The organism is Microcystis panniformis FACHB-1757, assembly GCF_001264245.1.
Classification (GTDB): domain Bacteria; phylum Cyanobacteriota; class Cyanobacteriia; order Cyanobacteriales; family Microcystaceae; genus Microcystis; species Microcystis panniformis.
Map to the genome: position 1 here is coordinate 2,534,406 of NZ_CP011339.1, position 57,671 is coordinate 2,592,076.

Genomic DNA, 57,671 nt, shown 5'->3' on the forward strand with positions numbered 1-57,671 from the left:
GCCTTGTATGGGGTTCTTCGACCGGGGGATGAGATGTTAGCGGTAGCGGGTGCGCCCTACGATACCCTAGAGGAAGTAATTGGAATTAGGGGCAGTGGTCAAGGCTCTTTAAAGGATTTTGGCGTTAGTTATCGGCAATTAGAGCTAGATTCTACTGGTGCGATCGATTGGTTGGCCTTGGCCACAGCAGTGAAACCCCAAACCCGTTTAGTCCATATTCAAAGATCCTGCGGTTATTCCTGGCGATCGAGTTTGTCTATTGACGAAATCGAGAGAATTGTCCGTATAGTTAAACAACAAAACCCGAATACGGTCTGTTTTGTCGATAATTGCTATGGAGAATTTATCAACACCCAAGAACCCACCGACGTGGGGGCAGATCTGATGGCCGGTTCTCTCATTAAAAATCCAGGAGGTACAATCGTCACGGCCGGGGGATACATAGCAGGTAAAGCGGAATTAGTGGAAATGGCCTGCTATCGTCTGACAGCACCGGGGATCGGTAGCGAGGGAGGGGCAACTTTTGACCAAAATCGTCTCCTTTATCAGGGATTGTTTCTAGCGCCGCAAATGGTGGGAGAAGCGATGAAAGGCAGTCATTTAATCGCCTATGTGGGCGATAAGTTGGGTTATCCGGTCAATCCCGCTCCTTTTGTGCCTCGACGCGATATTATTCAAGCGATTAAACTCGGTTCCCCCGATAAGCTGATTGCCTTCTGTAAAGCCATTCAAGCCTATTCTCCCATCGGTTCCTACTTGGACCCCATTCCTGCCCAAATGCCGGGCTATGAGAGCCAAGTAGTGATGGCTGGTGGCACGTTTATCGATGGTAGCACCTCGGAATTCTCCGCCGATGGACCCCTCCGGGAACCCTATATCGTTTTTTGTCAGGGGGGAACCCATTGGACCCATATTTCTCTAGCTTTAGAACAAGCGATCGCTGCTTTGTTGAATGGTTCCCCTAACCTTTCTTCTCTCCCTTAGTTAAAATCCTAACTTCCTGTCTTTGTGGTTAACAAAAAGTAAAACGTAGGGTGCGTTAGACAGCCAAAATTGCTGCTGTGACTGGAGGGTAACAATCCCTCGTAACGCACCACCTATCATCGACTGTGATTGTGTGATGTATGATTGAAGTAACGCACCACCTATCATCAACTAAGTAGCCGGTTACAATTAAAGATAAAATACAAAGAACCAGAAGCTTGTCCCACTATCTAAAAATTAATTGAGATTACTTACTTATAATAAGTAGTCATGCAAAATTAATTACCTGCCCGATCGAGCTAAAACCCTTACGGGGCAATGATCGTCATGTGTAAATAATTTTGCCTAGGTACTTAACAGTGCTACGATAAAACCGATCAAATATCTAAGGAGTTGTCATGAATTACAATCGCAATATGTTCCCATTCATAGCGGGGGGAATTTTAATATTAGCTTTTACTACCATACTGCGCCCTTTTGCCGTTATTGATACCGGCGAACGCGGCGTTGTCATGTACTTTGGCAAAGTGCAGAAACAAATCCTCGATGAAGGAATTCATCCTGTTATACCGATTGTCACCAAGATCAAGACCCTCAACGTTCGAGTGCAAACAACGGAAGTAAAGGCAAAAGGAGCTTCTAAAGATTTGCAAGATGTGGAAACAACTATTATCGTTAACTGGCACATCGACCCCGACAAAGTCAATCAGATTTATCAACAAGTTGGGGATATCAATGCGATTGTCTCTGGTATTATCAACCCAGCAGTATCGGAAATTGTCAAAGCGGCAACAGCACAACGTCCCGTACAAAATATCTTGCAAGAGCGAGGAGAACTCAAACGTGAAATTGACACTTCCCTCGCCCAAAGACTGAGACGTTATGGGATAATTATCAATGATGTATCTCTCGTTAATTTTGGTTTTTCCGAAGAGTTTAACGCAGCGATTGAAGCCAAACAAGTAGCGGAACAAAAGGCACAAGAAGCTGCTTTTCGCGCACAACAAGCAGAACAGGAAGCGAAAGCGGAAATCAACCGCGCAAAGGGACAGGCAGAAGCTCAAAAACTATTGCGCCAAAACCTAAGTACCTAGGCAAAATTATTTACACATGACGAACATTGCCCCGTAAGGGTTTTAGCTCGATCGGGCAGGTAATTAATTTTGCATGACTACTTAACACCAGAAATTTTACAACAACGAGCAATCGAAAAGTGGGATGGACGTTTTCCTGTCGTCATGGGTGGTTCAGGCTCCCTTCCCCTGATCAACATCGGGTAATGATTCGGTAGTAGTGGTGTAGCCCTCTTGCTTACCTGGTATGAATTGTGTAAAATATTTATTAATAAAAATAATTGGAACCCGATCAGTCTTTAAACCTCTAGCTTGATTATGACTTTTCTGATAAATATCTTTTTCTGGCTCCTGTCTGGCTTACTCAAATATCAGTCTAGCACCGAACAAAGTACCCCCTTCACCTCCGTTCCCCTGTCAAGCGTTGTGGTTCTCACCATCGGATCAAGAATGGTTCTATTCCTAAGGGAAAACCCAAACGTCAAAGTAAAGAATGTGGTCGTCAGTTTGTGAGCAATCCCACTAATAAAACCGTCTCTGACGAAACCAAACAATTAATTGATAAACTCTTGCTCGAACGAATTTCCTGACGAGGAATTGCTAGAGTAACAGGGGTAAGTTGGTCATGGTAACAAAATTATGTCAACAATAAACTGGCGGCTGTCCCCCGTCAAATAAAGGTTTCGGACAAACCAAAAGGTAAATTGGTTAGAGAATGTGATAAAATGTGGTCTTTGGTTTTTTCTAAGACGATAAAGGTCTATATTTGGCGGTTAATTGATAGAAAGACAAGGGAAATTATTGGTTGCTATGCGCGGAGATAGGAGTCGTCAATCAGCCAAAAAACTTTGGGGCCAGTTTACCAGGCGTTTACCGACAATGTGCGGTTGCTTACACAGACTTTTGGGAGTCCTATAAGACAGTAATTCCTAGTAAACGTCATCGGGCAGTAGGTCAAGAAACTGGTCAAACTAATCCTATTGAAAGATTAAATAATACCTTTCGACAAAGGATTTCTCGGTTGGTGAGAGAGAGTCTATCTTTCTCTAAAAAAATGGAGAATCACGTTGGGGAACCCTTTGGTATTTTATCCATGACTACAATGCACAGCAAAGCAAAGGATTAAGCCGCCATCACTACTACCGAATCACCACCGTCAATTTATTCTGGCAAACCGTCAAATTCGTAATAAATTTGTCATCCTCTGTGAAGGGGAAATCAAAAAAAATGCCGGCAGGTTATCTCCTCAATCCTATCGAGCTATGGAAGATTTTCCCGATGCTAATTTTTATAGAGCTTGTGTTCCTAGGGATTGGAGACAAAAGATACCGACTTTTTTTAACTGTGGTGATAGAAATGATGTTTTAAATACTTACTTTAATCTTTTGCGTTTGCATGAAGAGAACCCAGAAGCTTCTTATTTAAATCCCCAGCAACTGTTCGCTATCGTCGATTTGGACTTACAAAAGAAAGATTTAAAAGATTTAGATGATTCCTATCCATTTAAGGATTTAGAGCAAATTTTTGAGGACTTATATGAAAAATCACTGATTAAAGTCAATCGGGTTAGACAGCATAGAATTTGGGTGACGGGATTGATTCATAAAGAGTCCTATTTTATTTTCCCCGATATTCATATTCAATCAATTCTTAGCGAACATTCGGCTGTTTATCGAGATTCCGCTGCTAGACTAGAAAATATTTATCTTGATATGGCAGATAAAATTAAGGATGATGCCGATTTAAAAGATAATTTTTCCAGAGTTAAAGGGAGAATCTCTCATTGTCAAAACCTAGAACTATCGGAAGTGGAGAATTTACAGGTATCTTGGCAAAAACAATATCAAGTTAGCCACGACAATAGCCAATCGGAATTAGTGCTGGCTCTGTTGACTATCAAAAAAGCGAAGCAATATTGGTTAGAAGTTGAACCTCCAGAGGACAATACATCACCCCCAGAAAGATATAGAGAACAACTGGCACTACAAATAGGAAGATTTTATGCTGACAATAGCGATAATCCGGGCTGCCATATTTCCCATCTCCTCAAACTGCTGAAGCTAGAACTCAACCCCAGGGAGCAGGAATAAATTTAATCGCATTATTTGACCTAAAAAAAGAGGGTTCGCAGGCAGGCACGGATTTCCATTCTATATATAAGTATCTGTCAAGGGCGGGGATTTGTCAAGGTTTTTTTGGGAAAAAATCTGCCAGAATTTGACCGGCAGGATAAGAGATTGTTTCACCTTTGCCTGTGAGCTACAATAAGCAGATGAGCAAGAGGATAGGATTACAGGAGTTTTAACAATGCGGTTACTACGGGTTCAGGTTCCTGACTTTCGAGTGTTAAAGAATATTGATCTTAGTTTCGAGAAAGACTTTTTTCCTCAGATATTCCCTATCGGTAGTTTGGTAGGTTGGGTTGAGGCACGAAACCCAACGCCAGTTGCGTAAACACCAATCCAATAAATGTTATTCTAACTTGGTGCAATACCGTAGAGCAAAAACACCTAGAGCCACTTATTTTTTTACAGTTGTGACATACAATCGTCACAGAATTTTGTGTGAACCTGAAAATGTGGATTGACTACGAAATGCTTTTAAATATGTTATGCGACAACATCATTTTAAGATTGATGCTATTGTCATTTTACCAGATCCCATTCATGCTCTTTGGACATGGCCTGAAACGGATGCAGATTTTTCAACTCGTTGGCGATTAATTAAAAGTTATTTTAGCCGTCAATGTCATTCTCAATATCAGGTTAAAATTTCAACATCTCGACAACATAAAGGAGAAAAGGCTATTTGGCAACGTCGCTTTTGGGAGCATCAAGTTCGAGATGATTGAGATTTTGTTAATCATCTCGAATACCGTGCATCATGGATTAGTAAACGCTCCGAAAGATTGGCAATATTCCAGTTTTCACCGTTAGGTTGAAGAAGGAATTTATGATCAGATGTGGGGAGTTTCAGAAAAGCTGATCTTTGATAGTGATATTGGTATGGAATAAAATGTAGAAGTGAAACCCAAAAAATTAAGGTAAGAAATAAAAGCAATGTTGCGTTTCGTCACTAATATCGGTATGGAATAAAATGTAGGTTGGATTGAACGAAGTGAAACCCAAAAAATTAAGGTAAGAAATAAAGGCAATGTTGGGTTGCGTTCCTTAACCCAACCTTGTATCTTGAGAAGTAGGCAACCCGTCCCAACCTAGGTAAAAAATACCGCTTTGTAGCTTGGGTGCCTATATTCTGAAAAAGGGCGTGGACATCCAGTTCAACCGAGGTGCTTGACACCGTTGGGTAGCCACCGGAGCCACGCCGTCATCCCGAGGAGACAAGCTCGAACAATCGCCCTTAGGATTAACCTCGTCTTCGCAAGGACGAGTTACCAAAGGGACAAAATAACTTAACCCCAGCATAAACGATGACAGAAGAAAAAACATGGGTAGGGATCGATGTCAGTAAAGAGGTTCTAGATATCTACGTGTTGCCGCAAGGTCTGACCTTGCAACAACCCAACAGCGACGTTGGCGTTCAATCGCTGATTGAACAATTACATCCTCTCTCACCGAGTTTGGTGGTGGTGGAATCGACGGGTGGATTAGAGCGCGCACTCGTATCGGGCTTACAAGCCGCCACCATACCGGTAGCGATCGCCAACCCCCGCAAGGTCAAAGGGTTTGCGACGGCATTGGGGAAAGCAAAAACGGACAAATTGGACGCACAGGTAATCGCTCAATTCGCACGAGCCGTGCAACCCCAACCCCAACCCGTGGTTGCCCCCCAAGCCCAACAATTGAGCGACCTAGTACGACGACGACAGCAGTTGGTGGAGATGCAGGTGGCGGAGAAAAACCGCCTCAGTCGTGCGTCTGAGACGGTGCAACTAGATATCAAAGCCCATATTGAGGAAATCCAACAGCGTATTGAAAGCCTCAACGAGCAGATTCAGTCCCTCGCCCAACAGCAAGCCGATTGGCAAGGCAAAAATGAAATCTTACAATCCGTTAAAGGGATCGGCAAAGTTTCATCTGCCCTATGTTTGGCGGAATTACCCGAGATGGGAACACTCTGGCGAAAAACAGATTGCCCGGCTGGTCGGGGTCGCTCCTATCAACCACGATAGTGGCCAGCACAAGGGTAAACGCATGATTTCGGGGGGACGCACCTCGGTTCGCTGTGGCTTGTACATGGCCACATTGGTAGCCATTCGTCATAACCCGGTGATTCGGAAGTTCTACGAACGGTTGTTGACCAATGGCAAGTTGAAAAAGGTGGCCTTAGTTGCCTGTATGAGGAAATTGCTGGTTATCCTCAATGCCATGATTCGTGATAATAAATGCTGGCAAGCACCCGCTTAGTCCAGTTTTCCGAACAATTTCATCGCTGACAAAACGGATGACTGGTGCCGTTACTTTGTCTTGCCTATTTGGGGTACAAAAGATTTTCTTTATTCCCCTTGACTTTTAAGACAATCGCTACAGGCGATGCGATCGCACTACAGGATCAGCGATCACCTTTATCGAGAAGAAATAGCTACCTGCACATTCGGAGAAAAATTCTCGATTTTTCGAGAAGCATTAAGAATTTCAATCCCGATTACATTACCTGCTTGATCATAGTCAACAATAACCCCCGGACTGATTGCCTCACTTTCTTCTACGGGTGTGTCATGCCAGGTAATTGTTAAAACGTCAACTTCAGCATCATATTTAGCTTTCATTTGATAGCTGCCTATATTTTCTAAGTTTACTGGTAACATATAGTGTAACAATTTTTTGAGGCTCAACTAAGTCATTAATGTAAATTCTCAGAAGATAAGTTTTATTGTTAATGGCGACAAACGTACCTTGATAAACTTTGAGTCCATCTTCTTCTAAAATTTGCTCAGGATTATTGAGGATGTCCTGCAATATTTTTCAAGAGATTTGGCGTTGAATAATTTTTTCTTCGGCATGGTGACTTAAAATAAAGTTCACGAGGATTTCGGAGTATTTTTTTGTAAGGGATTAGGGTTCTTCGGTTTGTTTTATGCAATGGACGGGGTTATAAGGAATGAAACCTTTATAGATACAGACATTGCCGCAATTTTTGTCAATTGTTTGCGATCTGGAGCGAACTAATCAATTAAATCTCTTGCCAGATAAGGATTGAGTCGATTTATGCCCCCACATCGAACCATACCAAGTCCCGAAGAGCCACCTACAAGATCGCTTCTCCTCCTCATCAAAAAGCGATCGCTCCTCCCCCTGACCAAAAAGCGATCGCCCTTTGCGTTCCTATCCCAAGCGGCAGCTTTAAAGTTTAACCAACAAGATGACAGCGAATAACAATAGACCTCTTGCATAATTTTTTTATGGTATAATATAAGGCTTTGCTTTTTTCTCAATTCTTAGATTGAAGTGGAAAAAAGAATAAAATGTGATCTTAGGTCAGGAAATCATCTATAATTTTGCTATGTTTATTAGCAAAATTATGGATTATCAAAACTTATCAGATGAACAATTCAAACGCCGTTTCGGTGTGTATAAACAAACATATAGAAAGATGGTAGAATCAGTAAAAAGTGTTGAAGCCGACTCTAATTCACCATCTAAAAGGGGGCCGAAACCTAAACTATCTATAGAAGAACAAGTTTTAGTAACGTTAGAATATTGGCGAGAATATAGAACATATTTTCACATTGGTACAAGCTGGGAACTATCAGAATCAACTATATGTCGGATTGTAAATAAGACGGAAAAAATGCTTTTACAATCGGGAAACTTCCGTTTAAAAGGAAAAAAAGCTTTACTCAATCAAGCAGAGATACCGGTCATAACGGTAATGGATGTAACGGAAACTCCCATTGAACGCCCCCAAAAGAAACAGAAAGATTTTTTGGGGGGTAAAAGAGGTTATCATACTTTAAAATCCCAATTAGTAGCTGATCAAAATACCGGGGAAATTATCTGTGTCTTTTGTGGGAAAGGTAGAGGTCATGATTTTAGTTTATTTAAAAAAAGTCGAGTTCGTTTTCATCCTTTAACTACCAGCATAGAAGACAGTGGTTATCAGGGAATAGCTGCATACCATAGTAATAGTTATACACCGAAAAAGAAATCGAGAAATAGAAAATTAACATAGTTAGAAAAAGAGTATAACAAGGCTTTAGCCAAAGAAAGGATTATCATTGAACATATAAATAGGAAACTCAAAATCGGCTCTTCGGTTTGTGTTATGCAATGGACGGGGGTTATAAGGGATGGAACCCTTATAGAGAAAGGCATTTAGCGATTTTTGTCAATTGTTTTTGCTCTAGAGCGAACTAATCAATTAAGTCTCTTGCCAGATAAGGATTTAGTCGATTTATGCCCCCCTATCGAACCATAACAAGTAACGAAGAGCCTCAAAATCTTTAAAATCTTATCCTGTAAATATCGGAATCGTCGTCGAAGATATAGTTTAAGAGTTAACTTGTTGGCGGCTATTTATAACTGTGAGTTAGGGATAGGTATAGCAGCTTCTTAAAAGTTGCCTAAAGATTAATCAAGTCAAGGAGAATTTATTCTCAATTTTTATAATTGAGATAGTTTGTGCCGCTTAAATAAAGAGGTTTTGATAACCAAATTAAAGCAGCTCTAAAGAGTTTTGAGTTAAAAGTTAAACTTCAAGTTTTCATTCAGGACGAATGTACTGGTTAACTATTTTTTTGGGGAAAATTAGTTAACCCATCATTATAACATATAATTAATTTGCAAGAGGTCTAATCAATTTGGTGTGTTACATTTATAATATAGATATTTCAAGTAAAAATCATTTCACCAACAGATCATGCTTAATTCTATTAACGCATTATTTGACGGAAAGGTCTTTCATCCAGAGCAACCCGTTAGATTGAAGGCTAATACCTGACTGACGGACACATTTTTCAATACAAAGACAAGTAAGTAGTCATGCAAAATTAATTACCTGCCCGATCGAGCTAAAACCCTTACGGGGCAATGATCGTCATGTGTAAATAATTTTGCCTAGGTACTTACTGTTATGTGAAAGCCTCAAACTCCTGAATAAAAGAAAAGGTAATTTTGCCATAATAATCCTGACGAGCTTTGCGAGAAGAGCCAACAGGGAAAAGGGTCAACAGAAAATAAGTGGTCAAGTCGCAAGAAGGGACGCGCCTTATGAACAACTCCCGCCAGCCAACGTCAACCAATTTTCAAATAACTCAAACCACGCCGAAAATGAGCATCAACCTGACGGCGAGAGCCAGATTGTTGAACCGCCATGCCAGTTAAAGTAGCAAAGAGAATAGAAATGGCAACAATGAGATAGAGACGTTCTAAACAAGCAGCAGAGCGAACACGAGAATGTTCCCAGTCAAAAACGCCCGATTTACTGCCCTTGAAAGAGATGTTCAATGGGAAAACGAAGACCATACTGCCAGAAGGTGTCAAGGGTAGGAGGTTCATCGCTCAGAATTGCCCAATTATCCTTAACCCCTGGAACAGAGGCTAAAGCAAGATGAGCAGTGATTCTAGCCTCCTGCCAGACTTGAACGTTGCGATCAAAGCAGGCTTGCCGTTTGGGAGGATAGAGTTCTCTGACCTCATAGCCAAAACCCCGACGGCGAACACCGTAAATGAGGGTATCGCAAGGTAAGCGAAGACACCAATGCCAAGTATTTTTCCTGAGCCATTGAATTAATTGCTGATTGGCAAAGCCTCGGTCGGCTAACAGCATGACATTCTCAAAGCCCTGAAGATAGCCTTTGGCTCTGTCCAACAAGGGTTCGTATTTCTCAAAAGCTAGGCTGGCACTACCATGTTCTAATCCCATCCACATCAAGGGGACGGCTCTCCCCCCGCAGACCACCGCTAGATAGACAAAGCAGTATTGATTCCACAACAGAGTGGTATCTATTGCTAGATACAGTCTTTCCCCCTTCTCCTTCCAAGTCTCGATGGCTTTCAATATTAAGGGGATGTATATCTTTTCCACCGCTACTCTTCCATTCTGGCAAAAGCGATTCCACCGTCTCTGATAACTATTGGCTTGTTCGGCTCTGCTTTGTACAAAGGGTTCCCATCTGGCTTGATTGAGACTTTGACTACTGAGTAGGGCTGTCACCATCCAACTGAGGACGGTTAAATGTCTTTTATCCACAAATCGGCTTCCTTGTTCTAGATAGGAATAAACTTGGGAGAAGATTCTGTTCTCGGTTTTCATCTTGTAGGGATTCTTGCTTTTTCCCTATCTACCCAGATATTTTTCTTTTTGGCAACCCTTGTCTTGTCAGGTTTTGACCCACTTGTGTCCGTCAGTCAGGATTGGCAATGCTTTATCTAAACAAAAATATCGCTCTAAGTCAATTAAATTATTGTCCTCATTAGAAAAGGACAAAACGGTGACAGTTATTCCCTTATCGGAAATTCTCTATCAAAAAGCTTTTCAAATATATTGTCAAAGAAACGATAAAAATTGGGGAATTGTTGACTGTATTTCTTTTATTGTAATGGAAGAGCGTAGAATAACGGCTCTTCTCGACTTTGTGTGATAATTTTTGCTTATGGAATCGTGAAATGCTTATCGGGTAACACTTTTAGGACTATTTTGTCGAAGAAACTATCAGTATAGACCTCGTTTCCACACAGAAACCAGAAGAGCCGAATAACGGAAGCATTAACAACGGATATTCATTTTCAGCAAGCTGGTTTTCGAGCTTTGTTGAGAGATTAATCTCAGGGCAGGCGATCACCATTCCCACATCACCCAAAAGTGATCGCCATTCCCAAAAAATTGCTCCTCCCAAAAGCGATCGCACTTTCAAGCCAAAATGATCGCGGTTTTCAAGTTTAATCAACAAGATGACGGCGATCGCATTATTTTTTTAGATATTTTGAGAAGAGGCCGTTCTCTCAGCAAAAAAATAGATTAAAATGAGTGTGTCAGCCTGATTAACAAAATGAGTTATGCCAACACCGACTATCATCGAAACGGATTTGCGCGAAGTTCTAGCAGAAATGAATCAGAAGCTAGATACAATTTCTAAAGATGTGAATCAAGTACAGATTCGATTGGCTACTGTAGAAACCAAAGTTGATAATGTAGAGAAACGATTGGATTCAATGGATAAGCGATTCGATAAAATGGAATTACAGATAGAAAAGGTAGAAAGCAATCAGGGCAATCAGGTTTGGGCTTTGATTGGGATTTTGTTTACGGCGGTAGTGGCAACGTCTATCCGTTTTGTTTTAACAGCTTTACCCTAGATTTCAAAAGAAAACCTGATCGCGTTTTTAAGATTTAATCAACACGAAAACAGCGATCACCGTTATCTCAAGTCATCTTCGGTCAGATCAGCATCTTTCAAAATACTCTTAAGAGTACCAATTGGTAAATCTTTATTGCCATGAACAGGAACGGATAAAATAACTTTCATTCCCTGTTTTGTATAAATATGATGACTACTACTAATGCGTTTTAACTGCTAACCATAACGTTCAATAATTTTACAAAGGGCTTTGCCAGAAATAGATTTCATAATGATAATTCGACTAGCTCTTTTTCTGCTTCAATTTCTGTTTCATGACTTGCAACTTCAAGCCATCCTTGAACTGCATCTTGCAACATTTCTAATAATTGTTCGTAGCTTTCTCCCCAGGTATGACAGCCTGGCAATGCAGGTACGGAACCGCACCAAATACCATCTTCTTGCCAGATTAGAGCTTTAATTTTCATGTTATTTTCAAAATATTTGCCTAATTTTACTATGATAATAGAAAAATACGATATGTGATCGCCATTCCCACATCACCCAAAAACGATCGCCTCTCCTCATTCTCAAAAAGCGATCGCCTTTCCTCATTCTCAAAAAGCGATCGCCCTTTGCGTTCCTATCCCAAGCAATGGCAATTTTAAAATTTAATCAACAAGATAACAACGATCGCACTTTCAAAAGCCAAAGGAATTGCGGTCTTAAAGTTTGGTAGTTTGGTAGGTTGGGTTGAGGCACGAAACCCAACGCCAGTTGCGTAAACACCAATCCAATAAATGTTATTCTAACTTGATGCAATACCGTAGAGCAAAAACACCTGGAGCCACTTATTTTTTTACAGTTGTGACATACAATCGTCACAGAATTTTGTGTGAACCTGAAAATGTGGATTTAAGTAGTCATGCAAAATTAATTACCTGCCCGATCGAGCTAAAACCCTTACGGGGCAATGATCGTCATGTGTAAATAATTTTGCCTAGGTACTTACTACGAAATGCTTTTAAATATGTTATGCGACAACATCATTTTAAGAGGCTCTTCGGTTTGTGTTATGCAATGGACGGGGGTTATAAGGGATGGAACCCTTATAGAGAAAGGCATTTAGCGATTTTTGTCAATTGTTTTTGCTCTAGAGCGAACTAATCAATTAAGTCTCTTGCCAGATAAGGATTTAGTCGATTTATGCCCCCCTATCGAACCATACCAAGTAACGAAGAACCTTTTAAGATTGATGCTATTGTCATTTTACCAGATCACATTCATGCTCTTTGGACGTTGCCTGAAACGGATGCAGATTTTTCAACTCGTTGGCGATTAATTAAAAGTTATTTTAGCCGTCAATGTCATTCTCAATATCAGGTTAAAATTTCAACATCTCGACAACATAAAGGAGAAAAGGCTATTTGGCAACGTCGCTTTTGGGAGCATCAAGTTCGAGATGATCGAGATTTTGTTAATCATCTCGAATACATCCATTATAATCCCGTGCATCATGGATTAGTAAACGCTCCGAAAGATTGGCAACACTCCAGTTTTCATCGTTATGTTGAAGAAGGAATTTATGATCAGATGTGGGGGGCTTCAGAAAGGCTGATCTTTGATAGTGATATTGGTATGGAATAAAATGTAGGTTGGGTTTCGTCGTATCAACCGACAAGATCAACTAAAATTTTTCAAAAATTCGGTGGGTTGGGTTAAGGAACGCAACCCAACAAATTAAAAGATAATGGTGTTAATTCGTTTTGGAAAGGGGATATTTTCTGTGTAGAAATGTTGGGTTTCCTTTCGTCAACCCAACCTACAAGATCGGCGATCGCACTACAATATCAGCGATCGCACTTACATGATTGATGATTTTGGCGATAAGGCGATAAGTTCATGAAAATTAGAACAAGCGAGTTATCCAGAAAAATAGTCCTCGTAATCCTAAACCCGTGAAGCTAATTACACTCAAAACAAATAGGCTCTTTTCCAAAGGCGTTGATCCCGGTATTCCATCGATTATCATGTCTATTGTGCCTATTTCAGTACACCTATTGATAAGTCCTATCATTGACTCCCGACCGTTGACAGACCCATACTTATCTTTCCAGTCTATAGCTTCTATAATTTTCTCTCGATCAGTTCTGGGTAATTTTCCCCAGCCTGATTCACAGTAAGCATCTGGATGTGTTCCATAAGCAAATTTACGGAAGGAATCGGGATTAAGCTCTAATTCTCCAAAAGCATCAGGATTAGCGACTAATTTATCTTCTATTTTCTGTTGTAAAGCTTTACCTACTTCTTTGATAAATTGCTGTCCTTTTGCAGTAAGAGTAGGAGATGTATCCTTCACAAATATATTCAGATATTTATCTCCAAATCCTAAGTAATAATCTGGTGCTTCTTTGCCAGGATTTCTTTTAATGAAATCGTCGTAACGGAACTGGTAGTAATCTAGATTTCCTAAAGATTCGGGTGGATAAGGAGTAGGAAGACTAGAACCATAATCAGCGCAACTTGTTGAACTTGTTTCTTCAAAAATATCAATACAGTCAGGCATGACCCATCCTTGTAGTTTAGTATCTTGATCAAATACCAAATACCAAAGATGCTCTGCTTCATCTGTAACCCAGGCAAACTTTCCTGTAGGTGGAATCCGAACAACGTCAATATTAGTACCTGATTTCAAACAATGAATAATCTTGGCATTTATTGATGGTTGCGTTCGGAAATTAACACAACTACTACCTCTTACTTTATGAGAAGAAGTTTCACCCTCAATTTTTTGTGCTACAACTGGTACAATTACATTTATATTAAGATAAGCCGTTAACAAGCCTAACAGAATATTGAGATTAAAAATAGATACTTTAATCATTAATATAACTCTCCGATTCAAAAATTTAAATTTTCAGGGTTTTCATAAATTGACAGGATTATCAGCGCGTAAATTTTCAAGATATAATTTGACCGCTTCTGTGATGTTTGCGATTGCGTCCTCAAAAGAATACCCTTGATTGCGATCGCCGATCTTTTGGGTTGGCTTAAGGAACGCAAAGCAGCTACGAGAAATAATAACCTAATTGTCGAGTTACTGCAATCACTTTTTCTGAATGAAGTTTGATCGCCGAACTTTATCACCTCAACCCAAGCAACAGATCGGCGATCCAGCCATATTCTGGATAGGACTACTTCAATAACTCGATTTCCCCTGGTCGCCAAGTCTTATCAAAGCAAGGCTCAAGCGGGCCATAAAGCCGAAGAATCGTATTCCAACCCGTGCCCGGATTTGTCTGCACCCAATTATTTTCCTTACCCGCAAGCGGTTTCGGCCCGAAATAAATGGCGTTGCATAATAGAGATATGAATGGAGGAAATCAAAATGCAATGCCCTGAATGTAAATCTACCCATATCCGTAAAAATGGCATCAATAAACAAGGTAAACAAAATCATATTTGTGTAACCTGTGGCCGTCAATTTATTGATAACTATGAAAAACAGAAAGGCTATGACGAAAAAACGAAGCGAGAATGCCTAACTGCCTATGTTAATGGGATGGGATTTAGAGGAATAGAAAGGCTAAAGGGAGTTCATCATACGACCGTAATTAATTGGGTAAAATCTGTGGGAGAATTATTGCCAGTCGCCTATGACCCAGAAACAATTCCTGAAGTAGGGGAACTGGATGAATTGGAAACCTTTGTTGGCTCAAAAAAAACAAAATCTGGGTGTGGACAGCCGTTGACCACTTTAAAAAAGGAATTTTAGGTTGGGTAATCGGAGATCATAGTAGCGAAACGTTTCGCCCATTATGGGAATTAGTTAAGTCTTGGGGATGCTATTTTTATGTGAGTGATGGATGGTCAGTTTATCCATGTTTTATAGCAGAGGGCGACCATATAATTAGTAAGACTTATATGACCAGAGTAGAGGGTGAGAACACACGTTTAAGACATTATCTAGCCCGATTGCATCGCAAAACACTCTGCTATTCTAAGTCTACAGAAATGTTAGGATACTCTATTCGTTTATTAATTCATTATCTGAAGTTTCAAGAAGTGCCTATTCCTTACTGATTCATAGCTTAATTCAGCAACGCCAAATAAATATCCACAGAACCATCGGCATTAACCAAAAGTCCCTTAGTCTGACTACCGACACTGGGAAACTGTTGATCTGTCTGAATCATTGATCGCATCTGGTTACTGTAAAGAATCACTGACCAGAATAGTAGCACGCTAGGATGTGTTAGCGTAACGCAGAATAATTACAAATTCGTCATGATTAAAAGCAAAAAAGCGCGTTAAGTAACTATTTTTTAAGTCAAGACGGCAATTAGCGATCGCCGCTCCTGATCAAAAAGCGATCACACCATGAGAAGAAAACCTGATCGCACTAAAGGCCAAAATAATCGCAAATCAGATAATTATTGTTAAAAAAACAATTTGGTACGTTACATTTTATTAGCGTACCCTACAGGATCACCGACCATACTAACCGGTTGCTTGTTGAGAGCAATTTCAAATAAAAATTCAGGGGCAAAGTCTGCTCCGTTTGGCCATTCTATTGTCCGACTATTTACATATACTTTTTGAAATAAGCTTTTATCTTTTAAAGGTTCAAAGATTTCTCCATACAATTCTTGTTCTAAATCTACAATCCCTTCTATTCCATTATTAAAGGTTAGCTTTAATTGATACTTATCCAGATATTCCACACAGATAACATGAAGAAATAGCTCCTTTTTAGGGAAGGGGATCGATTCTGTTAAGAGGTTTTCTTTGACGCGCATTTTCCCAGTTCTCCAATAGTTCAGATTGGTGTAGATCAAGCCACTCCCATATTAAATTTAGTCCTCTTTTGGGCATTTGACCACAAACTTCACCTGTGTGAATCATTATAACCGCTTCATAATCTTGATACTCGGCATGGATATGAGGCGGATTGTGATCGTTATAGTTCATGGTGATTTTTATTCCATAGAAGCTTGATAGAGTGGGCATGAGTAAGAATAGTAATAAAGGTTGCTTTCTAAAAGTTTGCCCCCTATTGTAAGCTATCGCCCTTGGCGTTCCAGCAATGACAATCTTAAAGTTTAATCAACAAAATAACAGCGATTACATTGAGCCTAGTCATAGTGAAATTTACAACTAATAATAATAATTTTTGTCTCTGTTGGTTCCCCAATCCAATACATCTGTCTGTGCTTTGTCGCAGTTGTTTGGCCGTTTCTTCTAACCAAGCAAGATAGTCTTGTTCGTATAAGTCTTTAGCGCTGGTCAGGTATTAGGTTTTTATTTTCTTGACGCTTATCTAACCTAAAAAAAGAGGGTTTGCAGGCAGGCACGGATTCCCATTATATATACGAGTATATGTCAAGTGCGGGGATTTGTCAAGGGTTTTGACAGTAGAAAGGGAGAAAACTTTTAACAATACACTTGTTCTAACATAGCGGTAGTGAGAGATTTTTGGCCGTGATAATAGAGACGACGATTGAGACAACCGATCGATTTAACATAGGTAGATAGGGTTCCTAGATCATGGGAAATAATTAAAATAGTCATCCACTCATTCAATTCTTGCAACAGGGAAAAAATACTAGCACGCATTTGGGGATCGACACTGGCAGTGGGTTCATCTAAAATCAAGAGACGGGGTTCTACCGCTAAAGCGCGAGCGATATAAACCCGTTGGCGCTGTCCTCCCGAAAGTTCAGCAATCGACCTTTTTTTCAACCCTAACATTCCCACACTATCTAAAGCTTTATCTACCCTTAACTCATCTTTTTTACTATAGCCTTGCCAGAGTTTTTTGCTGCTCAATCTCCCCATTTTCACCACCTCACCCACAGTAATGGGAAATGAGCGATCGCATTCGACAAACTGCGGCACATAACCGACTAATTCCCGACCTTTTTGGACACTTTGCCCCAAAATACTGACTTCTCCCCGCCAAGGTTTAATTAATCCCAGTAAAACCTTGAGGAGGGTAGTTTTTCCCCCTCCATTCGGGCCAATAATTCCCAGAAAATCCAATTCTTCAATGGTTAAATTAATATCTTCGAGGATGGGTTCCTGTTCGTAGCCGGTCCAGAGATTACTAATGGTAATGATCGTTGACATATACAAACAATTACTGATTTAAAACTGTGGCCATTTTTTGGGAAACTTGTCGCAGGTTTTCACTCCAATTTTCAGCAAAGGCACTGATAGGGATTACCTGTCCCCCAATTTCCCTAGCAATAGTTTCGGCACTTTTCTGGCTAAATTCTGGTTGAGTAAAAATAACTTTAATATTCTCTTTTTTTGCCTGTTTGATTAGTTGACCTAACTGGGCAGCACTGGGTTCATTACCGTCGATTTCGATCGCAATCATCTCTAAACCGTAATCTTGGGCAAAATAGCCCCATTCGGGATGAAATACCATAAATTTTTTGTTTTTAATCCCTGCCAAGTTTTGCCGAATTTCTTGATCTAATGCGTCTAATTCCTGACTGAATTTTTCCAAGTTAGCCCGATAGATAGCTTCCTGAGCGGGATCGAGTTGTGCTAGGGTTTGATAAATAGTCTCTGCTTGTGCTTTGACTCGTTTTGGTGATAACCAAATATGGGGATCTAAGGTGTTTTTTCCAGCTTGATGTTTTTCTTCCTTGCTGTGATCATGATCGTGATTATGTTCTGCTGTCAAAGGGATTTTATCTACTCCTTGACTGGTATCGACGATTAACATCTGTTGGTTAACACTGTTTAAGCGATCTTTCCAAGCATCTTCTAAGGATACACCGATTTTAAAGTAGGCTTGCGATTGGGCTGTGGTTTTTAATTGTTCGGGTTTTGGTTCATAGGTGTGGGGATCTGTCCCGGGTTGAATCATGGCATTAACACTGACTCTATCACCGCCGATGCGTTTGACGAAATATTCCTGCGGTACGATACTCACTGTCACCTGTAAGGGTGTCTTTGCTTCCTTTTCCTTGACCGAGGAATCGCTACAAGCTGTTAAGCTGGCTATAGTCATTGTTAAAGCGATCGCTGTTAACTGGAATTTTTTACCCATCGGAGTTAACTGAGTCTGATTATGATTCTCATCTTATCACAGTCGCTGAGAATCGTTATCATTCTGAAAATATCTCGGTATAGATGTACTAATTTTTCTGCCTTCGATCTTTTGCTGGCAATTAAAAAATTTTTTCTTGCCAACCAACGCTTGACATGATATTATATAGATAATGGAAAATCCGTGCGCCTGCGACCCCCCTCTGGTCAGGTCAAATAAAGCCCAAAAAAATTAACCCCAAAAAGTAGTGGGTGAACTGAAAACTCACATCTGATAACTGATCACTGATAGGCTGTTGACTAAGTAGGGAGGCACAATTACTTGTAGGATGGGTTAGCGGTAGCGTAATCCCTGGGGGTGTTGGGTTTCATGCTTCAACCCAACCTACGTTCATCTTATATTTAATTCCACCCACCCACTTATCTAAATTACTCGTTAAGACTGCACCGGAGTTAGGAGCAGGGAGAGGAAGCCTGAGCATTTGTACTAAAACTCCCAAGAGGCAGTGTAAATTCAGGAGATCTGATCTCTGCCGACAATTTTCTCCCCTTGACTATCGGTTAATTTTTTTTCCAAAAAAGCTTGACAAAACCCCACGACTTGACAGATAATTTCTTACATAATGGAAAATCCGTGCGCCTGCGACCCCCTCTGGTCAAGTCAAATAAAGCCCAAAAAAATTAACCCCAAAAAGTAGTCGCTGAACTGAAAACTCACAACTGATAAGTAGGGAGGCACAATTACTTGTAGGATGGGTTAGCGGTAGCGTAATCCCTGGGGGTGTTGGGTTTCATGCTTCAACCCAACCTACGTTCATCTTGCTAAGACTGCATCGGAGTGCCAGAGTTGGGAGCAGGGAGAGGAAGCCTGAGCATTTGTACTAAAACTCCCAAGAGGCAGTGTAAATTCAGGAGATCTGATCTCTGCCGACAATTTTCTCCCCTTGACTATCGGTTAATTTTTTTTCCAAAAAAGCTTGACAAAACCCCACGACTTGACAGATAATTTCTTACATAATGGAAAATCCGTGCGCCTGCGACCCCCCTCTGGTCAAGTCAAATAAAGCCCAAAAAAATTAACCCCAAAAAGTAGTCGCTGAACTGAAAACTCACAACTGATAAGTAGGGAGGCACAATTATTTGTAGGATGGGTTAGCGGTAGCGTAATCCCTGGGGGTGTTGGGTTTCATGCTTCAACCCAACCTACGTTCATCTTGCTAAGACTGCATCGGAGTGCCAGAGTTGGGAGCAGGGAGAGGAAGCCTGAGCATTTGTACTAAAACTCCCAAGAGGCAGTGTAAATTCAGGAGATCTGATCTCTGCCGACAATTTTCTCCCCTTGACTATCGGTTAATTTTTTTTCCAAAAAAGCTTGACAAAACCCCACGACTTGACAGATAATTTCTTACATAATGGAAAATCCGTGCGCCTGCGACCCCCCTCTGGTCAAGTCAAATAAAGCCCAAAAAAATTAACCCCAAAAAGTAGTCGCTGAACTGAAAACTCACAACTGATAAGTAGGGAGGCACAATTATTTGTAGGATGGGTTAGCGGTAGCGTAATCCCTGGGGGTGTTGGGTTTCATGCTTCAACCCAACCTACGTTCATCTTGCTAAGACTGCATCGGAGTGCCAGAGTTGGGAGCAGGGAGAGGAAGCCTGAGCATTTGTACTAAAACTCCCAAGAGGCAGTGTAAATTCAGTAGAGCTTAACTAAAAACCGAGCGCCGATCACTAAAAAATGACTTTTGCCTCCGTTATTCGCAACATTGAAAAATCGCCCTTAACTGCTGAACTTATCCAAAAACTGGAGAAAAACGGCAATTTAACCCTAACCTGCCTTGCCCGCTTACCGAAAGGATTAATAAGCACAGCTTTCGCCCGTTGTCAAGGAAAAAATCTTTTAATTATCTGTGCCAATCTGGAAGAAGCGGCACGTTGGGCGGCACAATTAGAAGCGATGACGTGGAAAGGTGTTTTCTTTTATCCCACCTCGGAAGCTTGCCCCTACGAGAGATTTAATCGGGAATCCGAGATGATTTGGGGACAGATGCAGGTATTATCGGCAATCAGTCATCAAGAGGCCGGAATTGCGATCGTTACCACCGAAAAAGCCCTGCAGCCCCATTTACCCCCTAGAGAGGTTTTCGAGAAATATAGCGATAATTTTGCGGTAGGAAGGGTTATAGAAGGCAAAAACCTCGATCTAACCCTAGCTAGATTAGGATATCAAAGGGTTTCACTGGTAGAAACCGAAGGGCAATGGAGTCGTCGCGGCGATATCGTTGATATTTTCCCAGTTTCGGCAGAATTACCGGTCAGGTTAGAATTTTTCGGCGATGAATTGGAAAAATTGCGAGAATTTGACCCTGCCACCCAAAGATCCCTCGATTCTATCCCCAATCTGCTTCTTACTCCCACTAGCTTCGCGGCGATGATTGCCCCTTCTCTCCCCCCGACAGTGGCCGATTATCTGGAGGCCGAAGAGCGAGAAAAATTGGCTAATGGCATTTATCCAGAGGGAATTGAGCGATTTTTAGGCTTGGCATTCCGTCAACCTGCCTCTTTATTGGATTATCTCCCCGAAAATACCCTTATTGCCTTTGATGAACTGGAAAGCTGTCAAGCTAGAAGCGATCGCTGGATAGAATATATTGGGGAACGCTGGCAAGAGATAGAACCAGCTTTACCGCAAATTCACCGTTCTTTTGGCGAATCTTTGGAAATATCGGTTAAATTTCCCCATCTCTACCTCTCAGAAATAGACGATCACCTCTCCGAAAATAGTCTTAATCTCTCCAGTCGTCCGATTCCCACCAATCCGGGACAATTCGCCAAACTAGCGGAAATTTTACGGGGAAAAAGAGAGATTTATAGCGGTATTAAAGTAAATAAGTATGCTACATGGTTAATATCTGCCCAACCCTCCCGTACAGTCTCGTTATTACAGGAACACGACTGCCCGGCCCAATTTATCCCCAATCCCCTTGATTTTGGGGCGATCGAGCGCTTAATAATTCAAAACACCGCTACAGCCCTAAAATACTCAGGATTAGCTGAATTAGAAGGTTTTATCCTGCCCACCTATCGCATAGTCGTCGTTAGCGATCGAGAGTTCTTCGGGCAACATCTTTTAAATACTGCCGGTTACGTCCGCAAACGTCGGCAAGCAGCCTCGGTACAGGTGGATGTGAATAAACTCCGTCCCCTCGATTTTGTAGTACATAAACACCATGGCATCGGACAGTTTATCAAACTAGAAAAGCAGGAAAGCACAATTAGCGGAGTAGTGCAAGGTCGAGATTATCTAGTTATTAAATATGCCGATGGATTATTGCGGGTTCCTGCCGATTCTGTTGATAATCTCTCCCGTTATCGTCATACAGGTAATCAAGAGCCAGAATTACATAAAATCTCTGGCAAAGCGTGGGAAGCGACGAAAGCCCGCGTCAGGAAGTCAGTTAAGAAGTTAGCGGTTGATTTAATCAATATTTACGCCCAACGCGCCCAAAAATCGGGTTTTGCCTATCCGATGGATAATCCCTGGCAGCGGGAGTTAGAGGATTCTTTTCCCTACCAACCCACTGCTGATCAACTGAAAGCGATACAGGATGTGAAACGGGATTTAGAAAGCGATCGCCCGATGGATCGATTAGTCTGTGGGGATGTGGGTTTTGGTAAGACAGAAGTGGCGATTCGTGCTATTTTTAAAGCTGTCACCACGGGTCATAAACAGGTGGCTTTATTAGCACCAACAACGATTTTAACCCAACAACATTATCACACCCTGAAAGAACGTTTTGCTCCCTATCCCATTAATGTGGGTTTATTAAATCGTTTTCGCACCAATTCCGAGAAAAAAGATATCGTCCAGCGCTTGAAAACGGGGGAATTGGATATAGTAGTGGGGACGCAGTTGTTATTGAGTAAAGCGGTGGAGTTTAAAGATTTAGGGTTATTGGTAATTGATGAAGAACAGCGTTTTGGGGTCAATCAAAAGGAGAAAATTAAGGCTTTTAAAAGTAATATTGATGTGTTAACCTTGAGTGCGACACCGATTCCCCGGACTCTTTATATGTCCCTTTCTGGGGTGCGAGAAATGAGTTTAATTACCACACCTCCCCCTCTCGTCGTCCCATCCAAACCCACCTTTCTAGTTATAATTCTGATGCGATTAGAACGGCAATTCGCAATGAATTGGATCGGGGGGGACAGATTTTTTATGTAGTACCAAGAATCGAGGGAATTGAAGAAAAAGCGGCAGCAATTCAAGGGATGATTCCGGGTGCTAGAATTGCCATCGGCCACGGTCGTATGGATGAGGCTGAATTAGAGACCACCATGTTAGCTTTTAATAATGGGGAAGCGGATATCTTAGTCTGTACGACTATTGTGGAGTCGGGGTTAGATATTCCCAGAGTTAACACGATTATCATTGAAGATGCCCAAAAATTCGGTTTAGCGCAACTCTATCAACTGCGGGGACGGGTGGGGCGATCGGGAGTACAAGCGCACGCTTGGTTACTTTATCCGGCCAAGGCAGAACTAACAGAAACCGCTCGGGAAAGATTAAAGGCAATTCAAGAATTTACCCAGTTAGGATCGGGGTATCAATTAGCGACTAGGGATCTGGAAATTCGCGGTGCGGGTAACTTATTAGGTGCGGAACAATCGGGACAAATGGAAGCGATCGGTTTTGATCTATATATGGAAATGTTACAGGAAGCTTTGCGGGAAATTCAAGGTCAAGAAATTCCTCAAGTGGAGGATACCCAAATCGATCTGAAATTAACGGCATTTATTCCTAACGATTATATATCCGATCCAGAGCAGAAAATGGATGTCTATCGGGCGATCGCTACTGCCAATTCTCAGAAAAATTTAGGACAAATTGCTGCGGATTTAGTGGATAGATACGGAGCGATTCCTTCACCGGTGGCACAATTATTTAAGGTAATCGAGTTAAAACATCTGGCTAAGTCCCTCGGTTTTTCGCGAATTAAACCCGACGGAAAACAGCATATTATCCTCGAAACTCCCATGGAAGAGCCAGCGTGGAAATTATTACAAGAACACCTACCCCAACATATACAATCACGCTTTGTTTATGGTCCCAAACAGGTGACAGTTAGGGGTTTAGGAGCGGTAAAACCACCACAGCAGTTAGATAGTTTATTGGAGTGGTTAGCTAAGTGTAAAGATGGTTTACCGACGAGGAATTAGACTAAATCCTGTTTAAAAAGTATAGGAGACTGGGAATTATGAATTATCAATTATCAATTATGAAGTGGGGAGCAGGGGAGAAGATAATCACTAAAAGTAATCTCCTGTCTCAACCGGGAAATTACTTTTGCAAGACTACCTAAGTAGCTGGTTATAATTAAATTAAAAATGGATTTTGCCTTTAATCCCCCTTGATAAGGTAGGGTTGATTCATGAATCAACCCTACCCTTGATAACGGGGATATCTGATAATTTTTAACGCCTACCTACTCATAAGGTGCTTTGGGTACGGAGAGAGAGGGATTCGAACCCTCGTTAAAGTTACCCCTAAACAGCATTTCCAGTGCTGCGCCTTCAACCGCTCGGCCATCTCTCCAATTGAGGTCACGATCATCAATCCTACAGCAAATGCTGCCGATCTGTCAAATTATTTTTCTTTTTCCGACGATGACCGATCAGGTTAAACTTCATCTTGAAGGGAAACGCTGTCAGTTAAGCACACCCTAGATATTGATTTAAGATTGCGGCCGTAGCTAGACCGGTTTTTTGCCAACTAAACTCATCGGCCCGTTTTTTGCCTAGATGACTTAATTTTGACTGTAATTGTCGATCTTGAGCGATAATTTTTAGGGCATCGGCTATGCACTCGACTCGATAGGGATCGATTAAAATTGCCGCTGTTGCCGTGACTTCGGGCAAAGATGACAAATTTGAGGTAATGACGGGTGTACCGCAGGCCATAGCCTCTAAAACGGGCAATCCGAAGCCTTCCCAGAGACTGGGGAAGACTAAAGCAGTGGCTTGACTGATAACTTTGGGTAGGTGATCGTAGGGGATATAGTCGAGAAATTTAATGCGATCGCTGACTGCTAATTCCCGCGCTTGTTGTTGTAAATTGGGGGTATAACGGCGATCAAAGCTGCCGGCAATCCAAAGACGATAATCGCTTAAATCTGGAGGCAGTTGGGCAAAAGCGGCGATTAAACGCGGTAAATTTTTATAGGGATTGGGACGACCGAGATAGAGAAAATAGGGATGCTCTGGCTTATCATCTTGAATAGGGCGAAAGTGATGATGATCGTAGGCTAGGGGAATAGAAGTAATTTTATCGGCGGGAATTTGATAATATTCAGTGATATCTTTGGCCGTTGCCTGAGAGTTGCAGATAATATGTTTTGCCTGTTGTAATACCTGCGGCACATAATAACGGAAATAGTGAGTTAAGGGGGAAGTAAAACTGGGAAACCGCAGGGGAATTAAATCGTGGACCATGACGACAAAGCGACAGGGAGAATTTATCGGCGCTTCTGGAAGGGGAGAAAAGAGTAAATTGGCCTTTAATTGTCGGTAAATTGACGATAACCGAAACTGAGTCCAGAGTAAGCGTTTTAAATGACCTTTCGCTCCTCGATCGGGGGCGAGACCTTTGGGGATAGAATAACAGTTAAAGTCGGGATAACTATTAGCTGTTAGTAGGGTTGGTTCTAAATTTTTCAGGTAGGGTAAGAGGTTAAGAATGTAGGTACTGATTCCCGTGGGTTGGGGAAAAAGTACCGAGAGATTAATTAATAATTTAGGCTGTGTATTCACTAATTACCCTGTTGATATTTGCTGAGAATTTCTGAGATATATTGGTAGCCTTCCAGTCCAATTGATTTAATCAGGGAGGAACGTTCCAGACTGAAAGTCTGTTCAAAAGCTGCGATATTTTTGCCGCGAATAACCGTTAATAGACTAGCAGCTTGTCGCCATTCTACTGCACCGATTTCGTGTAGCCAATACATTCCTAGAGAACCCATATAAATTGCCTGTTCAAAATTCTTGTCTTGATAGTAAGCTTCCCCTAAATAAGTTAGTAATAAACCTTGCAGATATACATCTCCGTAGTATTTGGCCGATTCCAATCCTTGCAGGAGAATATTAATCGCTTCTTGGGGTCTTTCGAGGATAATATATGCTAGACCTAAACTGCTACAACAAAGGGATTTACTCTGCCAATCTTGGAGACTTTCCGCTAACTTTAATCCCTGCTGTAAATACTCGATCGAACTTTGATAAATTTCGGGATCGTATCTCTCTAACTGTTGCGCTTCCTGTACCTGACTATAACCCAAATTAGCTAAAGCGTTAGCCTGTCCTAAACTATTACCCTGTTGACGACTTAAAATTAAAGCTCTCTGACTTAAATTAATCGCTTCTGCATAGTTTTTCTGGATAGCATTGAGACGGGATAAATGGTTTAAATTAGCTATTTCACAAGCATAATCCTGTTGTTGACGGGCAATTTCTAAAGCTTGTTGATGACATTCTCTGGCCTGTCGATAGTCGCCGCGAATGCGATTAGAATAGGCAATTAAAGTTAAAATTCTCGCCTTTTCTCCCGTGCCTTCCACATAACGCAGAGGAATTGATAAATAGTCTAACGCATCCTTGAGATAACTGCCAGAAAAGGAGGCAAAAATTCCTCCGTATAAAGGAAAATAATCCCGTTGAGCAAAGGTTCTCAGAATTTGTAAAGCCATCTGAAAACAGCCCCGACTATAGAGAGAATTTTTACTAACTTGCTCGAAACTATTGGTTAACAGCGACCAAATTAAAGCAAAGGTGAGAAAGGTAGAAATGGATAATTTAGCTCCCAGTTTTTCGCTATAGATACGCTGATCAAAAAAGTTAATTAGTCCCCTTTGGATATATTGAAAAACAATAGCATTTTCTACCCAATCGGTTAAAGTTAAATCCTGAGTAAGAGAATCAAAAGCTTGTTGATTAGCTAAACTTTCTAAGACTCGTTTTAACCAAGAGGGATTAACTTTACTTGCCCAAATTTGCCAGGGTGTCACTCGCTCATTATCATTAGTAAAGCCAAGATGGCGATTTTGTTCGTAGAGCCAACTGGTGAGATAACTCGATAAATTTGACCAAGTATTTAACCCCAGATTAATCCCCGTGGCAATTTGCCATAAATCCGCTTCTCCCCGCTGCTGAGAAACTGTCTGTAAATGCTTGGCTAACTGTTGTAATTGTTCTAGGGTTAAAGCATTATTTTGATTGGGATCGATTAAATTTACTAACGTCAGTAAACGATCCTCTCGATCGATTTTCATAAGATTATCGATCGCCGCTGCAGTGAGAGAATTTTGCTGATTGGTTTTTTGATATTTTTCCCATTCACTTTCGATCGTTTCCAGGGCCCGCAAAACCCTAGTCGCTTTAATTTTTGTTTCTAACTGTGAGCGAGTAACGATGATTTGTTCGGTTAAACAACGCTCAAAAATTTCTCCTGTGCCATTTTTTACTCCCTCGGACAAAAGGTTATAAACCTGTGATTTAGCCCTAATTTTTCCTTCCAAAGTTAGATTGACAATGCGCTCAATTAGTGCATTATAAGTTTCGTTGAAGTTATCTCTATTTTCTGTCATAGGAGGTTTTTCAGTTATCAGTAAACAGTAAACAGTAATCAGTGAACCGAAAACTCATACTAAATCCTGTTTAAAAAGTATAGGGGAGTGGGGTGTGGGGAGAAACAATTCATAACTTGAGAGTCAATCACACTATTAAAAACGGATTTGGTATCACACTAAATCCGGTTATTAAAGACTGATTATTTATTCTCCCTTTTGCATGAGTGCCTTTTGCCTGTCTTGATATGTAGCCTATACTCAACGGATTTAGTATCACATCTGATAAATGATCACTGATCACCGATAAGGCTGATATTTGGGAGAATTGTCTAGAAATCATGACAAAAGTTTTTTAATGGTTGAGCAGGCAAGAGATAAGATAACATATGTATAGAATTTAACAAAAAATCTGGTTAACGGACATTGATCAAGTCGATAGCGCAGTGTCAAACAAGTTCTTTTCCCGCTCAGGTATGGCAATTAGATCACGGCTTAACCGTAATTCATCAGTATTTACCCGTGACTCCTGTGGTGGTGGTGGATGTGTGGGTGAAAGCAGGTGCGATCGCTGAACCCGACCCATGGTTAGGTATGGCCCATTTTCTCGAACACATGATCTTTAAGGGGACAAAAAAACTTCCCCCCGGACTCTTTGACTATTTAATCGAAAATTGTGGCGGAATGACCAACGCTGCCACCAGTCACGATTACGCGCACTTCTATCTCACCACCAGTGTGGATCAAATTGAACATACCCTACCCCATCTGGCCGAAATTCTCCTCCATGCTGAGATTGACGATGAGGAATTCTATCGGGAAAAAGATGTAGTCTTAGAAGAATTGCGGGCCTGTTATGATGATCCCGATTGGATTGCCTACCAAACCCTCTGCGGAAGTATCTATCAAAACCATCCCTACGGACGCTCTATTTTAGGCGATCAACCCCGTTTAGAGCAATTAACCCCCAATCAAATGCGCTGTTTCCATCGCACCTATTATCAACCAGAAAATATGTGTGTGGCGATTATCGGGGGAATTGAACCCCAACCAGCTTTAGAAATTATCCGGCAATCTTTTCGGGAATTTCCCGTCCCCTCAGAATCTCCTGCGAATCTAGTGGCTGCCGAACCCCCCCTGATCGAAATTCGTCGTTCCCAAGTATATTTACCCCACCTAGAACATTCTCGTCTCTTGATGGGATGGACTGGACCGGGATGCGATCGCCTAGAAGATGCCTTTGGATTAGACTTGCTTTCGGTAATTCTTGCTGGGGGACGCTGTTCGCGGTTAGTGCGACAGCTGCGGGAAGAAGCGCAAATCGTCCTCGATATTAACAGTAATTTTTCCCTGCAACGAGATTCCAGTCTCTTTACCATCGGCGCTTGGCTATCTAGCTCACAAATCGGGGCAATTGAAGCTATTATCTGTGAACATATCCAACATCTGCACGATCATCCCGTCACCCCCGCAGAATTACACCGCACTCAACAGTTATTAGCTAACGATTATATTTTCTCCACAGAAACCCCGGGCCAATTAGCCGGACTTTATGGATATTATCAAACCCTGAGAGCTGCCGACCTAGCAACGATCTATCCCCAAGTTATCCAAAGTTTGCAACCATCAGATCTACAACGTCTGGCTCGTCAGTATCTCTCCCCGGAGCGATATGCTATTACAATAATGCAACCCTGTGAATAAACGATGTCCGCTTCCCCCATTCACCGCTTAACCTTAGAAAATGGCATCACCCTTTTAGTGGTGGAAAATACGGCCGTGGAGTTGGTTGCAGGGAGGATTTTTCTTAAAAATGCGGGTACTCGTTGGGAAAAAACCGAAAAGGCAGGTTTATTTCGTCTTTTAGCTGTGCTGCTCACCAAAGGTACAGAAAAGTTATCTTCCCTAGAAATTGCTGATCGGGTTGAGTCCACGGGGGCCGGTTTAAGTGCGGACACGGGGACCGATTATTTTGTGGTTAGTTTAAAGACCGTTACCAAGGATTTTCTAGATATATTGCGTCTAGCGGCGGAAATTATTCGTTTTCCCAGTTTTCCACCCCCAGAAATCGAATTAGAGAAAAATCTCACCCGTCAAAGTATTCGCTCTCAATTGGAACAGCCTTTTAATGTAGCTTTTAATCAATTACGCGCCGCTATGTACCCAGATCATCCCTATGGTATGTCTTTATTGGGTACGGAGGCAACGGTTTCGCAATTGCAACGGGATGACCTGCTGGCCTATCATAGTCGCTTTTTCCGTCCGGATAACCTGGTGATTAGTCTTTCTGGCCGTATTACCCTAGAGCAAGCAGTAAAAGCAGTGACGGAAATTTTTGGCAGTTGGTCAATTCCCGATCTTCCTTTATCTAGTTTACCTCCGGCCGCTTTTGATTTTCAGCCCACCTGTTTAACTACCGTCCAAGCTAGTCAACAGGCGATCGTTATGTTAGGATACCCCGGCTCCTCTGTACAAGAGGATGATTATCCCGTTTTAAAATTATTGAGTACCTATCTGGGGAATGGGTTATCTAGTCGTTTATTCGTGGAATTGCGAGAAAAACGGGGATTAGCCTACGATGTTTCTGCTTTTTATCCCACCCGTCTCGATTCTTCCCAATTTGTCATTTATATGGGAACTGCACCCCAAAACACAGCGATCGCAGTGTCGGGATTGCGTCAGGAAGCAGAAAGGTTATATAAAGTAACTTTGAGTGAGGAGGAGTTACAGTCAGCTAAAAATAAGTTATTGGGTCAATATGCTCTCGGTAAACAAACTAACGCCGAAATCGCTCAATTATACGGTTGGTACGAAAGCTTAGGTTTGGGGATTGAATTCGATCGCACTTTCCTGGATTCTATTAATCAGATTACTGCCGAACAAGCGCGATCGGTAGCCAGCAAATATTTTCAAAATCCCTACATTTCTCTCGTCGGTCCAGAAAATGCGATCAACGAAATTCTCTAGCAAGAGCAAAAAGCGGCAATAAGAAACTATTGCCGCCTCTATTTTCGCTTAACTCCCCGGGTGGGATTCGAACCTACGACCAATCGGTTAACAGCCGACCGCTCTACCACTGAGCTACCGAGGAAGGCTACTCACAATTAATAATTATAATCATAAGTCCCTCAATAATGCAAGTGCTTTCTGGATTTTTTCTCAAAAAATTTTCCGGTGCTGGTAGCGGTGGGCGGAGAATCCACTATTGTGGAGATAAGGACACCATTAAGTCTAGTCTATGCTTGCCCATCACCGCCGTCCCGTTTCCTTCTGTCTGCTCTCGACAGATCTACCCATCCTCTCCTCTTTAGACACTTCCGCTACCCTCTACCAAAAGGATCGCCACCGGTTTCATCTTCTCCTCAATCAACCCCCGGTGGCTCTCGCAGAAATAGAGACACTTAAACCCGAAAATAATCAAAATAAGTTAATTTGGCTGGAAATTTCGGCCAACCGTGTAATTATGACCATGCAGGGCCAGGGAAAATTCGCCTATCGTCATTTTTGGGAGCAAGGGGTTTTTGGTGTCAGTCGCTACTGGTTAAATGCCGAAAGTCCTCAACCGGGTTACGCTTTTCGCGTCCGCAACTATACCCGTAGTCTGAAATTAGAGGGGAATAATTTTCCCGAATATTTGCGTCTAGAGTACGAATTATGGTCAGATAACCTGATTTTAGGTCATTATGTCCTTCATTTGCAGGTACACCAATAAATAGGGTTGGCTGCATAGAGCTAAAAACCTTGTGGGATAAAATTTTTAGGCTTTTTTGTCCTCAAAAAGTGCCAGCCGGTGGCAAAATTTAGGCACTTTTTCCCCGAAAATTAGGTAATTGTCGGGTGGATTCAAGAAATTAGTCCTACACTAAACTAAGAGCCGTATAAATAGACCGTTAGACAGAAATCGATAAATACACTATTGTCGTATCAATTATGAAATCATTTCTCATCACAGTAGCTGGCATTGTCCTTAGTTTTGTTGCATCTTTATATGGTACTACTTGGCTTGCTATCTTTTCGACTGTGATTGCTTTGATAGGTGCATACGCCCAATATAAGGATGCTTCACCATATGAGTTTGTTTTCAATGACAGATCATGGGAAGAGGGAGAAGGAAATTTCAATCTGGTGATTCATAGGAAGAAGCATAAAAAGGTCAATCCAACAGTTACAGTCTATAAGCTTCAAGATCAAAGCTACGAGTTAATTATATGTGACATCAAGGCAGATAAAAACGACGCAATTATTATATGTTCGGTTTTTCGTTTCAATGGCAAAGTAGTTATAATATAAATGATGTTATAATCACACATACTCCAGTTGGCCGTAGGGTGCGTTCCCTAATGCAAGTCCTGCTACTCCAGCGATTGCTTTTGGGGAACGCACCATGCACATTGATGGAAACTGTGAAGTTAGAAGCATGAAACCCAACCCCCGATCATGTTACGTTACCGCTAACCCATCCTACAAATAATTGTGCCTCCCTACTTATCAAAAAAATGTTTGATATTATGCTTGAAATTTCTAAAACCTCTCTTCAAGTATTAGGCAGTGAAATATTTAATCAGATAACCAAAAGTAAATAACTAAAAACAAAACATTTATTAAATCAAAAAAGGTTTAACATGGTAAGAAATGCGACAAATAAATTATTGCAAAATGCTAAAAAACTAAAAAGTGACGAGTTTTATACACAACTTTCAGATATAGAAAGCGAGTTGCAACATTATAAAAGTCATTTTGAAAATAAAGTAGTTTATTGCAATTGCGATGACCCCCGAATTAGTAACTTTTTTAAGTATTTTGCTGCAAACTTCAAAAAGTTAGGCCTAAAAAAAATAATAACATCTTGTTATCGAGAACAAGTGAGAGATTTATTTAATACAGAAGAAGATGAAAAGGGTTTTTTCTTTGAATATACAGGTACAGAGAGAGAAAAAAATAAACCTATTTCCACTGACATTGTTTACTTTAATGGGAATGGAGATTTTCGTAGTCCTGAAAGTATTGAACTATTAAACAAGTCTGATGTTGTTGTTACTAATCCCCCATTTTCATTATTCAGAGAATATGTAGCTCAATTAGTTAAATACGACAAAAAGTTTTTGATCATTGGCAATATTAATGCAATAACCTATAAAGAAATTTTCAAACTAATTAAAGAAAACAAAGCCTGGTTAGGAATAAATCTTGGTAGAGGTATTTCTGGTTTCATTGTTCCCGAACAATATGAACTTTATGGAACAGAGGCTCGTATTGACAATTCTGGAAATAGGATAGTTTCTCCAAATAATTGTTTATGGTTAACAAACTTAGACACATCAAAGCGGCAGGAAGATATAGCTCTCACAAAAAGATATTTTGGCAATGAAGCTGAATATCCCAAATATGACAATTATGATGGAATTAATGTCAATAAAACCCAAGACATTCCCTTAGACTTCAAGGGGTTATGGGTGTACCAATAACATTTTTACATAAATTTAATCCCGACCAATTTGAAATAATTAAATTCAGGAAAGGGAATGATGATAAAGATTTATCAGTAAATGGGAAATGTCCTTATTTTAGAATACTAATCAAGAATAAACGAATACAAACAGAATATATTGATTTAACTGACAAAGAAAAACAATGTATAACTCAGTCCTAGGGTGCGTTCCCTAATGCAAGTCCTGCTGCTCCAGCGATCGCTTTTGGGGAACGCACCATGCACATTGATGGCAGTGCGATCGCCGTTATCCTCTTGATTAAACTTTAAAACTGCCATTGCTTGGGATAGGAACGCCAAGAGCGATCGCTTTTTGGGAATGAAGAGGGGCGATCTCTCTTTGTGAGTTGGAAAGTTGTCATCGATCCGCGATCGCGGATGTCATTATTGCCCAAGCAGAGTAAAATAAAAGTCTGTATTGAAAAAAGGGAAAGTAACAATGCCGCCAACAATGCAATTTAGTCAAATCTTAGAAATGATTGACTATCTCTCTTTTGATGAACAAGATGACTTGATCAATATTGTTAAACATCGGCAAATCGAAAAAAGACGAGAACAAATTGCTCAAAGTATTTCTCAAGCTCGACAAGACTATCAAAATGGTAATGTTTTTCGAGGAGATGTTGATTCCATCATTGCCGAACTAAACAATGATTAACTTGGTTTTTAGCCAATCATTTAAACGCGCTTTCAAAACAAGGATTAAACGACAACCTGACTTAAAATCAAAAATAGAAGCCAAATTGAGACTACTCGCTGACGATCCCTATAATCCAATATTACGCACCCATAAACTAAAGGGGAAATTGTCAGGTGCTTGGGCTTTTTCTGTCGAATATGATTGTCGAATTATTTTCAATTTTGAATCAAACCCTGAAACCCAAGAAGAAGAGATCAACCTAATTGATATTGGAACTCACGATGAGGTTTATTGAATATGATTTTTTATTATGTTAGCAAGGTTTCGGAGTTGGTGATCGCTTTTTGATGATGGGAAAGGGCGATCATGTATAATCCAAAATATTATGAACTAGATACAAAATCTCGATAAAATGGAGATAGAATGGGACAATAATAAAGCTGCTGCCAACTTGCTCAAGCATAAAATTGATTTTGAAGATGCAAAAAACATTTTTCTAGATCCCAACTGTTTGGAAAGAGAAGATAAACGTGATTATAATGAAACTAGAATTCAAGTAATCGGTATAGTTAATCAAGTAGTTTTATTGGTCGTCTATACCAAAAGAAACGGCAGATACCGCATTATTTCAGCAAGGAGAGCCAATAAAAATGAACGACGACAATATTACCAGACTCAGACTTGATCCCGAAAATGTTAGTCATGGTAAGACAGATTGGGAAAAAGTTGAAGCAATGACTGAGGAAGAAATTGACAAAGCAGCCGAAGCAGATTCGGACTGTCTCCCCCTATCTCAACAAGAATTAAATGAGTTTCACCGTACATCAATCACAGATGCCGATCTTGTAGTGCGATCGCTGTCATCTTGTTGATTAAACTTTAAAATTGTCATTGCTTGGGATAGGAACGCCAAGTGCGATCGCTTTTTGCGGATGAGGAGTGCGATGCCGAAGGCACTGCGTAGCAGATCGCTGATCTTGTCGTTTAGGTCGAGGTAACAAAACCCAACAAGCTTTGTTATAATATTTTTGTCATAAAGCAAGACTTATAAAAATAGATTTATGCCAGAAATTACTCGATTTTATGGAATTATCATTAAAATCTTTTTTGCCGATCATCCACCTCCCCATTTTCATGCGATTTATGGAGAATATAACGCCCTATTTAATCTGGAAACCTTAGAAATAATTGAAGGAGACTTACCTAATAGAGCCACAAAAATGGTTGTAGAATGGGCAACAATCTATCAATCAGAATTATTGAAAATGTGGAACACTCAAGAATTTAATAAATTACCACCTTTGAAATAAAACAATGCTTTACCCCAAAATAACATCAGCCGAAATCATTGAAAATTATACTCTATTGGTGCATTTTTCTAATCATCAAGCTAGAAAATATAACTGTGAAAATCTACTAGAAAAAACGATGTTTTCTTCCCTTAAAAACTATACTTTCTTTAAAAACTTTCAACTTGATCCATCAGGTAGCGGAATCGTTTGGAATGATGAAGTTGATATAAGCGAGTATGAAATTTGGATCAATGGAATTGAACTATGATTGCCGATCTTGTAGTGCGATCGCTGTCATCTTCTTGATTAAACTTTGAAATTGTCATTGCTCGGGATAGGAACGCCAAGGGCGATCGCTTTTTGGGGATAAGGAGAGCGATGCCGAAGGCACTGCGTAGCAGATCGCTGATCTTGTAGAAACCCAACATTACTTTTTCCCAGATTACCACCCAATATCTGAGTTATAATTAATACCATCCATTCTACACCTTAATCAAATAATTTAAATTATGTCTGCTACAATTCGTGAAGAACTTCACCAACAGATTGACCGATTACCTGATGACATTGTTGAAAAAATTGCCAACTTTACCCGATTAATTTCCCCTGAGCCAAACGACATTCCAGAATATAGTAATTGGCAAGATGAAGACTGGCAAAAATTTTCATTAGAGCAATTTTTCCAAGAAGGAGATGAAATAGAATATTCCCTAGCAGATGCTCAAGAAATTTATCAACCATGAAACCAGGTGATATTATTCTAATTCGTTTCCCTCAAGCAGACTTGAAATCAGGAAAACTGCGTCCAGCTTTAATTATTGCTATTTCACCAAGTCGCCATCGTGATTTATTACTTGCTTTAATTTCTTCTCGTCTCCATCAAGCTACTCTAGGATTTGATGAAATTATTAATACCTCAGATTCTGACTATATTACTACTGGACTTAAAGTGGCTTCTTTAATTTGGCTAGGACAATTAACAAGTGTCGAATCATCTGTAATCAATGCACGTTTAGGAACTATCTCACCAGAAAGACTAATACATATTAAAAATCTTTTAGTCAATTGGCTAAGAAAATAAAATTAGTGCTGTAGGGTGCGTTCCCTAATGCAAGTCCTGCTACTCCAGCGATCGATTTTGGGGAACGCACCATGCACATTGATGGAAACTGTGAAGTTAGAAGCATGAAAACCAACCCCCGATCATGTTACGTTACCGATAACCCATCCTACAAATAATTGTGCCTCCCTACTTATCAAAAAAATGTTTGATATTATGCTTGAAATTTCTAAAACCTCTCTTCAAGTATTAGGCAGTGAAATATTTAATCAGATAACCAAAAGTAAATAACTAAAAACAAAATATCTATTAAATTTAAAAAGGTTGAACATGGTAATAAATGCAACAAATAAATCATTACAAAATGCTAAAAAATTAAAAAGTGACGAGTTTTATACACAACTTTCAGATATAGAAAGCGAGTTGCAACATTATAAAAGTCATTTTGAAAATAAAGTAGTTTATTGCAATTGCGATGACCCCCGAATTAGTAACTTTTTAAAGTATTTTGCCGCAAACTTCAAAAAATTAGGTCTAAAAAAAATCCTAACATCTTGTTATCGAGAACAAGTGAGAGATTTATTTAATACAGAAGAAGATGAAAAGGGTTTTTTCTTTGAATATACAGGTACAGAGAGAGAAAAAAATAAACCTAGTTCAACTGACATTGTTTACTTTAATGGCGATGGGTATTTTCGTAGTCATGAAAGTATTGAACTATTAAAAAAGTCCGATATTGTTGTTACTAATCCCCCATTTTCATTATTCAGAGAATATGTAGATCAATTAGTTAAATACGATAAAAAGTTTTTGATAATTGGCAATATTAATGCAATAACCTATAAAGAAATTTTCAAACTAATTAAAGAAAACAAAGCCTGGTTAGGAATAAATCTTGGTAGAGGTATTTCTGGTTTCATTGTTCCCGAACACTATCAACTTTATGGAACAGAGGCTCGTATTGACAATTCTGGAAATAGAATAGTTTCTCCAAATAATTGTTTATGGTTAACAAACTTAGACACATCAAAACGACACCAAGATATGGCTCTCACAAAAAGATATTTTGGCAATGAAGCTGAATATCCAAAATATGACAATTATGATGGAATTAATGTCAATAAAACCCAAGACATTCCCTTAGACTTTAAGGGGGTTATGGGTGTACCAATAACATTTTTACATAAATTCAATCCCGACCAATTTGAAATAATTAAATTCAGGAAAGGAAATGATGATAAAGATTTATCAGTAAATGGGAAATGTCCTTATTTTAGAATACTAATCAAGAATAAACGAATACAGACTGAATACATTGATTTAACTGACAAAGAAAAACAATGTATAACTCAGTCCTAGGGTGCGTTCCCTAAAAGACTCTTCTGGTTTCTGTGTGTAAACGAGGTCTATACTGATAGTTTCTTCTGCGGCTCGACTGAGCTTCGCCGAACGTCAAAATAGTCCTAAAAGTCTTGCCCAATAAGCACTTCACGATTCCATAAGCAAAAATTATCACACAAAGTCGAGAAGAGCCAGATTTTGCTTTAAATCTCTTCATAGGAAGCAATAAAATCATCTCGTGAGATACCCGCTTGAGTGCAAATACTCCTTAGTGTAGAGCTTTTAATTTGCTTGTGATTGGGTAGCGTTAAAGGTGTTGTTGTTCCATCTGAATTTTTTCTAATCATAGAAATATGCTCTTTTTCTCTAACAATTGAAAAACCAAATTTTTCAAGAACTTTAATCACTTTAGCTTTAGGGGCATCAACGGGAAATTTTGCCATTAAACCATTGCCTCTACAACAAAGGCTTCTAATAAAGATGAGTCAGCTTCGAGAACTGATTCTCCAAAGGTTTCAACATGAAAAGCGATCGCTGATCGCACGTCATTAAGAGCATCTTCATAGGTATTACCTTCACCGACTACTACCCCTTGAATTCCCAATGGATAGGCGATATAGCCATCATCATGTTTTTCCACAATAATTTTGATGGATTTCATAAATTTTTGACACTTTACAGAGATATTCTGATCCTATCTCATTTCTACAGGACTTTGCTCAGGACAGGGGAGATCGCCATTCCTGAAAGCTTGACTCTCTCAAATTGACATCCTCGCCGCCCTAAAAGTGCGGCGATTCCTAAACCTCACGATTTAAGTTTCTGCTTCCACCACCGTCGCATACCACAGTTAAAAAACCATGTACTGTCTTACACAGAGTCCACAGACTTTCGCCCCATTTCAGAAGCCCGATTCCTTGTGTCCCACGGTACGTTGACCGCCTATAGCTTCTTGTACTTGTTGCGCGCGACTTTTTACCCGGCCAAGCTTTTCTGGTCGGAACCCCCTAAGCCGAGTTTTCAAGGTGCTGCGCCGTCCACTTGGTTTTCGAGACTGGCCTTTTAATTCTAACGTAAAGCCAACCTAGAACGGCGGGGTTTCAGACCCAAAATTTCCGATGATCGCAGTTTTAAACAGCAATTCTCATTTTAAAAAGTAACAAGTGATACAGACAGAAACAAAGCTTTAAGCAAGCTACAAAATGCGCTCCCGCGAGTGCGACTGCATCGCAGAGAAGTGAGTATATAGAGTATTTATACTCAAAATATTTGAAAGATGGGAGAAATCTAGAACAAAAGTTCTCTACATCAGAAAGAGAACCAAATAAAAATTGATGATTGTTGTCTGTTGAGGTAAAATTATTAAGTTGGAAATATTAATTAATCAAACTGTTCTGCGATGACGAAAAAGGCTGTGACTTGAGAAATTCCTGAATTAAGACAATTTTTAGTTCAAGAATTACATGACTTACCCGATGACAGAAAACCAGGAAACAATACCAAATATCAGGTAGAAGATGCAGTTAAGGCGGCTTTTTCGGTTTTTTTTACTCAGTCACCTTCTTTTTTAGAGCATCAACGTTTGATGAAAAGTAGTAAGGGGAAAGATAATGCTTCAAGTTTATTTGGTATCAAAAAAATACCTGGTGATAATCAAATCAGAAACCTGTTATATCCTATCCCAGCTGCCACAATATTTGGCTCTTTTCAACAAGTCTATCAAGGGTTAAAAAAACAGGGAGTTATTAAAAAATTTTTCTACTTAGATGAGGAAATTTTAATAGCTTTAGATGGTACGGAATATTTTTCTTCAAAGAAAATTAGTTGTCCCCATTGTAATTGCCGCAATCCTCGTAATGGAACGACAACTTATTTTCATGGTTGCGTCACGCCAATTGTGGTTTCTCCTGAGCAAAAACAAGTGATTAATTTAGAACCAGAATTTCTTAAAAAACAAGATGGGCAGCAAAAACAAGATTGTGAAAATGCGGCTGTTAAAAGATGGTTAGATAAGAATCATCAAAAGAAGTATGGTTATCCTGTAACCCTGTTAGGAGATGACTTATACTCTCGCCAACCTATCTGTGAGTTAGCTCTAAAACAAGGTTATAATTTTATTTTTGTTTGTCTTGAAACTTCTCATAAAACCTTATATGAATGGCGAGAATTTTTAGAAAAAAGTGGAGAAGTTAAAACCGTAGAAAAGAAACAATGGGATGGACGAAAGAATCTGATTTATCGTTATCGTTATGTTTCTAGAGTTCCTCTGAGAGAGGTCGAGTCAAGTCTCGAAGTTAATTGGTGTGAAGTCACGGTCATTAATGAAAAAACACAGAAAATTATCTATCAAAATAATTGGATTACCAATCATCAAATTACTGAAAATAATGTTGAAAAAATTGTCAAAGCTGGACGCAGCAGATGGAAAGTTGAGAATGAAGGAAATAACGTTCTTAAAAATCACGGTTATAATTTAGAACATAATTTTGGTCATGGTCAAAGTCATTTATGCGAGTTCTTGTTGTCTTTAAATTTACTAGCTTTTTTATTTCATACCGTTTGAGATTTAGTTAATCATACTTATCAAAAGATTCGTGAGTTATTAGTTACTCGCACCAGTTTTTTTAATGATATTCGTACTTTATTAAAATATTTTTGGTTGAAGAATTGGTCAGAGTTTTTCTTGTTTATTCTTACCGAATATGTCCCGCTCAAAAAAATAAATTCTCGTTAAAAATGTCAATTTTTCGAGAGAAGGAAAGATTATTTTATTCATTGAAAAAACCACAAATTAGGTCAGAATTTCAGCTAAATTTATGAGTTGAGATAAGTTTTTTATGGGCAGATATTTTAAAACTGTCTCTTGAAGCTAATTATGATGATTATCTTGAAAAAAAATGATAATTAGACAGAAGTTCTCTTGTTCACATAGAGAACTTTATCTTCTTTTGTTTTCAAAATGAGAATTGCTGACTACTAATAAATAATGGCTCTTCTGGTTTCTGTGTGGAAACGAGGTCTATACTGATAGTTTATTCCGCCAAATAGCACTAAAAGTCTTGCCTGATAAGCATTTCACGATTCCATAAGCAAAAATTATCACACAAAGTCGAGAAGAGCCAAATAATTAACTGAAAGTCCCTCCCATTAAGTAGTCATGCAAAATTAATTACCTGCCCGATCGAGCTAAAACCCTTACGGGGCAATGATCGTCATGTGTAAATAATTTTGCCTAGGTACTTATTGTTTCTATCGTTTGTTTTCGGATTTATGCAAGAGGTCTAAGGATCCTTAAGATGCGCTTACCCTGAAGTAGCTATAAGCTCACAGCCATTTTTTAAGTAGGGAGGCAAAATTATTTGTAGGATGGGTTAGCGGTAGCGTAACATAATCGGGCGTTGGGTTTCATGCTTCAACCCAACCTTGTATATTGGGAGATGTGGTAGACCGTCCCAACCTTGGTCGGAAAAGACCGCTTCGTAGCAAGGGTCACCACCATAATCTCCCTGACAAAACTCGAACAGTCGCCGGGGTCGTCGCAAAAACAATCAATTGTTAAGCTAACAGACCGGATTGGGCAAGGATGAGTAAAATCAAGGGGATGCTCTCAAAAATAACCATCAATTCGGCAAATTTAGGTAAGTCCAATCATGGAAAATATCTCTCAATGGGTAGGCATTGACATTAGTAAAGCGGGGAGCATCTCACCTTTGCAATGAGCATAAATACTTAGTAGAAAAATAGGCTTTTCGAGGGTAATTCTTGTTTTAATTCTCCATGTACGCGGTCTTTAAAAGCCTCTATTTCGTTCCAAGACACGATTAAGAGTGGCTTTTAGGCTAAGTATAATTACTCATCGCGTAAGTGAGATGCTCCCAGTAAAGCAGTAAAGCGACCCTAGATGTTTATCTTCGCCCCCTCGGTAAAGCGATGAAAGTTGCTAATAAGTACCTAGGCAAAATTATTTACACATGACGATCATTGCCCCGTAAGGGTTTTAGCTCGATCGGGCAGGTAATTAATTTTGCATGACTACTTACAGAGGAGGACATATCTAAACTGGTCGAGACCCTAAAATCTTACACGCTCAACCTCATCGTTCTGGAAGCGACAGGAGGTTGAGAAACTGAACTGGTGATTCAATTACAAGCAGCGGTTTTACCGGTTGCCTTAATTAATCCCCGTCAAGGAAGAGACTTTGCCAAAGCTACTGGTAAGTTAGCCAAAACCGATGCCATTGACGCTCAAATCTTAGCTCATTTTGGCGAAGAAATGCAACCGCAAATATTAGCGGTTGAGTCGGAAGAATCTCGTCAATTGGGCGACTTAATTAGTCGTCGCCGGCAACTTGTCGAGATGCGGACTGCCGAAAAAAACCGACGGGAACGCGCTCGCGGTAAAGCTTTGGCCGATATCGAAGCCCATCTTGAGTATCTCGATAACTGCCTTCTAAAAACTCAATCAAGAAATTGAGGAATTGACCCAAGCTAACCAACAATGGCTCGAGAAAGTTAATTTACTCAAAACCGTGCCGGGGATTGGTCAAGTAATTTCTACTACTCTCGTCTCCGACTTACCAGAACTCGGTCAATTATACTTTAGACGTTCATAATCTGAGATTTATTAAACTTCTGAAATCGTAGAGTCAGCAAGGAATCCAGTTCTTTTTTATGTTTCAGATGGGCATCATTCAGACATTCATAAATAGCTGAAGAAAAGTCAGAAAAGTTCTCATAATATTTACCATATAAACATTTCTTTTTGACCAATTTCCACAGCCTTTCAATTAAATTTAGATTAGGTGAATAAGACGGCAGATAGAGCAGCTCTATTGACAAAGAAAGAGCCAATTCTTCAACAATTTTACATTTTTGATAGCGGGCATTATCTAAGACGAGAGTGATGGGAATTATTAGTCCTAAAGCAGCTATTTTTGACCGGAGTTCACAGACTTGAGTTGCCGTAATATAAGTGTCATATGTTACCAGAATAACTTCATGAGTTATTGCATTTAATGCTCCTAAAACATTGAAGCGTTTACGCCCGCTCGGTGACTTAACAAAAAGTCTCTCAAAACACCAAACAAAACCGAGAAATGCTCCCATGACGAAGTGAGCGGCATCAACAAAAAAAACAGCCCTTTTTCCTTCTTTTGCCTCATTTAGTCTGGGTTCTAGCTTTTTTTCTTTGTAGTCCTCTTGTTCATCTGGGTCAGCTTTAGAAGGAAGAGAACCTACTTTTAAACATTTCATTCCCATTGATTTTAAAAATTTTCTCACTTGGGTAGGAATTCGTTTTATTCCCGTCAATTCTTCTATCCTATATACAGCTTCATTTATTGTGGCTGGTGGATTTTTCTCGAAGTATTTTTTGAGGGTTTCTTTTTGAAACTCTAATTCACTTTTAGGGCGATAGAAGTTGATTTCTTTTAATTTTTCTATTCCGCCTTCTTGATAATCGCGAAGATAGGTTAATAAGGTATTTGGCGAGATTCCTGCTAACTGACAAATTTTTTGGTGCGGTATCTTTTGGCTTTTTAACCAGAGAACTTCCATCTTCAGTTGAACCCGGGGATGGGGATGATGAAATCTTTCATAATACAGTGAGTTCTTTTCTTCTTCCGTGAATTCTAGGTTAATCATGTTTTTAATGAGTGCTTTGCTTCTAATTATGACTCTTAAACTATATTATTGTCCTTGAGTAAAAAATGCAAGTTGTAGCCGTGCAAAGTATAACCGCCAAACAAATCTCTCGCTTAGTCGGTGTCGCACCGATTAATCATGATAGTGGTCAACATAAAGGTAAGCGGATGATTCAGGGGGGTCGCGCTCAGATTCGGGCGACTCTTTACATGGGGGCGGTGGTGGCTATGCGTCATAATCCGGTGATTAAAACCTTTTACGAACGCCTAGTCGGACGCGGTAAATCAAAAAAACTGGCTCTGACTGCTTGTGTGCGGAAAATCTTAGTTATTCTTAATGCAATGGTTCGCCAAAATCAGCCTTGGCAGCTTGCTGACAATTTACCACCTTGTTCCTAGAGATTCACACTTTTTGTTATCTCTGATCAAGGGTTGCGCTTGCTTTGGTTTAACCTGAGCGACTTAGTTTTTGCTGCGCTTTTTTCTGGCTTGAGATTTTAGGTTCGACAGCAACTCCTTGATTGTTTTTTGAGTTACCCCTTGACAATCAAGACAGTCGCTACGTTCATCTTATATTTAATTCCACCCACCCACTTATTTATCGGCCAACGGAATCAAGTGGCGAGCGATGCCCCATGACTTGCCAAGATGGCAGAGCGTCTATAGCTATTTTTCGGGGTTGGAAAGGGGACGGTACTGATAGCATTGTTCAAAAGTAATGGCAGATATGGTTAATTGCCCTCACCCCCAAACTCCCCCTGCCCTACCGATGTGGGGGGTGGAGGGGCGCAAGAGGGGAGTAGGATACCTGCCATGAATAAAGAAAAATGGCATAACCTCATCCCTAAACCTCATTCCCGATTCCATCCAGGAATACTGTTAGGAAGTGAAAATTTATGTCACAATGACTCTATAAGGGCGATTTTTTAGTGAATCGCCGAGGCCGTCTATTAATCGAATCGATGTCTTTGAAGAACGTAGCCCCAAACTGGAAACCTGACTTTCCTTTCCCATTCTTGCCACTACTAGCGGAATTTTTCTCCCTTTTGTGTTACCCACGGGAATTCTTGAGCTATTGCTGAGATTGGCATTTTGTCACTTCCCGTTAGTTGAATCCAACAAAAGAAGCTGTTTAGGAGCAATTTATGTTACACCGCAAGATTTATCAATTCTGTATGGATGGTCAGGAAGTCTGCATTTTCTTGCGCGATCAGCAAAGATGGATCGATAATGCCCGTATTGTCGATCTAGAAAGCGATCTCGTCACCATTCGCTACGAAACAGAAGAAGAAGACGAGATTAGTTCTTGGGAAGAAATGGTGCGTTTAGAAAGTATCGGTGCGGTGAGCAGAAAACTGGCATCGGTGTCGCGGACGAATCCTGATATTAATGTCTCGGAAGATTGTCCGGAAGCAGAACAACTTTATCCCCATTCTCCCGATAGCTTAGATTAATTTTGTCGATTTAACTGACAGTGGCTAGAAGTCCCGCGGTTTTAACCATGACCAAGGGACTTTTAAGGGATAGAAGGGAAAAGAGCCGGTAAGTAGAGAGGCACAATTATTTGTAGGATGGGTTAGCAGTAGCGTAACATGAGCGGGCGTTGGGTTTCATGCTTCAACCCAACCCAACCTACGTTCATTTTATATTTAATTCCACCCACTCACTTAGGAATCACCACTTGTTGTAAAATTATCGTCAAAGCCGCCAGATTTTCTCTATTATCAGCTGGAGGAGCAAAATGAATTCTAATCCCTACTTCGCTGGCCAGTATATCTATCAAAAATTTGTGGCATTAGTAATAGTTTTAATTAGTTGTTGGTTAGTAACTTTTCCCGCCTTCGCCGGGTCCGCCCTCTAGAAGTTAAAATTAGTCTAGGCTCCGGGCAAGGAGAATTAAAATTCTTTCCTAGTCAATTAGACTTTATTGCTGGACAAAAATACAAATTAATCCTCGATAATCCCAGTCCCACTAAACATTATTTTACCGCTAAAGACTTCGCCGATGCTAGTTGGACGCAGAAAGTTGAAGCGGGAAAAGTGGAGATTAAAGGGGCGATTCACGAACTAGAATTAAAACCTAATGCACAGGCAGAATGGGTAATAGTTCCCCTCAAAACCGGTAAGTATAAATTAATCTGTACTATTCCAGGTCATGCTGAAGCGGGAATGGTGGGAGAAATTGCCATTAATAACCCATGAATTTAAGAAAAATTGTCTCCTTTGCTTTCCTATTATTTATTCCCCTATCGGTGGTCGCTAGTCGTCTTAATTGGGGAGATCAAGCTATTTTTATCACTGCCGCTTTATCGATCATTCCCCTGTCAATTTGGTTAAGTACGTCTGTGGAAAGAGTTGCCGTAGTTACTGGGCCAACTTTGGGAGGATTAGTTAATGCTATCTTCGGCAATACTACCACTTTAGTTATTGCCTTAATTGCCCTAAAAAAAGGCTTGGTGGACATCGTACAAGCCAGTATTACCGGTAGTATTCTCAGTGATTTATTATTATTTATGGGCATGGGAATGCTCACGGGAGGTATTCGCTACAAAGAGCAGGAATTTAAACCGATTTTAGCGCGGGTAAATGGTTCTTCCATGACTTTAGCAGTAATAGCGATCGCTTTACCAACTTTGGTAATATATACTTCTAACGTGGTGGAAGTTGCCGATATTCTCAGTCTTTCCCTAGTCACCGCCACGGTTTTATTAATAGTTTACGGGTTAACTTTATTATTTTCCCTGAAAACCCATAGCTATCTCTACGAAGTGGGATTAAGTAACGAAAATACCCCCGACAATCAGGTTAGTGAGGAAGAAAAAGCTCAAGTCTGGATTTGGTTACTTGTGCTGCTTACTTCCACCGTAGCTGTAGCCTATGAGTCAGATTTATTTGTTAATGTAGTGGAATCGGTGATGGAAGGATTTAATCTCACTCCTCTCTTTATCGGGGTGATTTTCATTCCTTTAATTAGCGATGTTTCTGGAATAGTTACCGTCACTCAATTAGCCCTAAAAAATCAGATGGATTTAACGGTTTCCGTGGCTATGGGTGATAGTTTATTGGTGGCTTTATTCGTGGCACCTTTATTAGTTTTTATCGGTCAATTTTGGCAGCAGCCGATGGATTTAAATTTTAATCCCTTTAACGTGGTGGCTTTGATTGTAGCGGTGATTGTTACTAATTTAATCAGCTTTACTGGTCGTTCCAATTGGTTAGATGGAACCCTATTACTAGCCACCTATTTAATCTTGGCAGTAGCTTTTTATTACCATCCCGCCTAGCCAAAAAAGAGATTTAGGTATTTTCTGAGATTGGGTGCATCTCATTTTTGTAAATCTACTAAGTTGGGATTTTTAAGGGGAAACTCTCTGCTAAAGTCGGGCATTACTTTCGATTTTTTCCCTCAATCCAAGCTTTTGGGGGGTTCTACCCCCCAAACCCCTAGGGTTGATTCATCGTAGGGTTGATTCATCGTAGGGTTGATTCATCCTAGGGTTGATTCATGAATCAACCCTACCCAAACCCCCCGTTGGGGGCGTGGCGCCGCCCCCAAACCCCGGAGCGCATTAGCTTTTCGGTGGGATGCTTACAGCCAGCTGCTGATATATCTGTAATAATTTAAGAGTTACTAATAATTGCTGATTGTCGGTATTTCTGCAAATGTGAGATTCACTCCTGAGATTTCTGTCTTAGAATGGATTGGTATCACCTTATCACCGCAGGATTGCTGATGATGAAAAGAGGGTTTTGGTTTGTCGTCGGGTTAGTGGTAACGATAATTCTGCTTCCTTCCCTGGTTCTTTCTAATTCCATCGGTGAACAGGGAATTTATGCTGATCGCTTGCGGGCGGAACCCTATAATTTATTAGGGCGAAAAATTGCCATCGGTCAAGTGGAAATCGGCCGACCGGCGCAGTTCGGTTATGATAAAGTGGCAGCTTGGCAGCCTCCCTATAAATTAGCTGGTGTTTTTTTTCGCAATCAAATTGCCAAACCCAACACCTATCTAGATAATCACGCCGCTATGGTGGCAACGGTGATGGTCAGTGATGATAAAAAAATCCCCGGAGTGGCCCCAAAAGCGAGATTATATTCGGGGGCGGTGGGTTCTTTGCGACGCGGTGGACAACCGGAAGAATGTCTTGCTAGTCAAAATATTGCCCGACAAAATAGCGGTGATGTCCGCGCGATTAACTTTAGTTTTGGGGAATCTTTGCAAAGAGATCAACGACAGGAACCAAAATTAGATGGTCAAGCTTTATTAACTCAATGTGTTGATTGGTCATCGCGAGTTGATGATGTTCTTTATGTAATTGCTGGTAATCAAGGTAAGGGAGGAATTCCCATTCCCACCGATCATTTTAACGGCATTACTACCGCTTATACAGCCAAAAGAGAAGGAAAATTCACTAAAGTTGATTTTGCTAATATTAGTGCTTTGCCGGTGGGTATTGGTCGCAGTTTAATTAAACGGGAAATTAATGATGGTTCGCGGCGCTCAATTAATTTAGTTGCCCCTGGCAATAAAATAGAGCTTTATGACCTCAAAGGTAAATTAAATACTGTTAGTGGCACCAGTTTCGCCGCCCCTCATATTACGGCATCGGTGGCACTTTTACAAGAATACGGCGATCAACAAATTAATCAAAAAAATCCCCATTGGAGTGTCGATTCTCGTCATCATCAAGTGATGAAGGCAGTCATGCTTAATGCTGCCGATAAAATTAAAGATACGGGGGATGGTTTACGGTTAGGTATGAGACGGACAGTCTTAACTAAGGATCAAAAAACTTGGTTAGACTCCGATGCTTATAAAGACCCGAAAATTCCTTTAGATATGCAGATGGGGACGGGACATCTTAACACTTTTCGCACCTACCAACAGTTTAGTAATGGTCAATGGTCAGCCACAGAATCTATTCCTGCCATTGGTTGGGATTACGCTACAGTTACCGCTAATAGTTATCAAGATTATGCCCTAGAGAAGCCATTAAAAGCTAATAGTTTTGTTTCGATAACTTTAGCTTGGGATCGTTTGGTAGAACTAATCGATACTAATCGCAATAATCTCTATGATATCGATGAAAGTTTCCAGGATCTCGGACTGAATAATTTAGATGTTTATCTTTTACCTGCCCAGGAGGATAATAATGCTAAATACACCTGTGCTTCCCTGAGTGATAGTGATAGTTTAGAGCATATTTTTTGTCCTGTCCCCATCTCTGGAAACTATAAAATTCGGGTTCAATATCGTCAACAAGTTAATGAGAAAGAACAAGCTTTTGCTCTCGCTTGGTGGACGGTTCCTGAATAATAAAAATGATAGTAAATTCTGTTGAAAAAGTCTAGGGGGAGTGAGAAGATGGGAGCAGGTTTTTAAAGTTCGATAGGCAGTTAATCGTACTGTCTCTGAGAGACACCTCGTTTTCTTTTCGGGATAACATCGTCAGGGATTCCCCAATAGTTTGATGCCTGAGACATATTATATAGCAATAAGTCTTCGGGCATTTTTTCTAAAATAACTCGGTTGAGATTAGCGGTATTAATATTCATTGCTCCCATCACAGAAGAGCCAAGTTCTTTCGATAATAGCGGAATAACCGCATTACCAATCTCACGAAAACCATGCCATATTGTGCGGTGAAACTGAAACCAATCGGGGAATGTATGTAATCTGGCGGCTTCTCGTACAGTAATACAACGAGGAATAGAATAGTGAATGGGTCTAGGAGCAGTATAGGCTCCTTTGTCGCTATTAGTTCCGGCCCGGAGAGTGTTACATAAACCAGTGGGAGAAAGCTTTAAAAAGCGACTTTTTGGTTCCACTGTACCCGGTTCGGTTAAGATAAATCTATCAATTGATCTTTGGGTATGAACTGAGCCTATATGTCCATAGATTTTTATATCTACTGTTCTTTGATGGCAAAGTTTAAAAATATCCCTTGGCTGCACTGAATATTTTTTCCTCTTACCACTATAATCTAATTTTGATGCGGGTATGCCTAAATCAGTATCGATAAAGGCTGGTATTAATTCTAAATCTGAAATCGCATCATAGACGCTGGTAAAAGCTGATTTTTTGGCTGGGTTTAAATCGACGGTCTTTGTCAAAGGATATTTAGCCATCGTCACGTCTTTTCGACTACCAATTAAGATTAATCTTCTGCGCTTTTGTGGGGCCCCGTATTCACTGGCATCAAGGATTTTAATTGGCTGATTAATTGTATAGCCAATAGCTTCAAATTCAGAGATTAACTCCTCTAAAAATTGTTTGTGTTTACCCGTAGCCATGCCGGGGACATTTTCAAAGATAAAATACTTGGGTTTAATTTCTGCTACAATCCGCAGATATTCAAATACAAGAGAATTTCTAGGATCATCTATTTGTCGTTTACCAATCAATGAAAAACCTTGGCAGGGGGGTCCACCAGCAATTAAACTAACATCGGTGGCATAGCCTTTTAGTTTTAATAATTCCCATATTTCTCTACTTGTTACTTTGGCTATATCCCGGCAGATAGTTTGACAATAGGGAAAGTTAAAATGATGAACCAAGGAATGGACTGCATCAAACTCCACCGCTACAGCAATATCAAATCCCGCCGCTTCTAGACCAAGGGACATCCCACCGCAGCCAGCAAATAAATCGATCGCAATTGGTCTATGTTTCACTTTGATGATTAGCTCTCTATTGTCTGCCTTTTATTATACTGTATTTCTGATATAATTAACAATTTAAGTTTTATTAAGAGGGCAATTACTTGAGCAAGTTAGTAATCAATTGATCGACTTTCTCTAATTCTTGAATAATTTGTTTAACTCTTTCTAATTCGTCGGCAGGGTTAGGCGTTTTTTTCGTTTTTATTCCCGAAGAATGAGCGATTTCACCGCGTTCTTCTCCAAAAGTATTCATATTGGCTAACCAAACTTTATCTAAGTCATCACTATCGATGCCGATTGGTAAGAGTAATTTTAATAGGTTAGTTTCTTTAATCCCATGATTTTGATCGATAACTGATTTAAAACATCTAATCGCTATGTCAATTTTTTTAGTTATTTTCAGTTTGTCTAGGGAGACATTTTTGTTACCTTTAAGAGGAGTAATGGTATCGGGAGGATTTTCCATTTCTTGACCAGAAAAAGCGATTACACATAACAAAACTCGACCAGCTTTACCTTGATTATCCCAGATATTTTTTGCTGTCTGTACTGTATCCCAAACTCGATCTTCAAGATAAGATTCAATCTCAGCATGAGCAAAAACTCGATAGGCAAAAGTTAAAGCTAATTGTCTTTCAGAATAGTCATTTATCTCGCTGAATTTACGAGGTAGGAATTGTTTTTTGAGTCGATTTAATTCTTTGGTTAGTTGTCTAAATCTTAGAGATTTCGGCATAGTAAAAAAACAACTATCTTAACCCCTTAAAAATAATACGATTGTCTTCCATCTGAGGAATATTGAAGTTAATATCTAATACTTCTGATAAAGCTTGACCCCATAAATGAAAACGATCATAGGTTGATTGTTTAGTATTTGTACTAATTAATACAGCATTTTTAAATCGATCAACGGCAGTACGACATAAACTTTTAAATGCTTCTTCTACCTGTTCTTTGTTTGTCTCGGCAGCTGCTCTCATTAGATCATCGCAAAAGTAAAAAACCATCACATCTAAAATTGCTCGATTGAACTGACTTCGATAAGTTGCCGATTCAGGCAGCCAGAGACGGGAAAAGTTTTTCTCTCCAAAAATATTAATCGTTGTCTGGACAGCTTTTTCAAATTGATCAATAATATTTTTGATTTCTTCTGAGTTTTGATCCCATCGAGCATTAAGCGAAACACAAGCATTATCAAGAAATTTTTTAAGATCACCGCGATAATCGGATAAATAATAATGAAAAGCTACATAACGCAATAATATATCAGTGTCGCGCATCCGGAAATCGGGATAGGAAGATTTAAATATTTTCTTTAATGCTTGACTTTCGATCGCTCGATCATCTAAAAAATTAATAAAACCTCCTGGGTGTAATGCTTGTCTTAATTCTTGAGAAGACAAAGGGGTATTTTCCACATTGAGACGCAGAAAAATTTTATGGAGGAAACTCTCCGTTTTCCAATTACGGATAACAATCGTGCGGATAGTTTGATTATCCAGTTGGTCTAAGAAATCATTTAAATTGAAGTCATTTTTTAGATCTTGATATTGGCAGCCATTGAGATTATCTAGAAATTCTAAATCTTTTAAAGTAAAACTATTATTAGGTGTGTCACTGTCACCATAAAACTGTAAAATTGTTAGTAGGCGTTGTTTGCCATCAAGAACGATAAATTTCCCTTTTTCCTTGTTATTAGTAGCTAAGACAATCTGTGGGACTGGAAACCCTAGAATTAGGGATTCAATAAATCGACTTTTACGAGTAATATTCCAAGCATCTCGTCTTTGAAAGCGCGGATTGAGTTGAATATTTTCTCGAATTAATTGATCGCGGATCGTTGCGGTAGTCCAATCACTGCTGGCAACAACAGTGTCGGAGATTTCTTTGAGTTGTAGCTTTTTTTGGTTTGCTGATTCTCCTGCAATATCTTCTTCTTCTTCCGCAAAATCCACCGCTTCTATTTCTTCCCACATCTCTAACTGTGCCATGGTAGTAATTAATCTCCTCAATTGTCTATTCTGCAAAAATCCCGCCCCAATATTTGGACGGGACTAATAATCAATCAATAATTCAATACTACTCCCATTCTATAGTTCCGGGGGGCTTAGAAGTAATATCATAAACCACGCGGTTAACTCCCTTAACTTCATTGACAATGCGATTAGAAATTGTCTCCAATAAATCATAGGGAACCCGCGACCAATCGGCAGTCATTCCGTCTTCACTGCTGACTAAACGTAGGACAATAGGATAAGCGTAGGTACGTTGATCTCCCATTACTCCCACACTGCGGACAGGCAATAAAACCGCGAAAGCTTGCCAGAAATCGTGATACATTCCCTGCTTATTAATCTCGTCGCGCACTACCCAATCTGCATCGCGCAAAATATTTAATTTATCTGCGGTGACTTCCCCTAAAATGCGAATCGCTAAACCAGGGCCGGGGAAAGGTTGACGACGAACAATTTCTTCTGGAAGACCGATCGATCGTCCTAATTTTCTCACCTCATCCTTAAATAATTTTCGCAGGGGTTCGACTAATTTAAACCGGAGATTTTTCGGCAGTCCACCAACGTTATGATGACTTTTAATTTTAACCGCGACTCTTTCCCCGGTTTTGGGATCCACATTACTATCGGCCGATTCAATCACATCGGGATATAAAGTTCCTTGGGCCAGATAATCAAAGGGTCCCAAACGATTTGATTCTTCTTCAAACACCTGAATAAATTCATGGCCGATACGACGGCGCTTTTCCTCGGGATCGGTGACACCGGCAACCTGCGCTAAAAATCGCTTTCTAGCGTTGACATACTGGACTCCGATATGGAATTGCTCGTTAAATATCTGCATTAATCGTTCTGGTTCACCCTTACGCATGAATCCCTGATCGATAAACATACAGGTTAGTTGATCACCGATCGCTCGATGCAAGAGGAATGCTAAGGTAGAGGAGTCCACACCGCCGGATAAAGCCAATAAAACTCGCTTATCGCCCACTTTTGCCCTAATTTCTCGGATCGATTCCTCGACAAAAGCTTCCGTAGTCCAAGTGGGTTCGCATTTGCAGATATGATAGACGAAATTGCGAATTAAGGCGATTCCTCCCACAGAATGGACAACTTCCGGGTGAAACTGCACTCCAAAGAGTTTTTTCTTGTGGTCGGCAATGGCCGCACAATCGGTATTATCGGTATGAGCGAGAATTTCAAAACCCGCAGGCAATTCCACGCAGGAATCCCCGTGACTCATCCAAGCGGTGGAACCGTCCTCGACATTGGTTAATAAATCGGTAGGATCGTTGATAAATAGGGATGCTTTGCCGTATTCGGCCCGTTTTGCCCGTTCCACCCTACCTCCTAACTGCTGTACCATCAACTGCATCCCATAGCAAACTCCGAGGATGGGTACACCTAAATTCCAAATTTCGGCATCACAGTGAGGCGCTCCAGGATCATAGACGGAATTGGGACCGCCCGAAAGAATTATTCCTTTCGGGTTGATTTGGGCCAATTGTTCGGCACTGGTACGATAGGAGAGAACTTCGGAGTAAACGTTCGTTTCCCGGATTCTGCGGGCGATTAATTCAGAATACTGGGAGCCAAAGTCAAGAATGATGATTATTTGACGATTAAGGCTATTAGTGAAGGACTCTGAGGGCAAAGTCTCTTGAGGGGTAGGAAGGGGGGTTTGAGTTGTCACTGCGATCAAAAAAAGAAACTGGCAGGAAAAGGTTAAAGTTTTGTAAACTAAATCGGCTATTGTTCTGAAAATAAGCTACAATAGTATGGCCTTATTAGTTTCATTTTTTAAGACTAAATATTCCCACGATCATAGCACGGTCACTGGGGAGTGACTGGTAGATTTTGCAAAAATTTAAGGCCATTTTCGCTTTTGCTGATCAAAGAACGAGAGCGATCGAATAAAATACAACCGACCCCAAGATGACCGTTACTGTGGTTATAAACGTATTCTTGGCAACGGCGATCAATCGTATTAGCCATTTCTCCATAGATGCGTTCCACCCAATTATCTCCCGTTTGCCGGTCTAATTGACGCAGATATTCCAGACCGTTTTCGCTGGTGCTACTGTCAAAAATTTGCTGGAGATGGGGGTAGCTAAACCCATTTTAGCGGCGTAGGCGGTGAGAATTTCCCGACGACCATCGGCCAGATGATGGTGAGTCTGAAAGATTCCCCCGGCAAGTTTAATTAATTTACCGTGATAACCAAACAAAAGAATTTCAGAGATTCCCTGTAATTGTGCCTCTAATAACATCGGCCCGATCCAATTGGCTGTTTTTACCAAAATATCAGGATTAATACCCATTTGAGGGGCTAAATCTAAGCCATTTTCCCCGATACAAAACACCAGGCGATCGAAACGACGGGATAAATTTTTTAATTGCTCGCGAAAGATTTCCAACTGTCCGGGAGCGCTCAGGGGTTGGGAAATGCCAGTAGTACCTAACAAAGATAATCCCTCTACCACCCCAAAAGCGGCGTTAGAAGTCCTTGTGGCCAGTTTTTTGCCTTCTGGAAGGATAATCGTTACTTTGATGCTTTCTTGGGGCAGTAACAGGGGTCTGAGGTTTTCTTGCAGCAGACGCTGGGCATAACTATAAATAGCTGATTTTCCGCCATTATCAACCTGGATGCCGATTCCCTCGCCTCCTTGAATCTCTATCTCTTGATTACCCGTTTTTCTTTCTACTAACGCCCATATAGGGGTATTTCTAGTTAAATCTAAATTGTCCCCCGGATCGCTGCGGGTGATAGCTAGGGCAGCATCGGGGTTCAGTCGGGCAACTTGTTCGATGGCAATTGTAACGGTTTCTGGCGGTTCTAAAAGATTAAAAGTAACGGAATTTAGTTCATTTTCGCCGTGGAGATGCTGGAGAGATGCGATCGCACTGGCACAGGCAAAAACCGGCAAAGTGTAACCCGAACGGGGTGGGGAGATAGACATAAATAGGGTTGATAGCCAATCAAATTAGCCGTAATCTGATTATAGAACTAGGGGGCAACTGCTGCTATTTTTGATGATTCTTTGACATCCTCACCACCCGGGGTGAGCGCATCTCAAATGCTATTGACAATTGACCAATTTTGTGATCCTTGTGAGAATTTCAAGTGATACCAGTCAATCAGAATAGTTACGAACTCTACCCCTTTGGTCGATTGTTGCTTAACAATTGAGATGGCAAATTCTACAATGAGACTAATTTATGATATGATGAAAGAATGTATGATAATGTTTGTCGAATCTTAGCGTCACTTTTTTCAAGGGATATAGCCACTTGGTTAATCGGAGAACCGATTACATTAACCGAGTTGGAACCGACTGAGTTACTGCTAGATCCAATTAGAGTAGATAGTTTGATTTTTTTACAATCAGAAGACTTAATTCTTCACATCGAATTTCAGACAGATCCGAAAGAAGATATTCCTTTTAGAATGGCTGATTATCGTCTGAGGATTTATCGTCGGGTTCCTCGAAAAAGAGTTTATCAAGTGGTTATTTATCTGAGAAAAAATCAATCTGCTGCTGTCAAAATTAATACCTTTGAGTTATTAGAACTACAACATCGTTATAATGTAGTTAGACTCTGGGAAGTTCCCAGTGAAACTTTTCTAGATGTATCAGGTTTACTTCCGTTTGCGGTGTTGTCTCAAACTGATAATCCAGAAAAAGTATTACAACAAGTAGCTCGTCAAATTGAAAAAATTTCTGATAACATAGAGAGAAATAACATTGCTGCCTCAACTGGTATTATTGCAGGGTTAGTTTTAAATCAATCTATCATTAAAAGATTACTCAAGGAGGAAATTATGAAGGAATCGGTTATTTATCAAGAAATTCTCGCTAAAGGAATCACAGAAGGTGAGATTTTAGGCTTTAAAAAAGGCGAAGCCAATCTAATTCTTAAACAAATTAATCGCCGAGTTGGTAATATTTCAACTGATTGGGTCAACAAAATTCAAGAATTATCTTTAGAACAATTAGAAGATTTAGGAGAAGCTTTATTAGATTTTACCTCTCAATCTGATTTAATTAACTGGTTTAATTATCTTGAAGAAAATAAAAAAAATATTAGATAGTTACACCCTGCAATCTAATAAATAATACTTGTCATTGATGAAAATTTTCTTTCCTGATCATAGCATTTTACCCGTACACAACCAATAACGCTATATTTGAGGAATTAAATCAAAGCGATCGCCTATAGCATTGTATAATAAAGTTGTCTTGAAATAATTAAGAGAAATTTACATAACTACTGATATAAATTAACGGAAGTTCTAGTAAATCTCGCTGATAAATGCTAGTAATAAAGAAACGTGCAGCCTTTTCTCGATGCTGATTTAGTCGTTGAATTTGAGACTGTACGGGGGTAAAATAACGATGATAAACATAACTGTCTTTTTCTTGCCAATTAAGGTATTGATAATGAGGATCATAAGCTAGTTTTTTAGCTTCTTCCGTGAGATTAATCGGACAGAGATCCACTTTATTTAAACAGATTAATAAGTGAGAAACTTGAGAGCATTCTTTGAGCAAAAAGTCAACCCATTTTTCAAATCTTTTGATCCATTGTTGACGAGTAATAAAATGATCTAGATTGTCTTTTTCAGGATTAATAATCTCTCGATAAGGTTCTAAAATAACTAAAACCGCATCTGCTGTCTGAATTTTATTTAATGTTTCTTGCCACTCATGAACATCTTGCCAAGATTTTCGCCAAATTTCTCCTAATGTATCAATTATATCTAAGTCAATTGTTTGAAGACCAGCTGTTAAATAAGCCTTAAACTCCATATATGTTTCAGAAAACCTGCACCCGTTTATTGTTCCTGCTCTTGTAATTCCTCTATCGTCAAGTATCAAAGATTTCATGAATTTATAATCGGGTTCTACAACTTTGATATAATGACCATCAGGATTAAGAATTTCTAGACAAAGATGTGTTTTTCCTGCAACGCGATCGCCGATACAAATAATTTGATTCACTTGTTTAACCTCCATGTTGTCAACTAATTGTAATTCTTTTCATTGGCAATAATTTGATGATTGAATTAATAAAGATTGATAGAATCTGTCTTTTCCCTCCTGTGTATAAGATTCGATTCGTTCAATTCTATCTAAAATATCACCTAAATAAATTAAGTCATCATTCATAAAGGAATCACCTCTTTCATGATTCTTTCCCGAAAACAATCTCGTAAACTGTTAATAGTAGCCACATCAACCTTACAGCCTAAATAATCTTCTAAGTCTTGAATTAAACCAATTCTATCTAATAAGTTGCGCCCTTGTTCCATTTCTACTAAAAAGTCAATATCACTGTCATTGCTGTCTTCTCCTCTGGCAACTGATCCAAATATTAGAATATTAAATGCTCCATGTTTTCGGGCAATTTTTATAATATTCTCTCGTTTTTCTTGAAGAAGTTGATAGCGTTTCATTTTCAGACTTTCCCGAATCACTCAATAATTTTTTGGGCAAGCAATATTAATTTTTTCTACAATAATTATAGCATTTTACCCGTACATAACCAATATAAGGGTTCAATTAGTCCAAAAGGTTGCCATTCTTGAGGATTTCTAATCACGGCAAATGCTCTCCCACTTTCTGATTGAATAATTGAATTTGGTTCGCAATATTTACCAAATACTCCGAAGGATGAAGTGGTGAAATATTCGACTTTTCCCTTGTCCTCCTGAGTCCAATTTTCTAGGATTTCATACATTTTAGGAAAGAGTCTTTGTACCAGACCACGAGGATCATCTCGATTAACCCAAAGTTCTGATAAATCACATTTCGTGACAGCAAAAGCGATACGACAACCTTGAGGGTTACGCTGTGTTAAATCTGTAGTAAATTTTTCTAAAGACTTAGCATATACCTCATCTTCTCGATGAGATGTTCCATCTATTGGTAAGAAATATCCACCTATATCACTAAATAAATCATCATAGTATTCTGTGAAGCTATGAGATGATGAAAACTCTCTAATATCTCTCAAGAGACTATCTGGCATATCGTAGATAGCAAATGAAACTTTTTCTGTATTTTTAGCCCAAAATAATCCTTTTATTTCCAGAGTAATAGTAAAACTATAGAAAGGATGCTGGCAAAAAATACCGTTAAATCCTGTTAGTTCTAAGTAGGTGGGTGGAATTAAATATAAGATGAACGTAGGTTGGGTTGAAGCATGAAACCCAACGCCCCGATGGGTTACGCTACCGCTAACCCATCCTACAAATGATTGTGCCTCCCTACTTAACATCAATTGCTTTTTTAAAATGTTTTCTGCCTCATCACTCAATTGTTTTGCAAACGGATCACTCGGTGTTACTTGACAAGATAAGACCTTTTTAGATTTTACCTGATGTTTTTGATGATAAGCTAAAGACGCAAGATAAGTGCTTAATCCTGCTGCATAAGAACCTATACCTATGATATTAGTCATAACATTTACCTCACAGAAATAATGCGTTAAAAAAAGGTTGAACAACTAGACGATTAACCCCACCTACAAACCCATCAAAGACCAATTCAAGA

51 protein-coding genes, 2 tRNA genes and 17 pseudogenes (1 of these 70 only partly in view) are annotated in these 57,671 nt (G+C 39.9%); 40 read left to right on the forward strand and 30 right to left on the reverse strand.

What is annotated here, in order from left to right; translation table 11 throughout:
• The 6 genes and pseudogenes from VL20_RS12260 to VL20_RS12285 form a co-directional block, all read left to right on the forward strand.
• Nucleotides 1-984, forward strand: partial view of a methionine gamma-lyase family protein gene (locus tag VL20_RS12260; RefSeq protein ID WP_052276656.1) — the 3' portion only. 270 nt of this gene lie to the left of the window's left edge; the window shows 984 of its 1,254 coding nt (coding positions 271-1,254); its start codon lies beyond the left edge, outside the window; its stop codon occupies nt 982-984.
• Between the two features lie 398 nt (nt 985-1,382).
• A pseudogene (locus tag VL20_RS12265) lies at nt 1,383-2,264 on the forward strand (prohibitin family protein).
• Between the two features lie 236 nt (nt 2,265-2,500).
• Nucleotides 2,501-3,164, forward strand: a pseudogene (locus tag VL20_RS28380) (IS1 family transposase); the annotation flags it as partial.
• Nucleotides 3,165-3,319: 155 nt separating this feature from the next.
• The gene (locus tag VL20_RS12275) at nt 3,320-4,147 is read left to right on the forward strand and encodes a hypothetical protein (RefSeq protein ID WP_249264881.1); all 828 of its coding nucleotides are present in this window, start codon (nt 3,320-3,322) and stop codon (nt 4,145-4,147) included.
• 395 nt (nt 4,148-4,542) lie between these two features.
• Nucleotides 4,543-5,071: pseudogene (locus VL20_RS34060) on the forward strand (REP-associated tyrosine transposase).
• A 416-nt stretch (nt 5,072-5,487) separates the two neighbouring features.
• Nucleotides 5,488-6,424, forward strand: a pseudogene (locus tag VL20_RS12285) (IS110-like element ISMae40 family transposase).
• A 158-nt stretch (nt 6,425-6,582) separates the two neighbouring features.
• Here the strand turns inward: VL20_RS12285 and VL20_RS12295 are convergent.
• Nucleotides 6,583-6,825, reverse strand: coding sequence for a DUF2283 domain-containing protein (locus VL20_RS12295; protein WP_002789772.1), 243 nt, complete (start codon nt 6,823-6,825; stop codon nt 6,583-6,585).
• 400 nt (nt 6,826-7,225) lie between these two features.
• Here VL20_RS12295 and VL20_RS31155 point away from each other — a divergent pair, with 400 nt between their 5' ends.
• The 3 genes and pseudogenes from VL20_RS31155 to VL20_RS34065 all read left to right on the forward strand — a co-directional run.
• Entirely contained in the window at nt 7,226-7,393 is a 168-nt protein-coding gene (locus VL20_RS31155; RefSeq protein WP_155119825.1) for a hypothetical protein, read from the forward strand.
• A gap of 127 nt (nt 7,394-7,520) precedes the next feature.
• Nucleotides 7,521-8,264 (forward strand): annotated as a pseudogene (locus VL20_RS12305) (IS5 family transposase); the annotation flags it as partial.
• 186 nt (nt 8,265-8,450) lie between these two features.
• Nucleotides 8,451-8,573, forward strand: a pseudogene (locus tag VL20_RS34065) (IS5/IS1182 family transposase); the annotation flags it as partial.
• 677 nt (nt 8,574-9,250) lie between these two features.
• Here the strand turns inward: VL20_RS34065 and VL20_RS32640 are convergent.
• The gene (locus VL20_RS32640) at nt 9,251-9,463 is read right to left on the reverse strand and encodes a hypothetical protein (RefSeq protein WP_052275239.1); all 213 of its coding nucleotides are present in this window, start codon (nt 9,461-9,463) and stop codon (nt 9,251-9,253) included.
• Nucleotides 9,438-10,271 carry a transposase gene (locus VL20_RS31725; protein ID WP_284525807.1) on the reverse strand — a complete coding sequence of 278 codons (834 nt, stop codon included), beginning with the start codon at nt 10,269-10,271 and terminating at the stop codon, nt 9,438-9,440. The genes VL20_RS32640 and VL20_RS31725 overlap by 26 nt, the downstream gene beginning before the upstream one ends.
• Before the next feature lie 151 nt (nt 10,272-10,422).
• Between VL20_RS31725 and VL20_RS12315 the strand changes: the two genes are divergently transcribed.
• Nucleotides 10,423-10,599 carry a hypothetical protein gene (locus VL20_RS12315; RefSeq protein WP_284526128.1) on the forward strand — a complete coding sequence of 59 codons (177 nt, stop codon included), beginning with the start codon at nt 10,423-10,425 and terminating at the stop codon, nt 10,597-10,599.
• Nucleotides 10,600-10,650: 51 nt separating this feature from the next.
• Here VL20_RS12315 and VL20_RS31160 read toward each other — a convergent pair whose 3' ends face one another.
• Complete coding sequence (locus VL20_RS31160) at nt 10,651-10,908, reverse strand: hypothetical protein (RefSeq protein WP_158499345.1); 258 nt, start codon at nt 10,906-10,908, stop codon at nt 10,651-10,653.
• Nucleotides 10,909-11,014: 106 nt separating this feature from the next.
• On the opposite strand from VL20_RS31160, the gene VL20_RS12320 reads away from it, so the two are divergent.
• Nucleotides 11,015-11,314, forward strand: a complete 300-nt coding sequence (locus VL20_RS12320; protein WP_002755782.1) for a hemolysin XhlA family protein — start codon at nt 11,015-11,017, stop codon at nt 11,312-11,314.
• Between the two features lie 62 nt (nt 11,315-11,376).
• Here the strand turns inward: VL20_RS12320 and VL20_RS28405 are convergent.
• Together VL20_RS28405 and VL20_RS12325 are read right to left on the reverse strand one after the other, a co-directional pair.
• Nucleotides 11,377-11,586: pseudogene (locus tag VL20_RS28405) on the reverse strand (type II toxin-antitoxin system HicA family toxin).
• The gene (locus VL20_RS12325) at nt 11,583-11,783 is read right to left on the reverse strand and encodes a type II toxin-antitoxin system HicB family antitoxin (protein WP_052276659.1); all 201 of its coding nucleotides are present in this window, start codon (nt 11,781-11,783) and stop codon (nt 11,583-11,585) included. Before VL20_RS12325 ends, VL20_RS28405 begins: the two are co-directional and overlap by 4 nt.
• Nucleotides 11,784-11,837: 54 nt before the next feature.
• Here VL20_RS12325 and VL20_RS32645 point away from each other — a divergent pair, with 54 nt between their 5' ends.
• The 3 genes from VL20_RS32645 to VL20_RS12330 all read left to right on the forward strand — a co-directional run bounded on the left by VL20_RS32645 (nt 11,838) and on the right by VL20_RS12330 (nt 12,942).
• Nucleotides 11,838-11,963 (forward strand): hypothetical protein, encoded by a 126-nt coding sequence (locus tag VL20_RS32645; RefSeq protein WP_260441292.1) that lies wholly within the window; start codon nt 11,838-11,840, stop codon nt 11,961-11,963.
• Nucleotides 11,964-12,162: 199 nt separating this feature from the next.
• Complete coding sequence (locus tag VL20_RS32650) at nt 12,163-12,285, forward strand: hypothetical protein (protein ID WP_284526129.1); 123 nt, start codon at nt 12,163-12,165, stop codon at nt 12,283-12,285.
• Between the two features lie 216 nt (nt 12,286-12,501).
• On the forward strand, nt 12,502-12,942 hold the full coding sequence (locus tag VL20_RS12330; RefSeq protein WP_128575202.1) for an REP-associated tyrosine transposase: 441 nt from the start codon (nt 12,502-12,504) through the stop codon (nt 12,940-12,942).
• A gap of 262 nt (nt 12,943-13,204) precedes the next feature.
• On the opposite strand, the gene VL20_RS12335 is transcribed toward VL20_RS12330, so the two are convergent.
• Complete coding sequence (locus VL20_RS12335) at nt 13,205-14,179, reverse strand: SH3 domain-containing protein (RefSeq protein ID WP_052276660.1); 975 nt, start codon at nt 14,177-14,179, stop codon at nt 13,205-13,207.
• 310 nt (nt 14,180-14,489) lie between these two features.
• Nucleotides 14,490-14,645, reverse strand: a pseudogene (locus VL20_RS28410) (DUF1214 domain-containing protein); the annotation flags it as partial.
• Between the two features lie 38 nt (nt 14,646-14,683).
• Between VL20_RS28410 and VL20_RS28415 the strand changes: the two are divergent.
• A protein-coding gene (locus tag VL20_RS28415) for an IS1 family transposase (RefSeq protein WP_128575271.1) occupies nt 14,684-15,378 on the forward strand; the annotation gives its coding sequence in 2 pieces (ribosomal slippage) (nt 14,684-15,026 and nt 15,026-15,378; 696 coding nt in all).
• A gap of 26 nt (nt 15,379-15,404) precedes the next feature.
• Here VL20_RS28415 and VL20_RS32655 read toward each other — a convergent pair.
• The 6 genes and pseudogenes from VL20_RS32655 to VL20_RS12355 all read right to left on the reverse strand — a co-directional run.
• Nucleotides 15,405-15,500 (reverse strand): annotated as a pseudogene (locus VL20_RS32655) (DUF1214 domain-containing protein); the annotation flags it as partial.
• A gap of 255 nt (nt 15,501-15,755) precedes the next feature.
• Nucleotides 15,756-16,094, reverse strand: a complete 339-nt coding sequence (locus VL20_RS12345) for a DUF2442 domain-containing protein (RefSeq protein ID WP_052276661.1) — start codon at nt 16,092-16,094, stop codon at nt 15,756-15,758.
• Nucleotides 16,048-16,305, reverse strand: a complete 258-nt coding sequence (locus VL20_RS28425; RefSeq protein ID WP_002792623.1) for a DUF4160 domain-containing protein — start codon at nt 16,303-16,305, stop codon at nt 16,048-16,050. The genes VL20_RS12345 and VL20_RS28425 overlap by 47 nt, the downstream gene beginning before the upstream one ends.
• Nucleotides 16,306-16,485: 180 nt before the next feature.
• Nucleotides 16,486-16,585, reverse strand: a pseudogene (locus VL20_RS33775) (DUF29 family protein); the annotation flags it as partial.
• Nucleotides 16,586-16,728: 143 nt separating this feature from the next.
• Entirely contained in the window at nt 16,729-17,424 is a 696-nt protein-coding gene (locus VL20_RS12350) for a metal ABC transporter ATP-binding protein (protein WP_052276662.1), read from the reverse strand.
• A 10-nt stretch (nt 17,425-17,434) separates the two neighbouring features.
• A complete protein-coding gene (locus VL20_RS12355) occupies nt 17,435-18,358 on the reverse strand; it encodes a metal ABC transporter solute-binding protein, Zn/Mn family (RefSeq protein WP_052276663.1) in 924 nt (307 codons plus the stop codon).
• Between the two features lie 1,739 nt (nt 18,359-20,097).
• On the opposite strand from VL20_RS12355, the pseudogene mfd reads away from it, so the two are divergent.
• Nucleotides 20,098-23,579, forward strand: a pseudogene (mfd, locus tag VL20_RS12360) (transcription-repair coupling factor).
• Between the two features lie 289 nt (nt 23,580-23,868).
• Here mfd and VL20_RS12365 read toward each other — a convergent pair.
• The 3 genes from VL20_RS12365 to VL20_RS12375 all read right to left on the reverse strand — a co-directional run bounded on the left by VL20_RS12365 (nt 23,869) and on the right by VL20_RS12375 (nt 26,998).
• Nucleotides 23,869-23,955, reverse strand: a tRNA-Ser gene (locus tag VL20_RS12365).
• A 116-nt stretch (nt 23,956-24,071) separates the two neighbouring features.
• A complete protein-coding gene (locus VL20_RS12370) occupies nt 24,072-25,169 on the reverse strand; it encodes a glycosyltransferase family 4 protein (RefSeq protein WP_052276664.1) in 1,098 nt (365 codons plus the stop codon).
• The gene (locus VL20_RS12375; protein WP_052276665.1) at nt 25,169-26,998 is read right to left on the reverse strand and encodes a tetratricopeptide repeat protein; all 1,830 of its coding nucleotides are present in this window, start codon (nt 26,996-26,998) and stop codon (nt 25,169-25,171) included. The genes VL20_RS12370 and VL20_RS12375 overlap by 1 nt, the downstream gene beginning before the upstream one ends.
• 405 nt (nt 26,999-27,403) lie before the next feature.
• On the opposite strand from VL20_RS12375, the gene VL20_RS12380 reads away from it, so the two are divergent.
• Nucleotides 27,404-28,681, forward strand: a complete 1,278-nt coding sequence (locus tag VL20_RS12380) for a M16 family metallopeptidase (protein ID WP_052276666.1) — start codon at nt 27,404-27,406, stop codon at nt 28,679-28,681.
• A 3-nt stretch (nt 28,682-28,684) separates the two neighbouring features.
• Entirely contained in the window at nt 28,685-29,944 is a 1,260-nt protein-coding gene (locus tag VL20_RS12385; protein WP_052276667.1) for a M16 family metallopeptidase, read from the forward strand.
• 52 nt (nt 29,945-29,996) lie between these two features.
• On the opposite strand, the gene VL20_RS12390 is transcribed toward VL20_RS12385, so the two are convergent.
• A tRNA-Asn gene (locus tag VL20_RS12390) sits at nt 29,997-30,068 on the reverse strand.
• A 147-nt stretch (nt 30,069-30,215) separates the two neighbouring features.
• Here VL20_RS12390 and VL20_RS12395 point away from each other — a divergent pair.
• The 4 genes and pseudogenes from VL20_RS12395 to VL20_RS12405 all read left to right on the forward strand — a co-directional run bounded on the left by VL20_RS12395 (nt 30,216) and on the right by VL20_RS12405 (nt 32,627).
• Nucleotides 30,216-30,689 carry a hypothetical protein gene (locus tag VL20_RS12395; RefSeq protein WP_052276668.1) on the forward strand — a complete coding sequence of 158 codons (474 nt, stop codon included), beginning with the start codon at nt 30,216-30,218 and terminating at the stop codon, nt 30,687-30,689.
• A 218-nt stretch (nt 30,690-30,907) separates the two neighbouring features.
• Entirely contained in the window at nt 30,908-31,267 is a 360-nt protein-coding gene (locus VL20_RS12400; protein ID WP_052276669.1) for a hypothetical protein, read from the forward strand.
• Nucleotides 31,268-31,485: 218 nt separating this feature from the next.
• The gene (locus VL20_RS28440) at nt 31,486-31,560 is read left to right on the forward strand and encodes a hypothetical protein (protein WP_230400944.1); all 75 of its coding nucleotides are present in this window, start codon (nt 31,486-31,488) and stop codon (nt 31,558-31,560) included.
• Nucleotides 31,561-31,599: 39 nt separating this feature from the next.
• A pseudogene (locus VL20_RS12405) lies at nt 31,600-32,627 on the forward strand (adenine-specific methyltransferase EcoRI family protein).
• Here the strand turns inward: VL20_RS12405 and VL20_RS31730 are convergent.
• Entirely contained in the window at nt 32,589-32,744 is a 156-nt protein-coding gene (locus VL20_RS31730; RefSeq protein WP_167341545.1) for a hypothetical protein, read from the reverse strand. The pseudogene VL20_RS12405 and the gene VL20_RS31730 overlap by 39 nt on opposite strands.
• Nucleotides 32,745-32,904: 160 nt before the next feature.
• Between VL20_RS31730 and VL20_RS12410 the strand changes: the two genes are divergently transcribed.
• The 10 genes from VL20_RS12410 to VL20_RS12450 all read left to right on the forward strand — a co-directional run bounded on the left by VL20_RS12410 (nt 32,905) and on the right by VL20_RS12450 (nt 36,816).
• On the forward strand, nt 32,905-33,123 hold the full coding sequence (locus VL20_RS12410) for a hypothetical protein (protein WP_004159878.1): 219 nt from the start codon (nt 32,905-32,907) through the stop codon (nt 33,121-33,123).
• Nucleotides 33,116-33,400: a type II toxin-antitoxin system RelE/ParE family toxin gene (locus VL20_RS12415; RefSeq protein ID WP_052276670.1), complete on the forward strand. Its 285-nt coding sequence runs from the start codon at nt 33,116-33,118 to the stop codon at nt 33,398-33,400. The genes VL20_RS12410 and VL20_RS12415 overlap by 8 nt, the downstream gene beginning before the upstream one ends.
• Before the next feature lie 117 nt (nt 33,401-33,517).
• Complete coding sequence (locus tag VL20_RS12420; protein ID WP_052276671.1) at nt 33,518-33,790, forward strand: BrnT family toxin; 273 nt, start codon at nt 33,518-33,520, stop codon at nt 33,788-33,790.
• Nucleotides 33,756-33,977 carry a hypothetical protein gene (locus tag VL20_RS12425; protein WP_052276672.1) on the forward strand — a complete coding sequence of 74 codons (222 nt, stop codon included), beginning with the start codon at nt 33,756-33,758 and terminating at the stop codon, nt 33,975-33,977. Before VL20_RS12420 ends, VL20_RS12425 begins: the two co-directional genes overlap by 35 nt.
• 189 nt (nt 33,978-34,166) lie before the next feature.
• The gene (locus tag VL20_RS12430) at nt 34,167-34,415 is read left to right on the forward strand and encodes a DUF4160 domain-containing protein (RefSeq protein ID WP_002736965.1); all 249 of its coding nucleotides are present in this window, start codon (nt 34,167-34,169) and stop codon (nt 34,413-34,415) included.
• A 4-nt stretch (nt 34,416-34,419) separates the two neighbouring features.
• Entirely contained in the window at nt 34,420-34,665 is a 246-nt protein-coding gene (locus VL20_RS12435; RefSeq protein WP_052276673.1) for a DUF2442 domain-containing protein, read from the forward strand.
• A 241-nt stretch (nt 34,666-34,906) separates the two neighbouring features.
• A complete protein-coding gene (locus VL20_RS12440; protein WP_052276674.1) occupies nt 34,907-35,140 on the forward strand; it encodes a hypothetical protein in 234 nt (77 codons plus the stop codon).
• Nucleotides 35,137-35,478, forward strand: a complete 342-nt coding sequence (locus tag VL20_RS12445; RefSeq protein WP_052276675.1) for a type II toxin-antitoxin system PemK/MazF family toxin — start codon at nt 35,137-35,139, stop codon at nt 35,476-35,478. Before VL20_RS12440 ends, VL20_RS12445 begins: the two co-directional genes overlap by 4 nt.
• A gap of 195 nt (nt 35,479-35,673) precedes the next feature.
• Entirely contained in the window at nt 35,674-35,748 is a 75-nt protein-coding gene (locus tag VL20_RS28455) for a hypothetical protein (protein ID WP_230400944.1), read from the forward strand.
• Nucleotides 35,749-35,787: 39 nt separating this feature from the next.
• A complete protein-coding gene (locus VL20_RS12450; protein ID WP_052276676.1) occupies nt 35,788-36,816 on the forward strand; it encodes an adenine-specific methyltransferase EcoRI family protein in 1,029 nt (342 codons plus the stop codon).
• A 185-nt stretch (nt 36,817-37,001) separates the two neighbouring features.
• On the opposite strand, the gene VL20_RS12455 is transcribed toward VL20_RS12450, so the two are convergent.
• Both VL20_RS12455 and VL20_RS12460 read right to left on the reverse strand, forming a co-directional pair.
• On the reverse strand, nt 37,002-37,241 hold the full coding sequence (locus VL20_RS12455; RefSeq protein WP_043996080.1) for a type II toxin-antitoxin system HicA family toxin: 240 nt from the start codon (nt 37,239-37,241) through the stop codon (nt 37,002-37,004).
• The gene (locus VL20_RS12460) at nt 37,241-37,459 is read right to left on the reverse strand and encodes a type II toxin-antitoxin system HicB family antitoxin (RefSeq protein WP_002789796.1); all 219 of its coding nucleotides are present in this window, start codon (nt 37,457-37,459) and stop codon (nt 37,241-37,243) included. Before VL20_RS12460 ends, VL20_RS12455 begins: the two co-directional genes overlap by 1 nt.
• Before the next feature lie 765 nt (nt 37,460-38,224).
• On the opposite strand from VL20_RS12460, the pseudogene VL20_RS12465 reads away from it, so the two are divergent.
• Nucleotides 38,225-39,446 (forward strand): annotated as a pseudogene (locus VL20_RS12465) (ISNCY family transposase).
• Between the two features lie 1,237 nt (nt 39,447-40,683).
• Nucleotides 40,684-41,392, forward strand: a pseudogene (locus tag VL20_RS34070) (IS110 family transposase); the annotation flags it as partial.
• A gap of 4 nt (nt 41,393-41,396) precedes the next feature.
• Here VL20_RS34070 and VL20_RS12475 read toward each other — a convergent pair.
• Nucleotides 41,397-42,440 (reverse strand): IS630 family transposase, encoded by a 1,044-nt coding sequence (locus VL20_RS12475; RefSeq protein ID WP_052276677.1) that lies wholly within the window; start codon nt 42,438-42,440, stop codon nt 41,397-41,399.
• Nucleotides 42,441-42,526: 86 nt separating this feature from the next.
• On the opposite strand from VL20_RS12475, the pseudogene VL20_RS32670 reads away from it, so the two are divergent.
• The 5 genes and pseudogenes from VL20_RS32670 to VL20_RS12500 all read left to right on the forward strand — a co-directional run.
• Nucleotides 42,527-42,838 (forward strand): annotated as a pseudogene (locus VL20_RS32670) (transposase); the annotation flags it as partial.
• Between the two features lie 746 nt (nt 42,839-43,584).
• Nucleotides 43,585-43,893: a DUF6679 family protein gene (locus VL20_RS12485; RefSeq protein WP_002757875.1), complete on the forward strand. Its 309-nt coding sequence runs from the start codon at nt 43,585-43,587 to the stop codon at nt 43,891-43,893.
• Nucleotides 43,894-44,180: 287 nt separating this feature from the next.
• Nucleotides 44,181-44,641 (forward strand): annotated as a pseudogene (locus tag VL20_RS12490) (cupredoxin domain-containing protein).
• Nucleotides 44,638-45,723 carry a calcium/proton exchanger gene (cax, locus tag VL20_RS12495; RefSeq protein WP_052276680.1) on the forward strand — a complete coding sequence of 362 codons (1,086 nt, stop codon included), beginning with the start codon at nt 44,638-44,640 and terminating at the stop codon, nt 45,721-45,723. The pseudogene VL20_RS12490 and the gene cax overlap by 4 nt, the downstream one beginning before the upstream one ends.
• Nucleotides 45,724-46,136: 413 nt before the next feature.
• A complete protein-coding gene (locus VL20_RS12500) occupies nt 46,137-47,756 on the forward strand; it encodes a S8 family serine peptidase (RefSeq protein ID WP_052276681.1) in 1,620 nt (539 codons plus the stop codon).
• A gap of 80 nt (nt 47,757-47,836) precedes the next feature.
• On the opposite strand, the gene VL20_RS12505 is transcribed toward VL20_RS12500, so the two are convergent.
• From VL20_RS12505 to cbiD, 5 genes and pseudogenes are all read right to left on the reverse strand, one after another.
• Nucleotides 47,837-49,114 (reverse strand): DNA cytosine methyltransferase, encoded by a 1,278-nt coding sequence (locus tag VL20_RS12505; protein ID WP_052276682.1) that lies wholly within the window; start codon nt 49,112-49,114, stop codon nt 47,837-47,839.
• A gap of 85 nt (nt 49,115-49,199) precedes the next feature.
• Entirely contained in the window at nt 49,200-49,838 is a 639-nt protein-coding gene (locus tag VL20_RS12510) for a HEPN domain-containing protein (RefSeq protein ID WP_002741907.1), read from the reverse strand.
• A gap of 13 nt (nt 49,839-49,851) precedes the next feature.
• Nucleotides 49,852-51,093, reverse strand: coding sequence for a DUF262 domain-containing protein (locus tag VL20_RS12515; protein WP_052276683.1), 1,242 nt, complete (start codon nt 51,091-51,093; stop codon nt 49,852-49,854).
• Nucleotides 51,094-51,181: 88 nt separating this feature from the next.
• Complete coding sequence (guaA, locus tag VL20_RS12520; RefSeq protein WP_052276684.1) at nt 51,182-52,807, reverse strand: glutamine-hydrolyzing GMP synthase; 1,626 nt, start codon at nt 52,805-52,807, stop codon at nt 51,182-51,184.
• Nucleotides 52,808-52,947: 140 nt separating this feature from the next.
• A pseudogene (cbiD, locus tag VL20_RS12525) lies at nt 52,948-54,074 on the reverse strand (cobalt-precorrin-5B (C(1))-methyltransferase CbiD).
• A gap of 275 nt (nt 54,075-54,349) precedes the next feature.
• On the opposite strand from cbiD, the gene VL20_RS12530 reads away from it, so the two are divergent.
• The gene (locus VL20_RS12530; RefSeq protein ID WP_052276685.1) at nt 54,350-55,207 is read left to right on the forward strand and encodes an Rpn family recombination-promoting nuclease/putative transposase; all 858 of its coding nucleotides are present in this window, start codon (nt 54,350-54,352) and stop codon (nt 55,205-55,207) included.
• A 157-nt stretch (nt 55,208-55,364) separates the two neighbouring features.
• Here the strand turns inward: VL20_RS12530 and VL20_RS12535 are convergent, their stop codons facing one another.
• The 3 genes from VL20_RS12535 to VL20_RS12545 form a co-directional block, all read right to left on the reverse strand.
• Entirely contained in the window at nt 55,365-56,117 is a 753-nt protein-coding gene (locus VL20_RS12535; RefSeq protein WP_128575205.1) for a hypothetical protein, read from the reverse strand.
• A 164-nt stretch (nt 56,118-56,281) separates the two neighbouring features.
• Nucleotides 56,282-56,572: a nucleotidyltransferase family protein gene (locus VL20_RS12540; protein ID WP_052276687.1), complete on the reverse strand. Its 291-nt coding sequence runs from the start codon at nt 56,570-56,572 to the stop codon at nt 56,282-56,284.
• 65 nt (nt 56,573-56,637) lie between these two features.
• The gene (locus VL20_RS12545) at nt 56,638-57,579 is read right to left on the reverse strand and encodes a hypothetical protein (RefSeq protein ID WP_052276688.1); all 942 of its coding nucleotides are present in this window, start codon (nt 57,577-57,579) and stop codon (nt 56,638-56,640) included.
• Between the last annotated feature and the right edge of the window lie 92 nt (nt 57,580-57,671).

Excerpts from the sequence above, each read along its gene's own strand:
- VL20_RS12430 (WP_002736965.1), top strand. The coding sequence starts at position 34,167 with ATGCCAGAAATTACTCGATTTTATGGAATTATCATTAAAATCTTTTTT.
- VL20_RS28425 (WP_002792623.1), bottom strand. The coding sequence starts at position 16,305 with ATGCCCACTCTATCAAGCTTCTATGGAATAAAAATCACCATGAACTAT.
- VL20_RS12450 (WP_052276676.1), top strand. The coding sequence starts at position 35,788 with ATGGTAATAAATGCAACAAATAAATCATTACAAAATGCTAAAAAATTA.
- VL20_RS12530 (WP_052276685.1), top strand. The coding sequence starts at position 54,350 with ATGTATGATAATGTTTGTCGAATCTTAGCGTCACTTTTTTCAAGGGAT.
- VL20_RS12510 (WP_002741907.1), bottom strand. The coding sequence starts at position 49,838 with ATGCCGAAATCTCTAAGATTTAGACAACTAACCAAAGAATTAAATCGA.
- VL20_RS31725 (WP_284525807.1), bottom strand. The coding sequence starts at position 10,271 with ATGAAAACCGAGAACAGAATCTTCTCCCAAGTTTATTCCTATCTAGAA.
- VL20_RS12540 (WP_052276687.1), bottom strand. The coding sequence starts at position 56,572 with ATGAAACGCTATCAACTTCTTCAAGAAAAACGAGAGAATATTATAAAA.
- VL20_RS31155 (WP_155119825.1), top strand. The coding sequence starts at position 7,226 with ATGCCCCCACATCGAACCATACCAAGTCCCGAAGAGCCACCTACAAGA.
- VL20_RS12295 (WP_002789772.1), bottom strand. The coding sequence starts at position 6,825 with ATGTTACCAGTAAACTTAGAAAATATAGGCAGCTATCAAATGAAAGCT.
- VL20_RS12345 (WP_052276661.1), bottom strand. The coding sequence starts at position 16,094 with ATGCGCGTCAAAGAAAACCTCTTAACAGAATCGATCCCCTTCCCTAAA.
- VL20_RS12350 (WP_052276662.1), bottom strand. The coding sequence starts at position 17,424 with ATGTCAACGATCATTACCATTAGTAATCTCTGGACCGGCTACGAACAG.
- VL20_RS12335 (WP_052276660.1), bottom strand. The coding sequence starts at position 14,179 with ATGATTAAAGTATCTATTTTTAATCTCAATATTCTGTTAGGCTTGTTA.
- cax (WP_052276680.1), top strand. The coding sequence starts at position 44,638 with ATGAATTTAAGAAAAATTGTCTCCTTTGCTTTCCTATTATTTATTCCC.
- VL20_RS12400 (WP_052276669.1), top strand. The coding sequence starts at position 30,908 with ATGAAATCATTTCTCATCACAGTAGCTGGCATTGTCCTTAGTTTTGTT.
- VL20_RS12355 (WP_052276663.1), bottom strand. The coding sequence starts at position 18,358 with ATGGGTAAAAAATTCCAGTTAACAGCGATCGCTTTAACAATGACTATA.
- VL20_RS12425 (WP_052276672.1), top strand. The coding sequence starts at position 33,756 with ATGAACGACGACAATATTACCAGACTCAGACTTGATCCCGAAAATGTT.
- VL20_RS12435 (WP_052276673.1), top strand. The coding sequence starts at position 34,420 with ATGCTTTACCCCAAAATAACATCAGCCGAAATCATTGAAAATTATACT.
- VL20_RS12375 (WP_052276665.1), bottom strand. The coding sequence starts at position 26,998 with ATGACAGAAAATAGAGATAACTTCAACGAAACTTATAATGCACTAATT.
- VL20_RS12455 (WP_043996080.1), bottom strand. The coding sequence starts at position 37,241 with ATGGCAAAATTTCCCGTTGATGCCCCTAAAGCTAAAGTGATTAAAGTT.
- VL20_RS12515 (WP_052276683.1), bottom strand. The coding sequence starts at position 51,093 with ATGGCACAGTTAGAGATGTGGGAAGAAATAGAAGCGGTGGATTTTGCG.
- VL20_RS12395 (WP_052276668.1), top strand. The coding sequence starts at position 30,216 with ATGCTTGCCCATCACCGCCGTCCCGTTTCCTTCTGTCTGCTCTCGACA.
- VL20_RS12415 (WP_052276670.1), top strand. The coding sequence starts at position 33,116 with ATGATTAACTTGGTTTTTAGCCAATCATTTAAACGCGCTTTCAAAACA.
- VL20_RS12545 (WP_052276688.1), bottom strand. The coding sequence starts at position 57,579 with ATGACTAATATCATAGGTATAGGTTCTTATGCAGCAGGATTAAGCACT.
- VL20_RS12330 (WP_128575202.1), top strand. The coding sequence starts at position 12,502 with ATGCCCCCCTATCGAACCATACCAAGTAACGAAGAACCTTTTAAGATT.
- VL20_RS31730 (WP_167341545.1), bottom strand. The coding sequence starts at position 32,744 with ATGGCAGTTTTAAAGTTTAATCAAGAGGATAACGGCGATCGCACTGCC.
- VL20_RS12485 (WP_002757875.1), top strand. The coding sequence starts at position 43,585 with ATGTTACACCGCAAGATTTATCAATTCTGTATGGATGGTCAGGAAGTC.
- VL20_RS12500 (WP_052276681.1), top strand. The coding sequence starts at position 46,137 with ATGGATTGGTATCACCTTATCACCGCAGGATTGCTGATGATGAAAAGA.
- VL20_RS12385 (WP_052276667.1), top strand. The coding sequence starts at position 28,685 with ATGTCCGCTTCCCCCATTCACCGCTTAACCTTAGAAAATGGCATCACC.
- VL20_RS12460 (WP_002789796.1), bottom strand. The coding sequence starts at position 37,459 with ATGAAATCCATCAAAATTATTGTGGAAAAACATGATGATGGCTATATC.
- VL20_RS12320 (WP_002755782.1), top strand. The coding sequence starts at position 11,015 with ATGCCAACACCGACTATCATCGAAACGGATTTGCGCGAAGTTCTAGCA.
- VL20_RS12325 (WP_052276659.1), bottom strand. The coding sequence starts at position 11,783 with ATGAAAATTAAAGCTCTAATCTGGCAAGAAGATGGTATTTGGTGCGGT.
- VL20_RS12475 (WP_052276677.1), bottom strand. The coding sequence starts at position 42,440 with ATGATTAACCTAGAATTCACGGAAGAAGAAAAGAACTCACTGTATTAT.
- VL20_RS12445 (WP_052276675.1), top strand. The coding sequence starts at position 35,137 with ATGAAACCAGGTGATATTATTCTAATTCGTTTCCCTCAAGCAGACTTG.
- VL20_RS12420 (WP_052276671.1), top strand. The coding sequence starts at position 33,518 with ATGGAGATAGAATGGGACAATAATAAAGCTGCTGCCAACTTGCTCAAG.
- VL20_RS12410 (WP_004159878.1), top strand. The coding sequence starts at position 32,905 with ATGCCGCCAACAATGCAATTTAGTCAAATCTTAGAAATGATTGACTAT.
- VL20_RS12440 (WP_052276674.1), top strand. The coding sequence starts at position 34,907 with ATGTCTGCTACAATTCGTGAAGAACTTCACCAACAGATTGACCGATTA.
- VL20_RS12275 (WP_249264881.1), top strand. The coding sequence starts at position 3,320 with ATGGAAGATTTTCCCGATGCTAATTTTTATAGAGCTTGTGTTCCTAGG.